Annotated in this window: 51 protein-coding genes and 3 tRNA genes (1 of these 54 running past the window's edge); 29 read left to right on the forward strand and 25 right to left on the reverse strand. The window is 37.4% G+C overall.

The genetic code is table 11. The annotated features are described in order from the left end of the window. Positions 1–56 precede the first annotated feature (56 nt). Positions 57–132: transfer RNA gene (locus LI241_RS08765), tRNA-Glu, on the reverse strand. 234 nt (positions 133–366) lie between these two features. On the opposite strand from LI241_RS08765, the gene LI241_RS08770 reads away from it, so the two are divergent. Continuing rightward, positions 367–1,362, forward strand: a complete 996-nt coding sequence (locus tag LI241_RS08770) for an asparaginase (protein ID WP_008687440.1) — start codon at positions 367–369, stop codon at positions 1,360–1,362. Positions 1,363–1,822: 460 nt separating this feature from the next. Here the strand turns inward: LI241_RS08770 and LI241_RS08775 are convergent, their stop codons facing one another. Genes LI241_RS08775 through LI241_RS08795 form a run of 5 tightly spaced genes read right to left on the reverse strand, consistent with a single transcriptional unit; the run spans position 1,823 to position 6,653 of the window. Next, positions 1,823–2,506: a response regulator gene (locus tag LI241_RS08775; RefSeq protein ID WP_008687442.1), complete on the reverse strand. Its 684-nt coding sequence runs from the start codon at positions 2,504–2,506 to the stop codon at positions 1,823–1,825. Between the two features lie 12 nt (positions 2,507–2,518). Beyond that, the gene (locus LI241_RS08780) at positions 2,519–4,012 is read right to left on the reverse strand and encodes a DUF4118 domain-containing protein (RefSeq protein WP_008687445.1); all 1,494 of its coding nucleotides are present in this window, start codon (positions 4,010–4,012) and stop codon (positions 2,519–2,521) included. Positions 4,013–4,038: 26 nt separating this feature from the next. Continuing rightward, on the reverse strand, positions 4,039–5,538 hold the full coding sequence (locus LI241_RS08785; RefSeq protein WP_008687446.1) for a TrkH family potassium uptake protein: 1,500 nt from the start codon (positions 5,536–5,538) through the stop codon (positions 4,039–4,041). Further along, entirely contained in the window at positions 5,535–6,206 is a 672-nt protein-coding gene (locus LI241_RS08790) for a TrkA family potassium uptake protein (protein WP_008687447.1), read from the reverse strand. The genes LI241_RS08785 and LI241_RS08790 overlap by 4 nt, the downstream gene beginning before the upstream one ends. Further along, positions 6,207–6,653: a TrkA family potassium uptake protein gene (locus LI241_RS08795; RefSeq protein WP_008687448.1), complete on the reverse strand. Its 447-nt coding sequence runs from the start codon at positions 6,651–6,653 to the stop codon at positions 6,207–6,209. 297 nt (positions 6,654–6,950) lie between these two features. Here LI241_RS08795 and LI241_RS08800 point away from each other — a divergent pair, with 297 nt between their 5' ends. Together LI241_RS08800 and LI241_RS08805 are read left to right on the forward strand one after the other, a co-directional pair. Next, positions 6,951–7,487 (forward strand): DUF1836 domain-containing protein, encoded by a 537-nt coding sequence (locus LI241_RS08800; protein ID WP_008687449.1) that lies wholly within the window; start codon positions 6,951–6,953, stop codon positions 7,485–7,487. Positions 7,488–7,601: 114 nt separating this feature from the next. After that, complete coding sequence (locus LI241_RS08805; RefSeq protein ID WP_008687450.1) at positions 7,602–7,835, forward strand: hypothetical protein; 234 nt, start codon at positions 7,602–7,604, stop codon at positions 7,833–7,835. On the opposite strand, the gene LI241_RS08810 is transcribed toward LI241_RS08805, so the two are convergent. Beyond that, a complete protein-coding gene (locus tag LI241_RS08810; RefSeq protein ID WP_008687451.1) occupies positions 7,801–8,646 on the reverse strand; it encodes a metallophosphoesterase in 846 nt (281 codons plus the stop codon). The genes LI241_RS08805 and LI241_RS08810 overlap by 35 nt on opposite strands. 207 nt (positions 8,647–8,853) lie before the next feature. Here LI241_RS08810 and LI241_RS08815 point away from each other — a divergent pair, with 207 nt between their 5' ends. Then, the gene (locus tag LI241_RS08815; protein ID WP_008687452.1) at positions 8,854–10,020 is read left to right on the forward strand and encodes an NADP-dependent malic enzyme; all 1,167 of its coding nucleotides are present in this window, start codon (positions 8,854–8,856) and stop codon (positions 10,018–10,020) included. Between the two features lie 376 nt (positions 10,021–10,396). After that, positions 10,397–11,158: an amidohydrolase family protein gene (locus LI241_RS08820; RefSeq protein ID WP_008687453.1), complete on the forward strand. Its 762-nt coding sequence runs from the start codon at positions 10,397–10,399 to the stop codon at positions 11,156–11,158. 33 nt (positions 11,159–11,191) lie between these two features. Here the strand turns inward: LI241_RS08820 and fumC are convergent, their stop codons facing one another. The 3 genes from fumC to LI241_RS08835 form a co-directional block, all read right to left on the reverse strand. Continuing rightward, positions 11,192–12,559 carry a class II fumarate hydratase gene (fumC, locus tag LI241_RS08825; RefSeq protein WP_008687455.1) on the reverse strand — a complete coding sequence of 456 codons (1,368 nt, stop codon included), beginning with the start codon at positions 12,557–12,559 and terminating at the stop codon, positions 11,192–11,194. Positions 12,560–12,633: 74 nt separating this feature from the next. Continuing rightward, the gene (locus tag LI241_RS08830) at positions 12,634–12,921 is read right to left on the reverse strand and encodes a hypothetical protein (RefSeq protein WP_008687456.1); all 288 of its coding nucleotides are present in this window, start codon (positions 12,919–12,921) and stop codon (positions 12,634–12,636) included. Positions 12,922–13,200: 279 nt separating this feature from the next. Continuing rightward, a complete protein-coding gene (locus LI241_RS08835; protein ID WP_008687457.1) occupies positions 13,201–13,764 on the reverse strand; it encodes a hypothetical protein in 564 nt (187 codons plus the stop codon). A gap of 171 nt (positions 13,765–13,935) precedes the next feature. On the opposite strand from LI241_RS08835, the gene LI241_RS08840 reads away from it, so the two are divergent. Together LI241_RS08840 and LI241_RS08845 are read left to right on the forward strand one after the other, a co-directional pair. After that, entirely contained in the window at positions 13,936–14,952 is a 1,017-nt protein-coding gene (locus tag LI241_RS08840; RefSeq protein WP_008687458.1) for a hypothetical protein, read from the forward strand. A gap of 78 nt (positions 14,953–15,030) precedes the next feature. Further along, positions 15,031–15,264 carry a hypothetical protein gene (locus LI241_RS08845; RefSeq protein WP_008687461.1) on the forward strand — a complete coding sequence of 78 codons (234 nt, stop codon included), beginning with the start codon at positions 15,031–15,033 and terminating at the stop codon, positions 15,262–15,264. A 52-nt stretch (positions 15,265–15,316) separates the two neighbouring features. Here the strand turns inward: LI241_RS08845 and LI241_RS08850 are convergent, their stop codons facing one another. After that, on the reverse strand, positions 15,317–15,823 hold the full coding sequence (locus tag LI241_RS08850; protein ID WP_227151159.1) for a flavin reductase family protein: 507 nt from the start codon (positions 15,821–15,823) through the stop codon (positions 15,317–15,319). Between the two features lie 133 nt (positions 15,824–15,956). Here LI241_RS08850 and LI241_RS08855 point away from each other — a divergent pair, with 133 nt between their 5' ends. The 5 genes from LI241_RS08855 (at position 15,957) to malQ (ending at position 22,091) form a co-directional block, all read left to right on the forward strand. Next, complete coding sequence (locus tag LI241_RS08855; RefSeq protein ID WP_008687464.1) at positions 15,957–16,640, forward strand: MBL fold metallo-hydrolase; 684 nt, start codon at positions 15,957–15,959, stop codon at positions 16,638–16,640. 78 nt (positions 16,641–16,718) lie between these two features. After that, positions 16,719–17,213, forward strand: coding sequence for a PocR ligand-binding domain-containing protein (locus LI241_RS08860; protein WP_026006735.1), 495 nt, complete (start codon positions 16,719–16,721; stop codon positions 17,211–17,213). 195 nt (positions 17,214–17,408) lie between these two features. Continuing rightward, complete coding sequence (locus LI241_RS08865) at positions 17,409–18,206, forward strand: ZIP family metal transporter (protein ID WP_008687468.1); 798 nt, start codon at positions 17,409–17,411, stop codon at positions 18,204–18,206. Positions 18,207–18,335: 129 nt separating this feature from the next. After that, positions 18,336–20,603, forward strand: a complete 2,268-nt coding sequence (gene glgP, locus LI241_RS08870) for a glycogen/starch/alpha-glucan family phosphorylase (protein ID WP_008687469.1) — start codon at positions 18,336–18,338, stop codon at positions 20,601–20,603. A gap of 12 nt (positions 20,604–20,615) precedes the next feature. Next, positions 20,616–22,091: a 4-alpha-glucanotransferase gene (gene malQ / locus LI241_RS08875; protein ID WP_008687470.1), complete on the forward strand. Its 1,476-nt coding sequence runs from the start codon at positions 20,616–20,618 to the stop codon at positions 22,089–22,091. A gap of 213 nt (positions 22,092–22,304) precedes the next feature. Here malQ and LI241_RS08880 read toward each other — a convergent pair whose 3' ends face one another. Then, positions 22,305–23,690, reverse strand: a complete 1,386-nt coding sequence (locus tag LI241_RS08880; RefSeq protein WP_008687471.1) for a S1C family serine protease — start codon at positions 23,688–23,690, stop codon at positions 22,305–22,307. Between the two features lie 305 nt (positions 23,691–23,995). Here LI241_RS08880 and LI241_RS08885 point away from each other — a divergent pair, with 305 nt between their 5' ends. Then, positions 23,996–25,357: a hypothetical protein gene (locus LI241_RS08885; protein WP_008687472.1), complete on the forward strand. Its 1,362-nt coding sequence runs from the start codon at positions 23,996–23,998 to the stop codon at positions 25,355–25,357. A 144-nt stretch (positions 25,358–25,501) separates the two neighbouring features. On the opposite strand, the gene LI241_RS08890 is transcribed toward LI241_RS08885, so the two are convergent. Beyond that, positions 25,502–25,577, reverse strand: a tRNA-Glu gene (locus LI241_RS08890). Between the two features lie 331 nt (positions 25,578–25,908). Between LI241_RS08890 and LI241_RS08895 the strand changes: the two genes are divergently transcribed. The 5 genes from LI241_RS08895 to LI241_RS08915 are packed head-to-tail and all read left to right on the forward strand — an operon-like array spanning position 25,909 to position 30,033. Next, complete coding sequence (locus LI241_RS08895; protein ID WP_008687473.1) at positions 25,909–26,229, forward strand: PadR family transcriptional regulator; 321 nt, start codon at positions 25,909–25,911, stop codon at positions 26,227–26,229. Further along, positions 26,222–26,836 (forward strand): DUF1700 domain-containing protein, encoded by a 615-nt coding sequence (locus LI241_RS08900; protein WP_008687474.1) that lies wholly within the window; start codon positions 26,222–26,224, stop codon positions 26,834–26,836. The genes LI241_RS08895 and LI241_RS08900 overlap by 8 nt, the downstream gene beginning before the upstream one ends. Continuing rightward, positions 26,823–27,710: a DUF4097 family beta strand repeat-containing protein gene (locus tag LI241_RS08905; protein WP_008687475.1), complete on the forward strand. Its 888-nt coding sequence runs from the start codon at positions 26,823–26,825 to the stop codon at positions 27,708–27,710. Before LI241_RS08900 ends, LI241_RS08905 begins: the two co-directional genes overlap by 14 nt. Next, positions 27,703–28,821, forward strand: coding sequence for a hypothetical protein (locus tag LI241_RS08910; RefSeq protein ID WP_008687477.1), 1,119 nt, complete (start codon positions 27,703–27,705; stop codon positions 28,819–28,821). The genes LI241_RS08905 and LI241_RS08910 overlap by 8 nt, the downstream gene beginning before the upstream one ends. 6 nt (positions 28,822–28,827) lie before the next feature. Then, a complete protein-coding gene (locus LI241_RS08915; RefSeq protein ID WP_008687478.1) occupies positions 28,828–30,033 on the forward strand; it encodes a S41 family peptidase in 1,206 nt (401 codons plus the stop codon). Between the two features lie 171 nt (positions 30,034–30,204). Here the strand turns inward: LI241_RS08915 and LI241_RS08920 are convergent, their stop codons facing one another. The 6 genes from LI241_RS08920 to LI241_RS08945 all read right to left on the reverse strand — a co-directional run bounded on the left by LI241_RS08920 (position 30,205) and on the right by LI241_RS08945 (position 37,480). Continuing rightward, positions 30,205–31,941: a DUF1653 domain-containing protein gene (locus LI241_RS08920; RefSeq protein ID WP_008687479.1), complete on the reverse strand. Its 1,737-nt coding sequence runs from the start codon at positions 31,939–31,941 to the stop codon at positions 30,205–30,207. 99 nt (positions 31,942–32,040) lie between these two features. Next, on the reverse strand, positions 32,041–32,436 hold the full coding sequence (locus LI241_RS08925) for an Hsp20/alpha crystallin family protein (protein ID WP_008687480.1): 396 nt from the start codon (positions 32,434–32,436) through the stop codon (positions 32,041–32,043). Between the two features lie 25 nt (positions 32,437–32,461). Further along, complete coding sequence (locus LI241_RS08930; protein ID WP_008687481.1) at positions 32,462–32,872, reverse strand: Hsp20/alpha crystallin family protein; 411 nt, start codon at positions 32,870–32,872, stop codon at positions 32,462–32,464. Between the two features lie 225 nt (positions 32,873–33,097). Beyond that, positions 33,098–34,444 (reverse strand): EAL domain-containing protein, encoded by a 1,347-nt coding sequence (locus tag LI241_RS08935; protein WP_226897115.1) that lies wholly within the window; start codon positions 34,442–34,444, stop codon positions 33,098–33,100. Positions 34,445–34,562: 118 nt separating this feature from the next. Beyond that, positions 34,563–36,044, reverse strand: coding sequence for a hypothetical protein (locus LI241_RS08940; protein WP_227151162.1), 1,482 nt, complete (start codon positions 36,042–36,044; stop codon positions 34,563–34,565). Beyond that, positions 36,041–37,480 (reverse strand): extracellular solute-binding protein, encoded by a 1,440-nt coding sequence (locus LI241_RS08945; RefSeq protein ID WP_008687483.1) that lies wholly within the window; start codon positions 37,478–37,480, stop codon positions 36,041–36,043. Before LI241_RS08945 ends, LI241_RS08940 begins: the two co-directional genes overlap by 4 nt. 299 nt (positions 37,481–37,779) lie before the next feature. Here LI241_RS08945 and deoC point away from each other — a divergent pair, with 299 nt between their 5' ends. The 3 genes from deoC (at position 37,780) to LI241_RS08960 (ending at position 41,917) form a co-directional block, all read left to right on the forward strand. Next, positions 37,780–38,493 (forward strand): deoxyribose-phosphate aldolase, encoded by a 714-nt coding sequence (deoC, locus tag LI241_RS08950; protein WP_008979425.1) that lies wholly within the window; start codon positions 37,780–37,782, stop codon positions 38,491–38,493. 77 nt (positions 38,494–38,570) lie between these two features. Further along, positions 38,571–41,000 (forward strand): formate C-acetyltransferase/glycerol dehydratase family glycyl radical enzyme, encoded by a 2,430-nt coding sequence (locus LI241_RS08955; protein ID WP_008687485.1) that lies wholly within the window; start codon positions 38,571–38,573, stop codon positions 40,998–41,000. Positions 41,001–41,146: 146 nt separating this feature from the next. After that, positions 41,147–41,917, forward strand: a complete 771-nt coding sequence (locus LI241_RS08960) for a DeoR/GlpR family DNA-binding transcription regulator (protein ID WP_008687487.1) — start codon at positions 41,147–41,149, stop codon at positions 41,915–41,917. 567 nt (positions 41,918–42,484) lie between these two features. On the opposite strand, the gene LI241_RS08965 is transcribed toward LI241_RS08960, so the two are convergent. After that, on the reverse strand, positions 42,485–43,816 hold the full coding sequence (locus LI241_RS08965) for an MATE family efflux transporter (protein ID WP_008687490.1): 1,332 nt from the start codon (positions 43,814–43,816) through the stop codon (positions 42,485–42,487). After that, on the reverse strand, positions 43,809–44,243 hold the full coding sequence (locus LI241_RS08970; RefSeq protein WP_008687492.1) for a MarR family winged helix-turn-helix transcriptional regulator: 435 nt from the start codon (positions 44,241–44,243) through the stop codon (positions 43,809–43,811). The genes LI241_RS08965 and LI241_RS08970 overlap by 8 nt, the downstream gene beginning before the upstream one ends. 1,391 nt (positions 44,244–45,634) lie before the next feature. On the opposite strand from LI241_RS08970, the gene LI241_RS08975 reads away from it, so the two are divergent. From LI241_RS08975 to LI241_RS08985, 3 genes are all read left to right on the forward strand, one after another. Beyond that, positions 45,635–46,036: an SRPBCC family protein gene (locus LI241_RS08975; RefSeq protein WP_008687494.1), complete on the forward strand. Its 402-nt coding sequence runs from the start codon at positions 45,635–45,637 to the stop codon at positions 46,034–46,036. 9 nt (positions 46,037–46,045) lie between these two features. Continuing rightward, on the forward strand, positions 46,046–46,630 hold the full coding sequence (locus LI241_RS08980) for a DUF6434 domain-containing protein (protein WP_008687497.1): 585 nt from the start codon (positions 46,046–46,048) through the stop codon (positions 46,628–46,630). A 115-nt stretch (positions 46,631–46,745) separates the two neighbouring features. After that, positions 46,746–46,829: transfer RNA gene (locus tag LI241_RS08985), tRNA-Leu, on the forward strand. Between the two features lie 106 nt (positions 46,830–46,935). On the opposite strand, the gene LI241_RS08990 is transcribed toward LI241_RS08985, so the two are convergent. From LI241_RS08990 to LI241_RS09000, 3 genes are read right to left on the reverse strand one after another with little or no spacing between them, the layout of a single operon-like run. Continuing rightward, positions 46,936–47,430 (reverse strand): hypothetical protein, encoded by a 495-nt coding sequence (locus tag LI241_RS08990; protein ID WP_008687499.1) that lies wholly within the window; start codon positions 47,428–47,430, stop codon positions 46,936–46,938. 5 nt (positions 47,431–47,435) lie between these two features. Beyond that, positions 47,436–47,945, reverse strand: coding sequence for a GyrI-like domain-containing protein (locus LI241_RS08995; RefSeq protein WP_008687503.1), 510 nt, complete (start codon positions 47,943–47,945; stop codon positions 47,436–47,438). Positions 47,946–47,957: 12 nt separating this feature from the next. Further along, entirely contained in the window at positions 47,958–48,815 is an 858-nt protein-coding gene (locus tag LI241_RS09000) for an AraC family transcriptional regulator (protein WP_008687504.1), read from the reverse strand. 345 nt (positions 48,816–49,160) lie between these two features. Here LI241_RS09000 and LI241_RS09005 point away from each other — a divergent pair, with 345 nt between their 5' ends. Together LI241_RS09005 and LI241_RS09010 are read left to right on the forward strand one after the other, a co-directional pair. Further along, positions 49,161–49,688: a metallophosphoesterase gene (locus LI241_RS09005; RefSeq protein WP_008687507.1), complete on the forward strand. Its 528-nt coding sequence runs from the start codon at positions 49,161–49,163 to the stop codon at positions 49,686–49,688. 22 nt (positions 49,689–49,710) lie between these two features. Next, positions 49,711–51,027 (forward strand): MFS transporter, encoded by a 1,317-nt coding sequence (locus LI241_RS09010; protein WP_008687509.1) that lies wholly within the window; start codon positions 49,711–49,713, stop codon positions 51,025–51,027. Positions 51,028–51,195: 168 nt separating this feature from the next. On the opposite strand, the gene LI241_RS09015 is transcribed toward LI241_RS09010, so the two are convergent. Next, positions 51,196–53,115, reverse strand: a complete 1,920-nt coding sequence (locus LI241_RS09015; RefSeq protein WP_008687511.1) for an aconitate hydratase — start codon at positions 53,113–53,115, stop codon at positions 51,196–51,198. Between the two features lie 121 nt (positions 53,116–53,236). Between LI241_RS09015 and LI241_RS09020 the strand changes: the two genes are divergently transcribed. The 3 genes from LI241_RS09020 to LI241_RS09030 form a co-directional block, all read left to right on the forward strand. Beyond that, positions 53,237–54,571, forward strand: a complete 1,335-nt coding sequence (locus LI241_RS09020; RefSeq protein ID WP_008687513.1) for a citrate synthase — start codon at positions 53,237–53,239, stop codon at positions 54,569–54,571. Between the two features lie 3 nt (positions 54,572–54,574). After that, on the forward strand, positions 54,575–55,570 hold the full coding sequence (locus LI241_RS09025; protein WP_008687515.1) for an isocitrate/isopropylmalate dehydrogenase family protein: 996 nt from the start codon (positions 54,575–54,577) through the stop codon (positions 55,568–55,570). Between the two features lie 474 nt (positions 55,571–56,044). After that, the coding region annotated (locus LI241_RS09030; RefSeq protein ID WP_227161059.1) for a GH32 C-terminal domain-containing protein crosses the window boundary (this coding region is incomplete at its 3' end): on the forward strand, positions 56,045–57,671 show 1,627 of its 4,261 nt. The annotated region continues 2,634 nt past the right edge of the window.

The raw sequence follows: 57,671 nt of genomic DNA on the forward strand, positions 1-57,671 counted from the left end.
CCTGTGACCTGCCGGTTAACAGCCGGATGCTCTACCAACTGAGCTATTAAGGCACATGGTGACGCGTACGGGATTCGAACCCGTGAGTGCATGCGTGAAAGGCATGTGAGTTAACCGTTTCTCCAACGCGCCACAATCTATTTATCGCACTTCGCAAGTGCCATATTATAATATCATATAGAATATGATAACGCAATACTTTTTTCAACTTTTTTGAAAAATTCTTTTTATAAAATCAAGCAGAAACGGCCATGTCTCAAAGTGCCGATAACCGACATTCATAAAATACGAATATCGAATGAAAAGGAATAGAAGTTTCCCCTTGTTTTAGGTATAATTAAAAAGATGAAAAGGTGATAAAACAATATGAAAAAAATATTATTTTTAACAACAGGAGGAACCATTGCCTCTAGTGAAAGTGAAGAAGGTTTAGTACCTGCTTTAACAAGTGAAGAGTTAATTGGATATTTAGGGCATCATCAGCAATACGCAAAAATTTACTGTGAAGATTTATTGCGCCTAGATTCTAGTAATATGCAACCGGAAGAATGGTTGTTAATAGCGAAACGTATTTACGAAGTTGTACCAGAATATGATGGTATTGTATTGACGCATGGTACAGATACCATGGCATATACGGCAAGCGCTTTATCCTTTATGTTGGAAAATCTCCCCATCCCGGTCATTGTGACAGGTTCACAATTGCCCTTACAACATCCCCTCAGTGATGGTGTTGACAATATTCGCTGTGCGTTTCATGCAGCTATGCAGGATGCTTTAACAGGTGTATATGTTTGTTTTAATCGTCAGCTGATTCTTGGCACCAGAGCGGTTAAAGTAAGAACAATGCATCTAAATGCATTTGAAAGTGTAAATGTTCCGCCAGTTGGTTTAGTTAGCGCTAGAGGCATGACGCTACAACAACCATTACTGATACATCCTCGTGGTAAATTTAGACTCAATGAAACATTATGTGAGCAAGTATTTTTGTTGAAACTAACTCCAGGAATCAATCCTGATATCTTCGATATGTTGTTACAGATGAATTATAAAGGCGTGGTTATTGAGGCTTTTGGTGCAGGTGGGATGCATTTTGAACGCCGCGATCTGATCCAAAAACTAGAAATGATGGTAGAAAAAGGCATTAGCGTAGTTGCATGCAGTCAATGCCTTTATGAAAATAGCGATTTCTCCATCTATCAAACGGGACAGAAAGTATTACAAAAAGGTGTGATACAAGGCTTAGATATGACAAGTGAAGCAGCGCTCACAAAATTAATGTGGGCATTGGGAAAGAGTCAAGATCCAAAAGTGGTGAAAGCTTTATTTGAAACCAATTTGGTAAACGAAATCACGCTATAATCAAAAAAGCGATATAATATGCTAATTTTTCTTATTTTATGATACATGTAAAAAGCATAGTTGAATGAAGGATAGTCATGCTTAAGGCTTTTTAATCATCTAAGATGGAAAAAAGCGTGTTATTTATCGCTTTTTTTATGCTGTACTTGTTTCATATAAGGAAGGGAATACCTTATAGGATACATGATACTTCAGATTTATCGTTTCTTAACCTCACCTTAATGCGCTTTCGCAAATCCTAACAGCACATTGATGACTTTTTCGTTAAGATAAAGGTGTAAAAAGGAAGGCGATCATGATGCTAGAAATTATCGGTAGTGTAATAGGTGTGTGCGTAGCCGCCTCTTTGATTTCTATCATATATAGTATAATGAAATCTGTCATCGATACCAAACCATCGCACATGAAATAAGAGAAATAGGATGAAAATAAAGAGCTTTTTTGTGTATTCACCTACTGCTTATGATTCTACAAAACGATATCCTACACCGACTTCCGTGATGATGTAGCGAGGATGGGCACTGTCCTTTTCGATTTTCCTACGAATATTTGCCATAAAGACTCGCAAGGATTGTGAATCCTCAGTTGTGCTATATCCCCAAATCTTACGAATAATAAAGCTATGTGTTAAAACTTTACCGGCATTTTCAACTAATAATACGAGTAATTTATATTCAATAGGCGTCATATGAATTTCTTTATCCTCAACAAATACTTTATATTTCTCAAAATCGATTTTCAATGTATCCATCGTAAATACTTTTGTCTTGATAACATCACTTGTTTTCTTGCGTAAAGCTACTCGCACACGTGCTAATAACTCATTTATATGAAATGGTTTCGTGATATAATCATCCGCTCCATGATCCAAAGCTTCCACTTTTTCCTGTTCCTGTCCACGTGCAGATACGACTAAAATCGCAACCTCACTCTGTGCGCGTATCTGAGAAAGTACCTCCATTCCATCAATATCAGGAAGTCCTAGGTCCAGTAAGATCAAATCAGGGTTATCTGTCATATATAAGGAAATGCCTTCAATACCTGTTTCAGCGCTGATAACTTTATAATCCTTTGTTTCTAATGAGATACGTAAAAATCGCTGAATACTTTTATCATCTTCTATCAATAATATTTTATCCTTCATGGAAATTCCTCCTTACAAGTAAAAACCCAATATTGCACCATGACCGTCTGCTCTATTATGAGCGTAAATGGTTCCTCCATGTGCTTCGATAATCGCTTTGGAAATGGATAAGCCTAGACCAACACCGCGTTTTGCGTCTGAACGTTCACTTTTCGTTGTCACAAAACTGTCAAAAAGTGTATCGATTATGTTATCAGGAATGCCATTGCCATCATCACTCACTTCAAAACAGGCTTTTCCTTTCTTTTGTGTATAATAAATATCAATATGGGAAGTTGGTTGTGTATGTTTGATTGCATTATCAATAAAATTAACCAGCACTTGTATAATGAGCTGTCCGTCCATATTTACTAATTGTATTGTTTCAGGAAGATGAGCAGAAAGGGTATGACTTCCTTTGCGTGATTCACAGCGTTGTAAAGCTTCGCAAATAATATCATCTACAACTTCATAATGCTTGCTCAATAACAAACGACCATCTTGAATACGCGTCATATTTAACAGGTTTTCTACTAATTGAGTTAGCCACTGAGCATCATTACTGATGCTTTTCATCAGCTTTTTTTTCATTCCAGAGTCAAAAACATCATCATTTTCTAACAATACGGCACTCGAACCAGCGATATTCGTTAGCGGTGTACGCAAATCGTGTGATAATGAACGTAGTAAATTATTGCGTAGTTTCTCTTTTTCAATAGCAATGCGGCTTTGTTCCTGCTGTGCATATAATTGTTCGCGTTCTAAAGCCATAACCATTTGTGCAATCAGCGTATGAATGAATAATTCATTTTCTTTAGTAAGCTCTGGGGTATGAGAAATAGCATATACGCCAAGTATTTCTTCACCATGGCATAGTGGATGATAGCTCCATTGTTCATTGCCATTTATGGCAGTAGCATGTCCGCAAACTTTTTGATGTTTATAGCACCATGCGGCAAGCTCGTCAACAACATGTAATGCCAGAGGCATAGCAGCATCCTGATAACGTTGCAGCTGTTTACTTTTTTCATCATAATAGTATAAGACACTTATGATATTTTGATTTTCATAAAGAGCATGTATAGTATGCATGAAAATAGTTTGGATTCCTGAAAGATTTAAAAAGGATTTGGATATTTCATAAAAGGCCAATGTCTGTTGCTCATTATAGCGAGCAATCGCCGCATGCTTTTGCAATTTTCCCATTAAAATATTCGTGATGATGGAAACAATGAGAAAGATGATGATGGTGATGATATAATTCGGATCATGGATATGCAGGGAATATAACGGCTGGGTAAAGCAATAATTAAAGGTGATGATACTGATGAAGCTAGAAGCGATGCCCCATACCAGCTGTTTCGTTTCGATGACGATAAAAAGGACACCCAGCAAATAAATCATGATGATATTTTCGGTACGGATATGCAGTTCGACAAAGAATAAAGAAACAAGTGTGCATATAAAAATGATTGCTGTGGTGATAAAGAAATGACGCAAAAGCGTTGTAACATTTTTATTTTTCATTTTCATGACCTCATTATAACAGATTTCTAAGCTTTTTTCAGTGTATGAAGATAGTGATACCCATCTTTACGCAGTCGTAAAATGGCCAGGATGACAACATAAATCTCTAATCTTCCCACAAACATTCCAAAGGTTCCAATCCATAAGATGGCATCAGCAGCATGATAATTCATGATGCCGGTGGATAAGCCGACCGTACTAAGGGCACTGGAAAATTCAAACATGGCATCTTGTAAAGAAAATCCAAAAAGGCTCAATAGCAGACTTCCTAAGAGAAAAATAACCAGATACATAAAGATATAAGTTGAACAGGAAAAGATTTCTGCGGATTCTATTTTTTCTTTGCGTTCTACCTTATAGATCTTATGGGTATAAAGCATTTTTTGGGAATGAAACAGCGAACGAAGATGCCACATGACATGTTTTATCATGACATAAACACGATATTGCTTGATACCTCCCGCCGTAGAACCGATACCTCCACCAATCAGCTGTAAGATGATCATAATAAGCATGAAGGAGGCAGGCAATCCCTGAAAGGAAGACATGGTTTGAAAGCCGGTTGTTGTCAAAGCAGAGATGACTTGAAAGGCTGCCAAACGGAAGCTATCTCCAAATCGATATTGTAAGTTATTAACCAAAAGGAAAGCAATAATTGGAATAGCAAAGGCAATGAGAATAAATTGAAAACGAATCTCACAGTAATAGAAAAAATTACGAAATTTTCCGCGTAATAGAAATAAATGGGCAAGAAAATTAATGTTTCCTAAAATCATCAAGACCATCGTAATAATCTCAATCGAAATGCTGTGGTAATGTGCAATGCTATCGGCTTGATTTGAGAAACCGCCAGTAGATAAAGCACCAATGGAATGGATGATGGCATCAAAGATTGGCATGCCACAGATAACGTATAACAGCACACCGGCACTAATATAACAAAAATAGATGATGAGAATGATGCGAGCACTTTTTATGACATTCGGCAATAGACGATCACTATGACCTTCTGCATTGTAAAGGCGCATACCATATGTATCACTTAATACTGAAAGCATGATTACTACCAACCCTACGCCGCCAAAGAAAAGGATGGTACTGCGATGCATGAGAAATAAATGTGAGGTATGCGTTACATCGACAACGCTTAACCCGGTAGTGCTCCAGCCGCTGGTCGTTTCAAAGACCGCTCTGGTAAAATCATAATGACCGCTTAACATGAAAGGAAATGCGGTAATTACAATGGCAAGCAGCCAACAAGAAACAACAATGACAGCATCTTGATTGCGGGCTAATCTACCTTTTTCCTTGCCACGAATCAGTTGATAGAAAAGAAAACCGACCAAGATACTGATCATACCCGGTAACAGAAAATAGATTGCTTCTTTTCCATCTTGTGGATAAAAGAATAACGTCAGCAACGGTAACAGGGTAATGCCCCCAATCAGCATGCATAGCATACCTAAATAGCCTAGAATCAAACGATAGCCTTGGATAGGCTGTGGTTGTATCGTGACAATCTTCATAAAGAAACTCCTTGAGAAAAGATGGATAATACGCTGTCTTGCGTTTGGGAATCGCTTAGGATAAGCAGCTTATCCTGTTCTAATAATTCGGTATCTCCATTGGGCACGATCATCCGCAGTTTACGTAAGATGCAGCAGATGATGGCATTGGCTGGCATATTGTGTAGATCTTTAATCTTATGATGAATAACCTTACAGTCTTTTGTTAGCAACAATTCACTCATGACAATATTTTCATGTGCTAGCGTAAGCGAATTCACAAGATTTTCAATCGTACTCGCTTGTTCGATGATTTTCGATATCGTATAGGTAGCGGATATCGTGGTATTGACACCAAGTGATCGAAATACCTTAACATTCTTTGGATTGGCAACGGTTGCCACAACTTTTTTCACATGGAAACTTTTTTTGGCATATTGACAGATGGTCAAATTGTCTGCATCACTGGGACGAAGCGCAATTAAAATATCAGCATCCTCAATATCTGCTTCCTCTAAGATGTAACGTTTACAAGGATTACCGGTGATGATGGGAATGTTATATTTCTCAGATAAATAAGCACAATAGCTTTCTTCATCATTGATGACGATAACTTCATGTTGCTTTTCTAAAAGTGAACCAATCAGGAAGTCTGCTTTATTGCGACCTCCGGCTACTACGATTTTCATTTATGCATACATCTCCTTTAATTGAATATGACTGATTCTGATAAATTCTTGCATACTTAATTTTGCCGGATAAATTGCCTGAATATTTGTATCCTTTAACAATTCTTCCTTATCCGGATCATTTAAGCGAATATATACCTGTTGGATATGGAAGATCATGTTGGCAATCTGAGCAATCATACAGTTGACATTATCACTATCAGTAGCAACAACGACGATATCTGCGTTAGCTATGCCACAGCTTTGCAGCATGTCAAGATCACTGGCATCGCCGATAACCTGAAAGCCGCTAAACGTTTCTCTTAAACGGCGAAATGCTTTTTCATCTTTATCAATCACGGTTACATCAAAGCCTTCTTGACTTAAGCTGGAAGCCATACAAGAGCCTAAACGGCCACAGCCGGCAATCAGAATGGATGTGTGTCCATGGTGTTTTATAAATTTCATATACAATACCTTCACTTTCTTTGCCATCATCTTAGCAGATGGGATATAAAGATGGCATGAAGTTCTTATAAAGGATGTTAAGAAAACATAAAGATGCTATAAAGCGAAAAGGGCAAAGGAAAAAGCTGCTTTTATAGGAAAGAAACAGCTGTCGAAACTTAGGATGTAAGTGTTTATTGTATATGGGATGATGCATCTTTTATAAAGGCTTCATTTAGTTTTGAAGTACAGATGTTTTAGCTATTTATATCAATTGACAATTTATTTTGACAATGTTAATATAGAGATGGTGATAAGATGAAAGATGAACAGGGATTTTTAGGTTTTCATTGTCCACGATGGCGAGAGCTGCCGGATATGGATTTATATATGGATCAAGTCGTAACCCTTTTAAACTCCTCCTTGCAGCTGTTTACCCAGCCACATCAAGGGAAACCCATTACAAGTACGATGATCAATAACTATGTCAAACATGGCATTGTCAATGCACCAATAAAAAAGCGTTATATGAAACGCCATGTAGCTTATTTATTTGTTGTATGTATCTTAAAGACAGTGTATTCCATGGAGGAAATCAGTAATCTGATCAGTGTACAGGTTGAAAAATATCCACAGGATCAAGCATACGATTATTTTTGCGCTGAATTAGAATGCTGTCTGACCTGTATTTTTTCGCATAAAAAGGTGCGGCATATTCCAAGTGATGATGAAGGAAGTGCTATCGTAGATTTGATTCGCAATACGATACAATCCATAGCGTATACGGCTTATGTCAGAGAAACGCTGCAGGAACGTTTACTAAAAGTGAATGAACATCCTGTCGATGATAAATAAAGTGTGATAACCAGAGCAATCTTTCTGTATAAGAGAGATGATGGGGAAACACTTTTTTTGTGTTTTCCATTGTGAATTCTTCATATACTGTACTAGCAAGAAGGGGGAATTACGATGAGCTATCTATTCCTGATATGTATAGGAGCAATTGTCATTCTATGCGCCTATGTACAGTATCTTTGGGCGAAGCAACGCAAACGTTATTTATTTTTATTGCCATTACTATTCATTCTTTTAACATTTATCTTTGGTTTTATTTCTTTATTATTTGCCTTCGTACTCATCTTTATTGCACAATTGGCAAGTAAGGAGCCTATTCGTCCATCACATAAACACGGTGGTTGTTGAGAGCAAGAATATAATGCTGTGATGCCATCCATACATGGTTTAAATAATCTCTGGTACGAATCGATAAGAAGTCATGGAAAAGCTGCACTTCATAACCGCAGCCTTTTTGTTTTGCGCCTGTTTCAACATGTTGAAACGCCGGAACATCAATGAAAAAACAATGAGCATACGTTTTTTCACATAATGCTGCATCGTTATGCAAATGCCCACTGAAATAACAAATGTTGGGATACTTGTGTAAGATCATTTTTAACTCTTCTTTTTGTTTTTGACTGTCGCTGTTTACGTAAAGGTCTGAAAGAGGATGATGACAAAAGAGTAAAATGGGTTTTGTTGGGTCATCCTGTTTTAGTTTTTGCCTTAACCATGTTAATTGATCTTGAAATAAGATACCATGCTGCTTTGTGGCAAGTTGGGGATTTAAAACATAGATATGAATCCCATTCCAATATTCATCATAATACACATGTTTATGATGGCGTAGAATCATAGAACGATATAAAGGATGAATATGAATACCGCGGTGTTGTATATTGTAAATATCATGATTACCCAAAGCAATCACATATTGAAAAGGAAATTCCTGTAGCTGTGAAAGGACATTTTTCCACTGAAAAGCATAACCGTTATTTGTAAAATCACCGACGATGGCAACATGTTTCACATCACGCTGCCAAATATCTTCCAATGCCGTTTCTAAATGCAGGTTGCGCCATGGTAAAGTGATATGTAAATCTGCCAAAACATCAAACGTCAGTAAACTAGATTCATTTTGTATACGGTTTTGATACAAAACTTGTGCTTGCTTCATAAGGCATCCTCCTTTTTTCCTAGTGTGGTTGTATTCAAGAGGATTATGAATACTTTATGAAGTTAGATGGTGAAATGAACGCTACAAGTAGGAATTAATTTGTGAACTTGTAAGTAAATTGGTAAGATCATAAAACAAAAAAATATTGTATATATATGAGAATACTTTATGCTAAAATAGAAAACGAAAGAGAAAGGTGATCACTTTATGGATTATGCAAAAGAATCTTTACGCCTGCATGCACAATGGCAGGGTAAGCTAGATATTCAGCCGAAAATGCAAATAACAAATCGTGATGATTTGTCACTAGCCTATACGCCCGGTGTTGCAGCACCTTGTTTGGAAATTCAAAAAGATCCACAGAAAAGCTATACCTTAACCGGTAGAGGAAATACAGTAGCAGTTATTACCGATGGAACTGCTGTGCTTGGCTTAGGTGATATTGGTCCGGAAGCCGGTATGCCGGTCATGGAAGGTAAGTGTGTCTTATTTAAAGAATTTGGCGGAGTAAATGCGATACCGTTATGTATCCGCAGTAAAGATACTGAGGAAATTGTAAATACAATTGCTTTATTAGCAGGTAGCTTTGGCGGTATTAACCTAGAAGATATCGCTGCACCGCGTTGTTTTGAAATAGAGAAACGTTTGAAGGAAGTGTGTGATATTCCCGTCTTTCATGATGATCAGCATGGTACAGCCATTGTTGTGGCCAGCGCACTGTTAAATGCGTTAAAGGTTGTAAACAAGCCTATGGGCAGTGTACGTATCGTTATCAATGGTGCCGGTAGTGCCGGTTGTGCCATTGCGAAACTATTGTTAGATATGCACTTTGGTGAAGTGTTATTGGTAGATAAAGCAGGTATTTTAAACATCCATAGCACATTAACCAGCGGCCAGCAGAGAATCTTGGATATCACAAAGTGTGAGCGACAGGGAACACTAGCAGATGCTATGAAAGATGCCGATGTTTTTATTGGGGTAAGTGCGCCACATATCGTTTCCCAGGAAATGGTGCGTTCTATGAAAGCAGGGGCTGTTGTTTTCCCTATGGCGAATCCAGTTCCTGAAATCATGCCTGATGAAGCTTTGGCAGCAGGGGCAGCTGTGGTAGGTACCGGTCGCAGTGATTTTCCAAATCAGATCAACAATGTATTGGCATTCCCAGGAATCTTTAAAGGAGCTTTAGCTGTACAGGCGAGTGATATTAATGAAGAGATGAAGATAGCTGCTGCTTATGGCATAGCCTCCCTGATTCAGGAAGAAGAATTAAATAAGGAGTATATCATTCCTAGTGCCTTGGATAAACGTGTGGCTGATGCTGTAGCCGAAGCAGTAATGCAGGCGGCACGTGAAAGCGGAGTAGCCCGTAAATAAATATAGGTGACACAAATAAGCATAAAATGCTATTTATAGGATATGGATGCTTAAGCACAAGAAAACCGATTTGCCAGACACAGTTTATGTAACTGTAATAAGCAAACCGGTTTTTTGATAATGCAGCGATTTACATGGTATTGCAGTTTCAAATGAGTGCTAAAGTGCTAATAGCTATTGTATATGAGGATAACGCAAATCAGTCATGCCTCGAACATTAGCATTTTTTCTAGAATAGCTATTGCATATGAGGATAACGCAAAGACAATTAGATAAACTGCTACAAATGATGATAAAGGATAAAAGGCCAATGATAAAAACTGTGTTATACTTATAAATAATATGTTTTTTAAGAAGGGAATCGGTGATATAGAAAATGAAACGAAACATCTTAGATGCGCATATGCATCTGCCTTATGATTGTAAGTCTTTTGCGGATAAAAGAAGTACTCTATTAAAAGAAATGCAAACCAATCAGATTACGAAAGGTATCGTTATCAGCGATTCTTCTTTAGAAAGCACGATCGGCTCCTTACAGGAATGTGTAGAATTGTTTGCCCATGATGAACATATTGCGATTGTTGGAGGCATTAGTCCTTTCTTTACCTATGAAAAACAACTAAGACTCTTAGAAAAATATTTACAGGAGAAACGTGTCGTTGGCATAAAATTATTTTGCGGACATGAGCAGTTTTATCTGTATGATGAACGATTATTACCGGTTTATGATTTAGCAAGAACTTATCAAGTACCTATCCTTTATCACAGTGAAGGACATACCTCACCTTACGCCAGCTTAGCCAGTACACAAATGGCAGTAAAACAGCATCCTGACATCACCTTTGTTTGCTGTCATTGCCATTATCCGGATGTAGCGGATTGTTTTGCGGCTTATGAAGATACAACAAATATGATCTTTGATATGTCTAGCTTAGCTGATCAATGGATCTACTTGCCAAGCATGAAGAAAGAAATAGAAAAATTTTTATACAAGCATCCTAATCGTATCATGTTTGGTTCTGATTATGCAGGATGCAATCAATTGGATCATTTACAATTTGCGTTATCTCTTGCCATGGATGAACAAACCAAAAACAAGCTGTTGTATGAAACAGCTTGTAAGGTATATAAAATATAAGAATGTAGGATTGCATGCTAGATGCAAAGTCAGCTACTTTACCATCTTTTTAGCGTCTACGTAACGATCAAACTGCTCTTCATCAAGATAGCCTAAATGCAGGCAGGCTGCTTTTAAGGTCAAATTGTTTTCATAAGCATAACGGGCGGTTTTGGCAGCTTTCTCATAGCCGATATAAGGATTTAAGGCAGTTACGAGCATCAAGGATTGTTGTAGGTACGCTTCCATCTTTTCCTGATTTGGCTGTAAACCTGCTACACAATGAATACGGAAGGAACGTAAAGCATCACACATCAGTGTACAAGATTGCAAGAAATTATAGATGATGACCGGCATAAAAACATTCAACTCGAAATTACCTTGACTTGCCGCAAAGCCAATCGTCGCATCATTGCCCATGACCTGAACAGCACACATGGTCATCGCTTCACATTGGGTAGGATTTACTTTTCCCGGCATAATGCTGGAGCCCGGCTCATTTTCAGGAATGCGGATTTCACCCAAGCCACAGCGCGGTCCACTTGCCAACCAACGGATATCGTTGGCTATTTTCATACAATTAGCAGCCAATGCTTTGATAGCACCATGAGCAAAAACTAAGTCATCTTTTGCCGTTAGGGCATGAAATTTATTGGGATCGGCAATAAACGACATAGCCAGCTGCTGTGAAAGCTGGGCACTGACATCTTCATCGAAATGTTCAGGAGCGTTTAGTCCTGTACCTACCGCTGTACCTCCGATGGCAAGCTTACCTAAGGAGTCAATTGCTTTTTGCAACATATCCACATTGTTTTCCAGCATTCCACGCCATCCACTGATTTCATCACTGAAACGTAAAGGGGTAGCATCCTGCAAATGGGTGCGTCCTATTTTTATAATATCATGATACTCTTTTTCTAGTTGTTTCATACAAAGGATCATTTCGTTGATTTCTGGAAGCACCTCTTTTTGTAATACGGTTACTGCCGCAATATGCATGGCACTGGGGAAGGTGTCATTAGAACTTTGTGATTGATTCACATCATCATTGGGATGCAGTAGTTTTTTACCAGCTAAATGATTCCCACGATTTGCAATTACTTCATTCACATTCATATTGCTCTGGGTGCCGCTGCCGGTTTGCCAAACGGATAAAGGAAAGTGTTCATCCAGTTTACCGGTTAGGATCTCATCACAGACACGTAAGATCATTTCGGCTTTCTCTTCATTTAAAGTGCCATTTTTTAAGTTAACTTTTGCGGCTGCCATTTTTAAATGGGCAAATGCATAAATTACGGCAAATGGCATTTTTTCATCGCTGATCTTGAAATTCTGATAACTGCGCTGGGTCTGCGCACCCCAATAGCGATCAGTAGGTACCTCTATTTCACCCATGGAGTCATGTTCTACTCGTGTATTCATAAGGATCTTCCTTTCTTTTTGCGTTCTCATTTTAACAGATGTCAGATAAAAAGAAAAGATACCACATACGGTATCTACACTAATGAGAAGGAAAAGAAATAAACTAACACGCTGCATAAGACAACAACAATGCCACCGATGCTGCAGCCCACAATACCGGTAACTAAACCGGCAACGGCTCTGCCGCTATGTAAGGAGCGATTGCTTAATACAATGGCGATAATACCACAAATGACGGCGATGACCCCTGTTAAGATCCCTGCTACCATCCAAAAAAATGGAAGGATCATTGCTATGACACTGATGGAGGTTGCTACAATACCCACACTCATTGATGCGATGGCTTTTCCTTTTGGTTGCATAGATAAAACCTCCTTTTATACGGTATATTTTAAGATTGACAGGAAGATAAGTCAAGATTTACTTTCAACTAACGATTTTGTAAGACTATTGTAAGCATATTCGATGGTCTTTTTATCGTTCCTTCTTTATACTGATAGCAAGAAAGGAACGTGATAATATGAAAAAACTAAGTGCTGTATTAGGGGTGGGGATTGTTACGTGGCTATTATTTCACAAACACCAAAAAAGACTTTAAGCCTATACAATTATGAAAAAAGCCGTAATCGGCTTTTTATCATTTACTCAGCAATTTGGTAATCATCATCTAATACTTTGATCTGGCTGTCACCAACAATAAAGTAATGTGGATAATGATACAATAAATTCTTATTTACAAAAGAGATACTGCCTAGCAATACATCTACTTCTTCAATAGAAGTGCGGCGCATTAAATCAGTGATATAGTTAAAGTCTGTCTTCATCGTTTTATAATGTTCATCCGCAAAGCTATAAATATCTTTCTCAGGAATGAAGTGGGTAGCACGGCTTAATGGTTTTACGATATTGCGTGCATACGCTGGAGCACTTATTTCATAACCATTCATGCTTAATGGTGTTCCATATTCTACAATAGCCTTAATGATACGCGCATTATCCACAACTTTACCAAAAGAATCATCTTTTACATTAATGACAAATTTACGTCCTTCCGCAAATTGACGGATATGATATTCGTTTTGGAAAAACAGATACATGTGATGATTTAAAACGGTTGCCATCTCTTCCTTTACAGGTTCATAACCTACCCATCCGCCAAAATCATTCACATCAGCGATCTCAATTCCATACATAACTTGTTTCATAAGAGTTCCTCCTGTTTTATTCTCTATACCATTATACCTCTTTTATGTTCTTTTTTTCACTAATTCATAAATTTTTTCAAACTATCAATATCAATTGTAAAAAATATCAGAAATTATAGTATAATAATAAAAAGGGATATACCGTAAGTGGTGTACTTAAGGGGTAATGATATGGAAAAGAAACAACGCTATTGTCCAAGCTGCGGAGCAAAGACAAATGATGCGGTTTGTGAGATCTGCGGCAGACACACAAAGCCAATCAGTGAACGTTATCATGAAAAGAATCTTTATATCGTAGAGGATGATATAGCATCAAATGAAGAACGTCAATATAGAAATGAGCAGAAGGAAAAAGAAAAAAAGACAATTGAAAATGCGGCTTCCTATGAGCGGCAAGCACAGCATCCAAACTATGAGTATAAAGAATTTAAACATCCAGAATTTGAAAAGCCGAAATTTGAACACCCCAGAATGAAGTTTGAAAGGGGAAAACGGCAGCGCCAAGCTCATATTTATAAAGAAGATAAGCGCCAAGGGCCATCAACTATATTGAAAAATGCTATGGGGATCATCATTTTCGTCCTATTGCTTATTGCTTTCATTGCTTATAACGTCTTTGCATCATCGTCGCATGAGTTTGAAGATTATAATAATGACAGTGCCTATACAGAATTAAGCAATGATGCATTGGTGAACGATCATCCGGTTACGAAAATTGATTGTAGCGTTGAAAAAGGTAAGGTCATCCTTACGAATCCAAGCGATTATGTCATCAACGGTTTTTTGAATGATAAGGCGATAACTCATGTGATTGTGTTTCCGCAACAACAATTGCGCATGGAACTGCAGGATGTAGCGGGGGCATGTCCTTTTGATGGAACAGAGGAAAGCAGTCTGCTAATTGATAAACCGGAAATATCCTATCGTTACGAAACACGAATTACGAAAGATAATGTTCGTACGAGTAAACTGTATGTGCATGATGCTTTAAGTGATGAGGAACTAGAAAGTATTTGCCATTATTTATTGAGTTATGGTATATATCAACAGTTATCTGATGAAGAAAGAATTTCGTTTTATGTTGAAAAAGAGCCTAAAAAGCTGTTAAAGAATGTCAAAATGAATTATTCCGATGAAACATTCACGTATGTGAGTGAGGATAACGGGACCATCACAGTTTCATCATAATCGTAAATATCGAGGGAAAGGACTTCCTAAATCATAAAGTTAGTGGTAATATAATATAGAAAAAAAGGAGTATATGTTATGAAAAATGCAATTCGTTTGAGTGAAGAAATCTCTAAAAATGTGACGACTCGAAAATTTGTGACGACGAAGATTGAATATTTCTGTGAATCAGAAGATGATACGAAAACATTGACGGATAATATTACGCGTGTTCTTACCAAAAATTTAGGAGATACCAATCTGGCTAAAATCACTTATGAATATTATCCAAGTGAGAAGAAAGTCGAAGTTGAAATTATTGAACATATGTAAAAAAATGGAGTGTATTTTTTAAGAAATACATTCCATCTTTTATTTTGTGTTTTTAGCGTGCTAGGGCTTCTTCAATTTCAACGACATACATCGTATGGTAGTCTTTTAATGGATAGTTTTTCTCAATTAAGGAGCTATCCAAGAAGCACGCTTCGCTTAATTCTTGTGCATACAGCTTACGGCATACCAGTACCGTATTCGCTTCTTCAAAGTAAGGAACATCATGGTGATGAGCAATATGGAAACCGGCTTTTGTGATCTTATCTTCATCTTTTCCCGAAACAGTACCGCAATAACTTAATTGCTTGCGATACTCTTCATCATAAAAGGATAATGTCAATCGCTCACTTCCATCGATAAATTCCTTCGTATAGCGGGGCGGACGGATAAAGATATAAGCGACTTTTTTGTTCCATAAAATTCCCATACCACCCCAGGAAGCGGTCATGGTGTTGACACGTCCATCCTTTTCTGCTGTTACCAGCATCCACTCTTTGCCAATCATGGTAAAGACATCTCCATGCAGTTTTTCTGGCTCTATGATTTGTAAAGCGTTCATAATAAACACTCCTTTCTGTTATGATGCTATTATAGTTTATGCAGAAAGCATTTGGCAAGTAGCATGAAAATATGAATTTATTGTGTATTTTTAAAACTTAAGATAAGATATAGAAAAGTGGAGGTAGTTACTCATGAAAATTACGTATTTACATCACAGTGCCTTTCTTATTGAATTAAAACATCATCTGCTATTGTTTGATTGGGTCAATACGCCACTTTGTGAACTACCGAAAGATAAGCCACTATATGTCTTTGTCTCTCATCATCATGAAGATCATTTCCATGAAGCGATTTTCACATTAGCCAAAATTCATCCAGATGTACATTATCTGATCAGTGATGATGTTCCTTGTAAGGATCGTAAGGACGTTTTGGTATGCGCTTGTGACCAGATATATGAAGTGGATGATTTGCAAGTAAAAACGATTGCATCCACAGATGAAGGGGTTGCTTTCCTTGTGATGTGTGAACAAAATATCATCTATCATGCAGGAGATTTAAATTGGTGGGATTGGGGCGAGGAAGACAGTGAAGAAGAGGCTCAACAAATGGAAACAGCATATCGTAAAGCAATGAAAAAACTTAGTCGTTACCAGATGGATGTGGCATTTTTACCAGTTGATCCACGTCTTATTAAAGGGTTTTATAAAGGTGTCAGCTGTTTTATGCAGTATAGTGATGCAAAGCATATCATCCCGATGCATATGTGGGATCAATATGATATAGTAGAGAAATTATGTAAAAGAGATGAAGTAAAAGCATATGCAAAGCGTATCCAAAAGATTAGAAAAGATATGGAAACGTTTACAATATAACGGAATCCGGTAGCCATTTTTATGAAAATATGATATATTTGAAAGTACGAAGAGGAAAGATAAAGGGTGATAAAGATGATGGATGAAAAGCAAATAGTAAAACATGCGCTAGATGATTATCAGAGAATTACCGGACTGCGCTCTTATATCGTTGAGGATAATACGGTGATTCAGAGTGCATCAGAGAAAAATTATTTTTGTAAATGTCTTAAGATTTCAAGCAAGGCATTGGAAAAGTGTGAAGAATGTACAAAGGAAACGTATGAAAATGCACGCCAGATTGATAAGGAATGTATTTATTCTTGTCATGCTGGTTTGATTAAATGGGCGGTTCCTGTTAATTATAAGGAGTATCATTGTGTGATTGTATCGGAAGGCATCTTAGCACAAAAACAAAAAGAAGAGGCGGATCGCTGGGCAAATTATCTCAGCAGTGAATATAAACTTGATGAAGGTATGTTGTTGCATAATTTTAAGGTTATTAAAACAATGGATGAGTCAGAAATGAATGCCTCTATTCAATTATTAAAGGATCTTTTGAACTATCATTTCACATTTGCAAAAGGAATGTAAGATAAATAAGTATATAACCGTAACAGTATAGAAAATGCCGTATCATTTCTATTGATGTTACGGTTTTTACTTGGAAACAGATATGAAAAATCATAACATACACATATTTGGTAAGAAAAAGGAAGGTTTTGGGCGTTTTAATGTTATCTTTAGCTTACTTACGCTATACTATATGTAATAAAGTGAGGTGTTATGATGGAAATTACAAATCCATATCTGTTAGCGGCACTGGGAACTGGTTTTACCTTTCTTATGACAACTTTGGGTGCGGCAATGGTTTTTTTCTTTCGTAAAGATATAAAAGCAAATGTACAATCAATTTTTCTTGGGTTTGCGGCAGGTGTCATGATAGCCGCAAGTGTTTGGAGCTTATTAATCCCTGCCATGGAACAAGCAGAAGAATTAGGGATGATTCCTTGGCTTCCAGCAGCTGGAGGTTTTATCCTAGGTGGTATTTTTCTGTTTGGCTTAGATCATGCTTTACCTCATCTACATCCAGGCAGTGAGAAACCGGAAGGTCCAACATCTTCACTAAAGCGAACAACCTTGCTGGTATTTGCCGTAACATTGCACAATATACCAGAGGGCATGGCAGTAGGACTAGCATTTGCCATGTCTTTACAAACTGGGGCATCGGTAACATTAGCGGCAGCCATTTCCTTAGCTCTTGGCATAGGTTTGCAAAACTTTCCGGAAGGTGCGGCTATTTCGCTTCCCTTAAAGAAAGAAGGATGTTCAAATGGCAAAGCATTCCTATATGGTTCCTTAAGCGGTATCGTAGAGCCCATAGCAGGAATTGCGACCGTCGCCATTGTGCAGGGTGCGACATTGGTCATGCCATGGCTGTTATCATTTGCGGCAGGTGCCATGTTGTATGTTGTGGTAGAGGAACTAATACCACAGGCGCATTTAGGAGAACATACCCATGCGGGAACAGCTGGCGTGATGTTTGGTTTCCTTCTGATGATGGTCATGGATGTAGCTTTAGGTTAGAAATAAATAGGGTGAAAAAAGTACAGAATGAAAAAATCTGTACTTTTTTCATTTCTCAGCCAAAAATAGATAAATTTGTGTTAAAATAAGAATAATGATAACACTTACATATGCGAAGGGAGAAGAGCTATGATAAAGAAACTGCAGGATCTGCAACAACATATCCAACAGGAAAAACGTAAATATAACCATTTAAGCGCAACCAGAATGTATGAGCTGATTCAAGCTTATGTAAAAGCGCAGATGCAATCGGCACCAATACACCAAAGTGAGCGTAAGCTCTACTATATTTCAGCAGAATTTCTGTTAGGAAAGATGCTTACAAGCAATTTAGTTAATTTAGGTTTATTAGATGAAATGCAAGAATTGGTGCAGAAAGAAGGATTTGCATGGTCGCAGATTCAAGATGAGGAAATGGAACCATCCTTAGGGAACGGAGGTTTAGGCCGATTGGCTGCTTGTTTCCTTGACTCAATTGCATCCTTACAGCGCAATGGAGACGGTATCGGCTTATATTATCATTTTGGATTATTTGAACAGAAATTTGAAAACAATAAACAAGTAGAATTACCAAATCGCTGGATCGGTAAAACTTCCTGGTTTACGAAAAAAGAAGTCAATTATCGCGTTCCCTATAAAAACGGCTGGCTGAAACCAATCTTATATGATATGGAAGTCATCGGTGAGCATGGCACTCGCAACACCTTGCATCTATTTGATGTAGAAAGTGTTGATGAATCAATTGTTCACGATGGTATCCAATTTGATAAAACAGCCATTGAAAAAAATCTAACGTTATTCTTATATCCGGATGACAGTGATGAAGCAGGCCGAAAGTTACGGATTTATCAACAATACTTTATGGTATCCTGTGCTGCCCAGATGATTTTAGAAGAAGCTTTACAACACCAATGGGATCTGCGCCATCTGCATGAACATGTCATCATTCAAATCAATGATACCCATCCGACAATGGTAATCTTAGAACTTATTCGTCTTTTGCAAAAGAGAGGTCTATTGCTTGCTGAAGCTATTGAAGTCGTCTCCGGTATGTGTGCATATACAAATCATACGATCTTAGCCGAAGCATTAGAAACCTGGCCTTATGCTTACTTGCAAGACGTTGTACCACAATTAATGAATATTATAGAAACACTGGATGTGATGATGAAAGAACGCAGTAAAAAAGCAAGTACTGCTATTATAGATGCAAACCGCAATGTGCATATGGCCAATATTGACATTCATATCGGTAAAAGTGTCAATGGTGTTGCGGCCATTCATACTGATATATTAAAACAAAGCGAATTGAAAGATTTCTATGCCTTATATCCTACGAAATTTAACAATAAGACGAATGGTATTACCTTTCGACGCTGGTTAAGTGGATGTAATACGCAACTACATCATTATTTATGTGATTTGTTGAAAAAAGATCCATCTTCCCATCCTGAAATATTAAAAGAATTGGTAAAGTATGCGCATGATGAAACCGTAATTGCAGATATTATGGCAATTAAACAGGAAAAGAAAATGGAATGGATTGCGCATATGAAAAAGAAACAGCAAATAACCTTAAACCCTTATGCTGTTTTTGATACACAGGTCAAACGTTTGCATGAATATAAGCGCCAGCAAATGAATGCGTTATATATTATTCATAAGCTTTTGCAAATTCGTGACAACGAACTGCCGCCACGTCCGATCAACATAATTTTCGGAGCGAAAGCAGCTTGCGCCTATACAATTGCCAAGGACATCATACATGCTTTATTATGTTTGCAAGAACTTATCGCAAAGGATGAAAAGGTATCTCCATATCTGCAATTGTGTTTTATTGAAAACTATAATGTCAGTGAAGCTGAATTTATCATCCCAGCCAGTGATATTTCTGAACAGATTTCACTTGCATCGAAAGAAGCCAGTGGTACCGGTAATATGAAATTCATGTTAAATGGCGCTGTGACATTGGGCACAAATGATGGTGCGAATGTGGAAATAGCGGACTTGGTAGGTCAAGAGAATATCTATACCTTTGGCAAAGATAGCGATACTGTAATCGCTCATTATGCAAACCAAGATTATGTGGCAAAGGATATTTATGAAGGAAGTGAACATGTAAAAACGTTGGTTGACTTCCTTATCAGTGATGAAATGCTACGTGTTGGAGATCCGGTCAGTCTAACACGGTTGCATCATGAATTAATTCATAAGGACTGGTTCATGACATTGTTAGATGTAGAAGAGTATATAGTATGTAAAGAAAAGATGTTGCAAGATTATGAAAAGCAAACGGACTGGGGCAGAAAAATGCTGATGAATATCGCTATGAGCGGTTTCTTCTCTAGTGATCGAACGATTCAAGAGTATGACAGGGATATCTGGAAATTGTCTTAGAGGAGGGGTCACATGGAACGGACTACAGGAATCTTACTACCGATTTTTTCACTGCCGTCAAATCAGGGTATCGGTGATTTTGGCAAGCATACGTATCGCTTGATTGATGCAATCGCAAAGCAGCATATTCATATTTGGCAGATATTGCCATTGAATCCTGTCGGATATGGGAATTCACCATATCAGCCGTATTCTTCCTTTGCCGGAGATGAGCTATACATCAGTATAGATACATTAGCTGATTATGGGCTTTTAAAACAAAGCTCTATTCGTAACTATAATAAATTTAGTGAACGTGTAGATTATGAAGGCGTGCGCAAATTCAAAGAGCCTTATTTAAGAAAGGCATTTAAAACGTTTCAAAAAAATTTTCATGAGTTTGAACAGGAGTATCAACTGTTTACGTCACAATCAGAATGGCTGTATCCATATGCGGTCTTTATTACCTTAAAGAAACAAAATGATGATAAGCCTTGGCAACAATGGCCTAAGGAGCAACGGGAGTGGATCATTGATCGCCACTACTCTTTACAAAGCCTTGAAAATGAAATCCGTTATGAGGAGTTTCTACAATTTATCTTTTATAAACAATGGGCAGGCATAAAAGAATATGCGAATGCCAAAGGTGTTAAGATTATGGGTGATATGCCATTCTATGTCGGTTTAGACAGTGCCGATGTGTGGCAACGTCAAGAAGAATTCTTATTGGATGCAGATGGTTATCCAACTTTTATCGCCGGAGTACCACCTGACTATTTCAGTGAGGATGGTCAACGTTGGGGAAATCCAATTTATCATTGGAAACAGATGAAAAAGCAGCATTATGATTTCTGGATGAAGCGTTTAGCATGGAGTGCTGCCAACTTTGATATCACCCGTATCGATCATTTTCGGGCATTTGATACGTATTGGAAGATTCCGGTGGAATGTCCTACGGCACAGGTTGGAGAATGGATAAGCGGACCGGCTTATGACTTCTTTGATGAAGTATATCGTCAGATGCCTGATATTCAAATCGTCGCTGAAGATTTGGGTGATTTGCGCAAGCAGGTGCATAAGCTGCGAGATCATTATCACTTATTAGGAATGAATGTTGCTGAATTTGAATTGGTTCCAAAGCAATTAAAGAAAAAACGCAGAGAGCATGTGATTTTATATACCGGCACTCATGATAATGATACGCTGGAAGGTTTTTATCAAGATTTACCGCAAAACCGTAAAATTGCACTGCGTAGATATTTTCACAACTGTGGCTATGAAAACCGTAATTTCCACGAACTGGTTATTCGCTATTGCCTAAACAGTGCGGCAGAAGTTGTCATCTTACCAGTACAGGATATTCTGGGATTGAAAAAAGAAGGCAGGATCAATACACCGGGGACAATAGGTTCACCTAATTGGGAATGGAAACTGAAGAACTTAAAAACCTTTTATGAATTGTTACCAAAGCTTGGTGATTGGATCAGGGAAACCGGCAGAGATCATTAAGTAATGATGCTAAATCATCATTTCATGAGGAACGGAAAAATTTCTTATTCAGAATCGTCATATATAAAAAGGCAAATTAGTTTGCCTTTTTATATTCCTTCCCATGCTATAATTCTAAGTTTTGTGACACAAAGCAAAAAGCTGATATAGTAATTTATTTATAGTGAAAATCAAAAACTGCACATATCGTCATGTGCAGTTTTTATATAGCGATTAATTAAAGTTGGAAAATGGATCCATCCCATTTTGTTGATCGGATTGTTGCGATTTTTCATTATTGGAAGTGGTTGTTGATGCGTCAGCTTCACCAAGTGTCACCTTGATGGTCTTCGTTTCATTATTTCTAAGTATATTCATTGTCATGGTTTCTCCGGCTTTATGACTATTTACGGCAGTTTTTACATCCGCAATATCGCTAACCTTCTTACCGTCTACCTTTAAAATCTGATCACCGACTTCTAAACCTGCTTTGTCTGCGGCTTTACCACTTTCCACTTTAGCGATGTAAACAGCAGACATGCTTTCACCATAAGGATTTGTTGCGGTTGAAAGGGTAACTCCTAAAGAAGCACGGCCTTTTACATACCCATTTTCAATCAGATTTTCAATGACATCTTTCGCTCGGTCAATCGGAATAGCAAAACCAAGACCCTCAATATTGTTGCCACTGGATTTGGCATTAACAATACCTATCAGTTCACCTCGATCATTAAACAAACCACCGCCGGAATTACCTGGATTGATAGCAGCATTCGTTTGTAATAAATGCATTTTCTGATTATCAACGGTAATTTCACGATCTAAAGCAGAGATGATACCAGAAGTTACGGTTCCACCTAATTCACCTAATGGATTTCCGATAGCAACCGCCGTATCACCAACTTCCAACTTGCTGGATTTTCCCATTACAGCAGGAGAAAGATTGCTGGCTTCGATTTTAATGACAGCTAAATCGGTGGATGCATCGGTCCCAATCAATTTAGCATTATAAGATTTTCCATCTTTTGTTGTCACAGTGACTTTATCAGCACCATCAATGACATGGTTGTTCGTGACAATATAGCCATCTTTGGTTAAGATAACACCACTACCGGCTCCAGATGATACTGCTTGAGGAAAGAAACTATTCGTGGACACCGATTCGGTTTTAATTTCAACGACGCTGTTTGCGGCAGCTTCGGTGATTTGTTTAATGCTCATCGTGTCACCATTGGCTGCTGTTGTTGTAGTTTTTGTGGTGTTGGCAGATTGATACATGATGACACCGCCATTACCATTGATATGATTGGCAGCTAAAGTACCGCCAAATCCACCGGCTAAAGCCAACAGGAAACAACCTGACATCATAACACCGCTTTTATGCTTTTTTATGAAAGGCACTTTTGGCTGCTTTCCATTGTCAGTCAGTGCTTCTTCAGTCGAAGTGGTTTCTTCTTGTTTTACATCTTCTTCTAACGTCGTTTCTTCTTTTACTGGCTCTTTTTGAGTACTTGTTTCTTCCTCAGTGTCAGTGACTGTTTCATTTACTACAGTCTCATCATACTTGTTTTCATCTTTGTTATTCATGTTTTCGACATTACTGTTTTCATTTTCGTTCATATACTGCTCCTCCTTTAAGTATGTTTTCTTTACGCCTTTTAGTATACAGATAGATTATCTCAAAAAAATTTTATAAATATGTGAAAATCAGATGAATTTTTTTCAAAGTTGGATGGAAATATGTGAAAAACGGGATAAAATCACGAAAAAAATGCCAAAAAGTAAAGGATTCCCCTTTTCTTACTTAAATACGACATTTAACTATGCTATAATAACAATGGAATGTGTATCATACATATTCGTTCGTAAACGTCGGTATACTTTCGTATTTATATATAAAAAGAAAATGTGGGAGGGAATTACACATGGCAAACACCAGTAAAAAGAAAATGACAGCAACAGCAAAGAAAAGTGCTGCAGCAAAAGCTGAAACTGTTAAAAAAGAAACAAAGAGCGAAGAAGTTAAAAGTATTGCCGTAAAACCAGAGGCTAAAAAACTTACGACTGCAAAAGAACCTAAAAAGATCACAGCTGCAAAAGAACCAGAAAAAATTACGGTAGCAAAGGAACCAGAAAAACTAACTGTGAAAGAAGAACCTAAGAAAACCGTAAAAAAGGAAACCAAAGCAGAAACAAAGAGTACAAAAGCTGAAACAAAGAGTGCAAAAACGGTGAAAAAGGAAGAAACCAAAACGGTCAAAGCGGCGAAGAAAGAAACGCCTGCTACTAAAAAGAGCGTTAAGGAAGAACCTAAAAAAGAAGAAACACCGGTTAAGAAGAGTACAAAGAAAGCGGAAACGAAAAAAGTAGAAGCGAAAGAAGAAAAAAAATCGGCTGTGAAAAAAACGGAGACAGTTAATGAAAAGAAGCCAGCTGCTAAGAAAGCTGCCAAAAAACCAACAAAGAAGGAAAAAACCGCTGTCTATGAAGTGTTGTCTTTAGAAGAATGCATCCAGCGTATGCAAGCCATGGGTGTACAGCATGTGTATGAAGATTATGCACGTTTCTTGATGGATGAGGCTGACATTAAGAAACTAGAGAAAGATATCATTGAGGGAAATAACTTAAAGAATGCAGACTTTGCTTACGAAAAAGATGGTTATGATACCGACTTAGTGGCTGTAACTTTAGGTAAGGTGGCTGATACTATGGACATTAAAGCAATGGATTATAAAGATATTAAGAAGGATATGAATACAGCGGTTAAGACTACAATCAGTGAAGATGCTGAAGTAAATGCTGCTGAATATCTGAAGGAATTTAAGATTTGTGAAAAATTGCTAATGATTGGTCAGCGCAAGAATATAGGGGATTCAGCGATTGTCAGCGAATTGATTGGTGCAGATGTTGATGCATTTGTTGCACACTTCTTTGATTTGGCATATGCTATATTGCCAGATTGGCAGTATGACGATGTGAAATTTTATGAAGATTTCGCATATGCCGTATTATCTCAATATTATGATTTATTTACAAAATATCAGTTGCGTATTTTGATGGATGTTGCTGATTTATATATCAAGCATGGTGATTTCCAGCACGGTGATGAATGTTATGGTTATATCTTACGAGATAATCAAATCAAAGATTATATCTATTATCGCTTTGCATCTGTTTATGAAGATATTGACTTTAATAAAGCAAAAGCGTTGGCTTATGAGTCTTTACAGTACGTAGATGGACGCTACACATATTATCAGAATATCATGGATATTATTAATAAATAGTTGAGCATAAAGGACTGTTGATCAAAAACAACAGTCTTTTTTATGTACTTATCAAAACTCACATGCCCAAACAGCCGTAACGTGTTTCTCATCCCGCTTATTGAAAAAAGGTAAGTTCACTTGAACTTACCTTATATATTTAACTGGTGACGCGTACGGGATTCGAACCCGTGAGTGCATGCGTGAAAGGCATGTGAGTTAACCGTTTCTCCAACGCGCCATTTAACTGTTGCCACGTAATTATAACAAAATAGGTTTTAAGCGTCAAGAACTTTTTGTAAAAAATTAATATCCGCCAGACTATTTATCAGATGGAGCTTAATACACTTTTTACTTACTTATGGTAATCTTTAAAAATGCGCATTTATTTTAAGAGTATACTAAGGTTTTTACATCAACAATGTTTCTTTCATAAGAGTAGATGGCTTATGATTAATAGCTCTGCATTTTTATATGTTATGCGTTTTTACATATTTAATTAATTAAAATATAATATATATTGAATTATAATACTATACGATGTATAATATTGTGGAAGAAAGGTGATGTATATGACATTTCAGCTTGGATCAGCATTGCTGGATGCTTGTGTTTTAGCGACCTTGCATAAAGAAGACACATATGGATATCGGCTTACCCAGGAAGTAAAAGTAGTGATGAGCGTGAGTGAATCTACACTATATCCGGTTTTGCGTCGATTGATGCGAGATGGGTATTTAGAGACATATGACCAGCAGCATATGGGCAGAAATAGACGATATTATCGTTTAACAGAAACAGGAAGAGTCAAATATGAGGAATATGTAGAGGAATGGAAACAATTTTCCAGTAAAATTACAGACATTTTAGAGGGAGGCGTTTGTGATGAGTAAACAACAATATCTAGAAGAACTTCGGGTTCGTTTAAAGGGATTATCACAAGATGAAATAGAAGATGCATTATCTTATTGTGAAGAATATTTTGATGATGCAGGTGAAGGGAATGAGCAACAGGTCATAGCCGATCTTGGTTCACCTTACAAATTTGCGGCACAGATAAGAGCTGATGCAGAAATACGACGTCATAACACGACATTTGCAAATGACCAAAATACAACCAAGAAATCTTCTCTAAAAAGCATTATTGCAATTATTCTTGGTATCTGTGCATTACCCATCGCATTGCCTTTGCTGTTGGCATTGGTTGCAGTGATATTTGCTCTATTTATAACAATAGGAGCCTTTGCTATCGCCGGTCTTGCATCCGTAGGAGCGATTGCATTTACAGGCTTTCCCTTACTTGTTAATGGATTTTATCATTTAGAAACACCAGGCAATGCATTGATTGCCATTGGCGGAGGTTTGTTATGTATCGGATTGGGAATCTTGCTGCTCTTATTATTTATCTGGTTGATTCGTACTTTGTTGCCGGCATTCATGCGACTTGTAACAAACCTTTATCACAAAGCAAAGGAGGGAAAGCATTATGAAAAAGCATAATGGGATAAAAGTAACTTTAATCATTTCCATAATTTGTGTCATCATCGGTGCTTTCTGCATTGGCATGGGAATTGTGCAAAATGGGGATATTGCCTATTTACGAGTTGATAACCAAACAGCTCCTTGGTGGCCCTTTCATGGTAGCTTTGGTATTCACCTTGAAGAGGTCGCTGAAGACATTTCAAAAACGAAAACATTCTCACAAACTTTTGATGATGTAGACAAGTTAGAATTAAACGTAGCAGCCGTGAACACAACGATACGTGTGGGTGATAACAACAGCTTGCGTTTTTCCAATATTTATGAAAATCAGGTTAGTGTTTCTAGGAGTACAAATACCATGAAAGTAGATGTGAAAAATAAACATTTTCTACATAAAGCACGTTTGGATATCACATTGAAAAAAGAGGACTTATTGAAAAAGTTAGAAATTGATGCTTCCACAGGTCATTTAACGGTTCAAGGTCTGCGTTTAAAAGATCTGATAGTAGATGGTGACGCTACAGAAGTAGAAATGCAAAAGGTACAAGTTTCACGTAAAATGGAACTGTCAGCGCAGGCGGGCAGCATAGATATGAAAGAAATGGTGAGTGAGCACAGCGAATTTGATGTACAGGCAGGAAGTATTGATGTTTCCGGTGATTTACGCGGTAAAACGAAAATTGATTGTCAGGCCGGTAGTGTAAATCTGTACTTACAAGATAAAGAGAATCAGTATGGGTATCAGATAAAAAATGAAGTGGGCTCTGTTGAACTTGGAGAGCAAGACTATAGTGGATTATCGAATGAAATCAGTGTACGTAATGATGCGAAAAATCAACTAGATATTGACTGCCAGGCTGGCAGTGTGGAAATCGCTTTTGATCATGCGTGATATTCAGACACTATGCGAAAGCACAAAGTTGTTTTGGAAGCAAACTTCTGGAAAGCCACTTTCTTTTCCACCATATGATGAAACGGAAAGAAAACATAATGAAGCAAAACTACAGGAACAGCTTAGTCATATGACAGAGGATGTGCAGGAAATTAAAGCATTGCTTCCTGCATTCCTTGATATCTCTTGGATGTCTAAACAAGATCAGCAGCAATTTGAAACTTGCACCCAAAAATTTATTGATGATGCGAAAGCTTTTGATGAAAATCTTCACGCTGAAGAGGTATTTCAGGCACTACGCAATATGTGGATCATTTGGATGTTAGAAGTTGCTTTTCAAAAACCCATACAATATCATCAAGCCATGTTTGGTTATAGTATGCTGTATCCATATTCTGATAATGTGTTAGACGATACCCTTATGGATAAGGAAGAAAAGAAGGCTTTTAATCACTGGTTCATGCGGCGACTGCATCATCATACAGAAGCTTTTGCACATCCGTATGCCAATAAGATGCATCAATTGGTGGAAAAAATAGAACATCAGTATGCACCATCAAGTTATCAAGATGTGTATCAAAGCCTATATTTGATCCAAGAGGGACAGCAACAATCTTTGCGTCAACAGCAAACGATACCTGAGAAGGACGTACTTGAAATTTCCATTTGGAAAGGTGGTACTAGCGTCTTAGCGGATGGTTATTTAATCGATGGGCATTTAAGTGATGTGCAACAGGAGTTTTGTATGCTGTTTGGCTTTACTTTACAGGTAGCAGATGATTTACAAGATGTTGTAGAAGATGATCAGCATCACCATCATACCTTAGCTACTATATGTAATAAGGCAGAACGCAAAGCCTTATTGGAAAAACTATGGGTTTTCCTTGAAAAGGTCGTTTTCACACACATTCAGGATGAGCAAGTTTGCCGCTTTATTATCAAAAATTGCCGCGAAATGATGTTGTTGTCAGTTTTACAAACGGCAGCCTATTTCCCAACTTCCTTTGTCGAAGAGATTAAGGCAGCTATGCCATTATCCTATGAATGTATCAGAGAGCTTAAAAATAAAGTACTTATGAAGATAAAAGAAAAACAGGTTGAAAGGGGATAGAAGTGTATGCGTAAAATCATGATGATATCACTACTTTTGGTACTATTCATAAGCAGTTGTTCCCGTACTAACGAACAAAAATATCTGAAGGATTTTGATTATTTCATCAAAACCATTGAAGAAAATTATCCATTTTTAGAAATGAGTGAACGTTTGTCTAATTTGCAATGGGAGAAGGCAAAAAAAGCAGCACGTGATAAGGTGGAAAGTTGTACATCTATGAATGATTTTGAGAATATTATTGATGGTGTATTGGAAAAATTACACAATGGTCATACACAGCGCATACAAGATACACAATCGCTGATGTATACCATGAAACTATATGAACAAAGTTTTGCGAAACAACCTAGGGATTATCGTTATCAGATGATAAAAAAGTTGAAAACAAAAGCTGTTTATGAACACTATGGCTTTGATGAGAAGCAGTTCTGTGATTATGTTTTACCAAATGCAGCAACGGATGAGAATGTTACGGTAAATGCAAAAGCACTTCTATTAGATGGACAGGTTATGTATATCCGCATTCCTAAAATGTTATCTCTGGAAACGAGTAAAAAAGATGAAGAAATGCTCGCCTCCTTTTTAAAAGCAAATCAATCCGCAAAGGCATTGATCTTGGATATCCGGGGCAATGGTGGAGGGAACTCGCTATATTGGTCTGAAATGTTATTGCCAAAGATCGTGGATAAAACAATCACGGTAACTTCTTATGTCTTCTTGAAAGATGGGGAATATGCCAACATGATTGAAGGAGAACGTATTACGGATATGAAACTTCCAAACATCCGCTTCCCAAAATCAGAATTTTCTCAATTCTCACATGGCATTGTAGGTGATATGAAGGTGGTACCAGCGAAAGATAGCATTCGTTTTAAGAAACCAATCTATCTGTTGATTGATGAAAATGTGTACTCTTCTAGTGAAATGCTGGCTAACTTTCTAAAACAAAGCAAAGCAGCAACGATTGTTGGAGGAGTGAGTGGCGGAGATGGTATTGGAAGTGATCCTGTATTATTTGCATTGCCTAACAGCGGCATAGTGATACGTATGGCTATATGCTTAGGTGTAGATGAAGATGGAAATATCAACGATGAGATCAAGACACAGCCGGATGTGCACGTTAAGTCAACGACCGTTAATGAAGTCAGCACGAAAGAGGATGTTTGTATTCAAACAACCTTGCAGCTTATTGCAGCACATGGTAAATAAGTCATTATGAAATAATCCAGAATTTAAAAAAGCTATCATCTAGAGTATTTGGTAGATGGACAAAGGTTTGTCATAAGAAGTTATTGTATGGCATCTATCTTGCATAATTTAATATGATAAAGTATGAAAAATGATAATGTATAAAAAAAAGTCCGCTTGGACTTTTTTTTACTAGGGTTTAAGATACGTAAAACGAGGTGTTTTCTCACCATCAACTTCAATCTCTTCAACAAACATACGCAATGGTCTTACCCATACCTTACCATCGCCATACAGCTGTCGATAAACCGCGTAAGCTTCTTCATTTTCTGAATGTTTTGCAATATATAATAAAGCATAACGTTTTCCTTTGTAGTGTTGATAAACGCCAAGAGGAATAGAAGGTGTTGTTATGGCAAGCTGTGAAGCATCTTCTTCTGGATAACCATCTGCTTTTGGAAGCGGAGCTTTTGGTACAGCTGTTGCGTCCTGCACTGATGCATTCTTTTTCGTCGTAGTTTCATTTTGTGTTTCTGTGTTGTGCAAGGTTACTGCTTTATCACTTGGTGTTGAAGAAACAGCTGCTACATCTTCCTTCTCCACCAGCAGCATGGAGCTTTTAGCAGGCATCGAAATGATAAAATGATGTTCCAAGCAATTGTAGGCTTTTTCATTTAACATGTCATATAAATGTGCAGATTGTACTGGAAAATCAATATCAGCACTTTCATCACTGACATTGAAAATTGCATATACGCATTGTTCAGTCGTTTTACGAGCGAAGACAAACTGTTGATTGCGTACGATAACTTGCTGATAATCGCCATGCTTTAAGGCCGGTAAAGCGTCATAAGCTTTTCCCAGTTTGCAGATATGAGAAAATAATGCCGTATTTTCTGTCGCAAGCTCTGTCAAAGTTAAACAAGGGCGGATATCGGCATCACTGCCATCATGTTTTGTGCCTTTGATGCCATATTCACTACCATAATAAATTGATGGAATCCCCGGCATTGCATATAACATGGTATAAATATTTGCCAGATCACGTTCTTCCTTTACCGTACTAGCTAAACGATTTACATCATGATTATCCACAAAATCATATAGAACTAGATCCTTATAAATACCTCCATTACCACCAAACTGACGGTTTAAGGAATAAGCAATTTCAAAATAATTCTTTTCGTTGTGTGAAGAATACAAACCTTTATAACATTCATAGTTGGTTACTGAATCTAACATATCCGGATTTGCCCAACGGTTATAATCACCATGGATAATCTCACCCATTAACCAAAAATCAGGATTATGTTCTTCACAAAATTGTTTTAAGCGTCGAAAGAAGGCAGGGTCAATACAATCTGCAGCATCTAAGCGCAAACCATCAATGTGGAAATCATCCATCCACATCGCAATACTTTCTAATAAATACTGAACAACTTCTTCATTTTGTAAATTCAATTTAACTAAATTGTAATGTCCTTCCCATGTATCATAGGTAAATCCATCATGCATGGGGTTATCCCATTGAAAGTTTAGATTATGGAACCAATTGCAGTAAGGGGATTGTTCACGCTTTTCCATAACATCACGAAATGCCCAAAAATAACGCCCTACATGATTGAAAACGCCATCTAATACGATGCGAATGCCGGCTTTATGCAAAGCATCACAAACTTCCCGAAAATCAGCATTGCTGCCTAACCGATTGTCTACTTTGCGATAATCACTTGTATCATAACCATGTTCATAACTTTCAAATACAGGCCCTAAATATAAGGCATTGATATGCATTTTTTGTAAATGGGGAATCCATTCTTTAATTTTTAAAATACGACTTGTTTGTTGCTCTTGATGGAACTGCTCACATCCACAAAAACCTAGTGGATAGATATGATAAAACACTGCATCCTTTGTCCATGATTTCATAAAAATTTTTCACCTCATGGTATTAGTATAGCATATATTTCTATCAATTTGTTCATTGATAAAAAGAAAACAGGGTTTTCAATACCCTGTTTAGCATAGTTAATCAATTGGAATGAAACGTTTTTCTTCGACCTTCTTAGGCGCTTCTTTCGGAATCAGCACATGCAACTCTCCGTTATCAAAGCTTGCTTTAATATCCTCCTGCGTAATGCCTTCGCCGACATAGAAACTTCTTGAACAAGAGCCTGAGAAACGTTCCTGGCGAATCAGATTGCCTTTGGCATCCTTTTCTTCATTTGTTGTATTGCGGGATGCATGGATGGTTAAATAGCCTTCCTTAAGTTCCATCTGAATGTTTTCTTTCTGATATCCAGGCAATTCCATATCCAATACATAATTGCCATCCTTCATGCGGATATCGGTTTTCATATTACTGCGATCATAAAACATGTCATCAAATGCATCACTAAATAAACCTGGTAATAATTTCATCATACGATACACCTTCCTTTTTTATACGTTACTCAATTGGGATGAAACGTGATTCTTCGACCTTTTCAGGAGCCTCCTTAGGGAATGTAATTGTTAATTCACCGTTTTGGAAGCTGGCATGGATATCACTTTCCATCAGGTTATCACCGACATAAAAGCTTCTCTTGCATGTCCCGCTATAGCGTTCCTGACGAATCAGATTACCCTTATCATCTTTATCTTCCTTTACCTGATGATGGGCAGCTTGAATGCTGAGATATCCATTTTGTAATTCCATATGAATATCTTCTTTTTGATATCCAGGAAGTTCTACTTCCAAGATATAGGTGTTATCTTTCTCACGAATATCGGTTTTCATATACTCCATATTGCGAGAAAAGAAAGGATCTTTAAACACTTCATCGAATGAGTCATTGAATAATCCTGGCAGCCGTTTCATATACATCGCCTCTTTTTTTGTTTTCATATTTATGAAACACTACCCGATAAGGTCTTACCTTATCTTCGCTTATATTATAGCACTTGTTTTAGCACTGTCAACACTAGAGTGCTAAAAAGATTTTGTGAAATTATGTCAAAGTTTGTTTGCATAGGATTTTCCTTTACGCCATCATAGGGCATCTTGAGGAAGACATAAGAAAAGAAGAATCGCTTTTCGATTCTTCTATATCTCTTTATAAATAGCGCGGATTTCTTGCTGTTTGCTTTCTTCAATATCTTTAATAGCATAAGCAGGTTTTGCAATATAATATCCTTGAAGATAATCGATATCGTGCTGTATCAGATATACCAGATCCTCATGTGTTTCAACGCCTTCTGCAATTACCTTGATATCATGGCTGTGAGCAAAGCTGACAACGCTTTTTACAAGCATTTGGCGTCCTTTATCGTGGGCGATATTTGTAATGAATTCCATATCGATCTTGACATAGTCTGCTTGTGCGTTGAATAAGCGGTGATCACTGCTATAGCCACTGCCAAAGTCATCTAAAGCTGTTTGGGCATGCCAGCGGCGACAGAAGTCTTGTTTGCTTAGCATATAGGAATGTTCGATTTCTTCGCTTTCCAATAATTCAATAACAATTTTGGAAAGATATTCATGATAGTGTTCTTCTAGGTATTGTTTAATTTCGTCAAGCATCGGTATACTAGGGATACTATTAATGAATAATTTCCATTGTTTATCAATCGCTACCTGTTGACTGAAATGGGATAAAGATTGTGTCCAGGTCATATACTCCACACGGTGCAATTGTTTTTGTGTTTTGGCGACTTGCATGACATCGGATGGTGTTTTTAGAATATCACTATTAGGACGCATAAGGGCTTCAAAACCTAGTACAGCACCAGTTTTGGCATCAACAATTGGCTGGAAAGCATAGCTGACACGTTGCTCTTCTAAGATATTCATCAGTTCCTGACGGCCATCAAATATTAAGTTGTTGTGAAGATAATGTTCTTCACTAAAGGTACGGATATTTCCTTTTTGTGTGTTTTTTACCTCATACATTGCAAAATCTGCATGTTTTATCAAGGTATCAAAATCCATAGCATCTTTTGGCATCCAAGAAATGCCGGCAGATACTTTTACACGGGTAATATCGTCATTGCCGAAATGCATTTCCGTTTCATTAACAACTTCATGAATATGACGGATATGTTTCAAAATGGCTTCTTCATTTTCAAAATGGTGATAGAATAAGAGGAATTCATCACCAGCCATACGAGCTGCGATACAGTTAGGTCCGCGTTCCTTTTGTAGTACATCTGCAAGTGCACAAATCAAATGGTCACCGGCATCATGACCGTAGGTATCATTAACAAGTTTTAAATTGTCAAGATCCCATAATACCATGGCGCAGGTTTTCAAATCAGCTTGTTTCAGTATTGCTTCACAATGGACACGGAAAGCTCTGCGATTCAATAGTTGGGTCAGCACATCATGATCACGTTCATACATCAGATGTTCTTTTTCTTGTATTTCCAAAGTCACATCGCTGACGACAATCACACGATTTCCTTCGACACGATTGATGAGGAAACGCAGCCAACATGTTTGTTCTGCGGAATTTGTAACATGTATCAGATAGATGTCACTGGTCCTATGTTCTGTATTTATCTGTTTTTCACTAGAGATGATTTTTTAAACATAAAAGCTGTATTTCTTCCATGAAAGCTTTAAACGTGTATTCCATTTTTGAAGGATCACGAAATCCCAACAATGTTCCTACTTTTTCTGTACAGAAAACTTTACGTTCATTATATATCTCAATAGCTCCAATTGGGATATCGATTGTGTGTAGGACATAGGATAAGCGAGTTTCTGCACCATGCAAATGATAACTTAGATCTTCAATGGAAGCACTTAATTCATCAATTTCCTTGATATGGGTTTTCGGCAGTTCAATCTTATTGGTTGTTACCGGTGTTTGCCGAAGTCTTGTGGCTAAAGCGCGAATCGGTTTCGTAAACAGCATACTGCCATATAAAGCTACCAGTGTCGCAATGATTAAAGCGGTGATACAGGCATATAGCAAAAGCTGATGAATTTGTTTTGTTGAATAAAAGATTTCATCTTCAGAACCAACACCGATTAAATACCAAAGGGTATCTTGAAATGGGCTAAAGGATGAATAAAGCTTTAGCTGATGAGCACAAGCAAGGGTATCATCACTGAGTGCCGGAGCACTGATGCGTTTCCCATAAGGGGCATCCGTTAATACGATGGATGTATCGTATTTCAAATAAGCACTGTAGGCTGGTCCATTCGATAGGATGATATGATAGGCATCATCGCTTTCTCGATTGGCCAAAAGGAAGGCTTTTTTACTATGATCATTTAATTCTTCATAGGGCAGATAGTTCTTTAGATACTCAACGGAAAGGTCGATACCCAGTACACCATAAACCTGATGATCCTGATTGAATAAAGGAATGTTGTAACTAAGGAAGGGAGTAGGGGAGTCAGCCATATGTGAACTAGTGCTCCAATAGCCACAGTTCAACATGTTCAGCTGAGGGTTTTCTTCCGCAGCTTTTTTTGGCTTAAAGTAAAAATCGAATGTATCCTCGTCTTCCTTCATCGTAAGGGAGGGTTTCCAATTCTGATCTAAGATAAAGTCATTTTGTTTTAATAAGGCAGCATCACCATACTTGGCCGTAATATCTGTTTTATCATTGAAAGATTCTTCGGGGGAAGCATCTTGCAGATAAAAGGCTGGATATTCTTTACTGTGAAAAACCTCTTTGTCTAAAATAAGGTAAATGCCGTTGATTTTTTTGGTTTTGGTTAAGCTATGCAGCCGATTTAAAATATCTTCATTTAAGTAAGGCGATGTTAATGTTTTTCTATGCTCATAAAGTGGATGTGTAGCAGAGATGATCATGGCTACATCATCTGTATCTAAACAGCGTTCATTTAAGTTTTTTTGAATGGCGTCACTGCGATACATGACACGCTGATCAAACAGGTTAAAACTGCTGGCCTTTAAATCTTGCAAGGCACTGCTGTTAAGAAGGGAGATAAAGAAAATCGAGGATATGAGCAAGACCAAAATGATCAGAGTTAATAACAGGCGTTGAAATAATGAATGCACATGCCGTTGCTTCATTGTGCCTTATCCCCTTGTAATAGAGCTTCCATATCTTTACGGCATTGCTGTACCCATTTGGCAAAGTTTTCATCTGATAGATAATAAGCCATGGCTTCTTCTTGGCTCTTACCTGCTTGTATTGCTTTCTGAATAGCTTTTTGATCTTCAATGGCTTTCATATTAGCAGCTTTTTCCAAATAGCTGCGTGCTTCATAAGAACCATCAAAGGAATTTGCTGCATACAGTTTTTGATCATTGACCTCATCCATCGTTGTCTTAACAATATCCTTTAATAAGTTGTTAGGGTTCATATTATGTTTCTTCAAGGTCGTTTCCCATGTTTGATAGGTGTTTGCCTCTTTTTTAACAGGCAGATAACTGGATGCTGCAGAAAATGTAATATTACGCTTTGTTTCCGTAAACCATTGTAAGAAGACGATGCAGGCATATTCGCTTGTTTCATCTGCTTTTGTTATGGCTATGCCACCACCTTGCGATATGACCGCATTTTGGGCATTTTCAAAATGTGGTGTTGGCAATACCAGATAACTCACTTTTTGTTTATCCCCATGTTCATCAATGACTTCGTTGGGATAAAAGGTTCCTCCAGCCGTTGAAGAAACGGTAGCAATCACATCTTTTGTTTTAATATCATCACTGGCAAAACGTCCGTTTTTTACATAGTATCCTTTTATAAAAGGAATGTAATAATTATCCCAGAGACGACGCAATGTTTTATCACTGATGGCAAAAGCTACTTTCCCATCCTTTTCTTGAAAGATATCATCTTGTAGCTGATGTGCCCCACAAATGAGATAATTTGCCAAAGCATCACGGGCAAAAAAGGCTTTGCCATTGCTATACTCATAATACAATTCCGCTGTTTTAGCTAAGCCTTCCCATGTGGAAAGATCCGCCTTACTCACATGAGTGGCGCTAGCAAAACGATCCCATTCTTCTTTATTGATAATCATGACCTCACTGGCCTTAGCGATTGGAAACAGCATGGTTTCATCGCTGCCAACATAGCGACCATCTTTTAAAAATCCATCTACATATGTGTGAATTTCTTTTTCGCTAAGGTAAGTTTCCATAGATACCAATTTATGTTCATTCATAGCCATCTGTGCGGTATCCTGATAGGCGGCAAACATGTTAGGCAGTTTTTCCGTCTCCTCCTTATTTTTTAATAACTTATTCACATCATTTGCGATATTGCTGATGCTTCCTTTTCCGATAGCATCCACAATAATGCCTTTTTCTTTTCCGACGGTTGTATTAAATTCTTCAACAAGATCATCGAAAGCTTCTTTTTGTGAACCGCTGTAATAGTGCCATAAACGTAAAGTGACAGGCTGATCAGCAGATAAACCGTGATTGCTGTTAGAGCTACAGCTACTCATTAGGAATAAGGTACTCAATAGGATTGCCCCTAATTTTTTTATGTTTTTCATAATGTCCTACCTCCTAGGTGAACAAGCGTTTATTATCCTTATTATACACCATATTGTTTTTTCTCGTGTATTTAATCATAAATTTATGACAATTTTGTGAATAACATGTATCTTATGTGGAATAGAAAAGAAAGAGGCTGATGAAGAGGGTAAGGGAAAATATCAAGAAATGCTAAAAACGAAAGCAATCGAACATAAAAACGTAAATAAAACAACAAAAAGTGCTTTACAAATGATTGGAAATGTTCTATTATACAAGTAAGGAGGAAGGAGAATGTACGATTCTCTAGAAATAACATATGAAACCAAACAAAAAAGCAAATGAAATGACAGTAAAAGAATTAGCAGCCTATATTGATTATTCGGTATTGAAACCAGAGTTTACGGAAGAAGAAATCATCGCTCTGACAAAAGATGGTGTGGAACTTGGCTGTGCAACCATCTGCATCAACCCGGGATATATGGATTTATGTGAACCTATCGTAAAGGGCAGCGATACGATGCTTTGTCCTGTATGTGATTTTCCTTTTGGCACAAGTTCTACTGAATCTAAATTAAAACAAATTGAAATTGTTGCTCGATATGACACCGTAAAGGAAATTGATGTTGTCGCTAATTTCGGGCATATTCGCAGTGGAAAATATGATGCTGTTACAGCGGATTTAAAAGCATGTGCCGAATTAGCACATTCCTATGGAAGAGCATTAAAAGTCATTTTTGAAACCGATGCTTTAAATGAAGAACAGGTTAGAAAGACTTGTAAATGCTGCATAGAAGCAGGTGTTGATTTTGTAAAAACGAGTACCGGTTTTTTAACTGGATATGAGGCACATGGGGCAACTTGTGAAATCATTAAAGTCATGATGGAAGAAGTTAATGGAAAATGTAAGGTGAAGGGAAGTGGCTGTATTCGTACAAGAGAACACTTCTTACAACTCATTGATATGGGCATTGATCGTATGGGCGTGGGCTATCGTTCTGTACCGGTAGTTTTAGGATTGGATAAAAAATAAGAAAATGATAGACAGAGAGTGTTGTGCTTTCTGTCTTTCGTATATGGATGTTATAATTATTAAAGAAGGTGAGAGCAATGAAGGAAGATTGGCTGATAGAGCCACTACAGGAACAACGTTTTGATCGAGCACGTATAAAGCGTTTGCGCAATAAGATGGAAAAACGTAAGGCTTCCATTTGCAGTGAGCGGGCAAAACTGTATACACAAGTATTTCAGAACAATGAAGGAGAACCTTATATTTTGCGCAAAGCGCAGGCATTTGCTTATACCCTTACACATATGAGTATTTATGCAGAAGAGGATTCTTTGATCTTTGGAAATATGGCATCGTGCAATTTTGCCGCTCCGATTTATCCTGAATATTCCATACAGTGGGTGTTAGATGAATTAGACAGCTTTGCTCAGCGCGATGGTGATGTATTTACCATCAGTGAACAGGTAAAGCAGGACATCAAAGACATCGCGCCTTTTTGGTTGTCCCATACCCATGAAGATGAAGTAAACCGTCATATAAGTGATGATATCCGTTTGGCAGAGAAACAGGGAGTATTGCATCGTGGTGGTATCTCCATGAGTGGGGATGGACATATCGTACCTGATCATGCCATGGTTTTACGTTATGGTTTTCGCTATTTCATTCAACAGGCACAAACAGCATTGCAAAAAGATGACATCAGTGCTTCTTCAAAAGCTTACTATGAGGCAGTCATTCTAGTTTTAGAGGCAGCTTTGCAATACTGTAAGCGATTTGCGATCTATTTTAAGGAAAAGGCCAAAACATGTAAAGATATTGCGAAACAGATGGAATATCGAGAATTAAGTGATATGGCCGCAACCATGTTAGAACAGGGAGCACGTAGTTTTCATGAAGGTTGTGAAATCGTCTATCTGATTCATATCTGGCAAATGATCGAGAGCAATGGACATTCTTTCTGTTATGGACGTTTTGATCAATATATGCTGGACTTATATGAGCAGGATATAAAGAAAGGAATCTTAACAAAGGAAAATGCATTAGAAATCATCACGCATATGTTTCTTATGAATTCCTCTTGTAATAAGGTACGTCCATATGGCCATACACGGTTTTCACAAGGATATCCACTCTATTCCAATCTGGTTGTGGGTGGTCTTATGCCGAATGGAAAAGATGGCACAAACACATTATCCTATTTATGTATCGAGGCGATGCATTTATGCTCTCTGGCAGAACCTAATTTTTCGGCACGTTACCATAAGGATTCTCCACGTTCTTTTGTTGAGGCATGCGCTAAGCTTATTCGCACCGGCTGTGGCATGCCGAGTATGTTTCATGATGAAACAGCAGTGGCCGGTCTGCTTTCTTTGGGCATTCCTAAAGAAGATGCCTTGGATTATTGTCCGATTGGTTGCGTGGAAACCGGTGTACCTGGTAAATATGGCCATCGAGCTACGGGCATGACCTATGTTAACTGGGGAAAAGTGTTAGAAATCATGTTGCACAATGGCTATGATCCAGCAAGTGGTATCCGTATGTTGCCATATACAGCAAGTGAGGAAGCCTTTGTCGATTTCCAAAATTATGAAGAGCTGTGGCAGGCTTGGAAGACCTATTTAAAGTTTTATTCCGACATCAGTGTACAATGTGATGCTATCTGTGATGCTTCATTAGCTGTTTATGATGCCGATCCTTTTGCTAGCTGTCTGATTCAAGATTCCTTAAAATTAGGGAAGACTTTAAAAGAAGGCGGATGCCGCTATGATGTGATATCACAATCTAATATTGGACCCAGTGTCGTTGGAAATTCACTTTATGCAATAAAAAAGTTGGTCTTTGAAGATAAACGATTTACCATGAAAGAATTACTTGCCGCCATGCATGATAATTGGCAAACAGAAGCAAGTCGTAAGATTCATAAGCTTGTTAAAAAGGCTGCTAAATTTGGCAATGATCAGGATGAGGTTGATAAGATCGTAGCGGATGTTTTCTATTCTTATCTTGCTTTATTGTCTGATTATGAAACGCTGCGTAAAGGAAAAGGGCCAAAGGTAAGCTGTTATACGATGTCTACTAGTAATATCACCTCTTATGTACCAAATGGGTTTGTGGTAGGGGCAACTCCGGATGGGCGTTATGCCGGGACTCCTTTAAATGAAGGGTGTTCACCAACACAGGGAAGTGATACCCAAGGACCTACTGCGGTTATTAATTCGGTAGCAAAATTGCCAAATCATATGGTGGCTGCCGGGCAATTGTTAAATATGCGTTTTGCACCTGCGGCATTGCAGGGAGATGAAAATTTAAAGAAGTTTGTTGACTTTCTGTATGTATCTGCACGCAAAGGCATTTATCATAATCAGTTTAATGTCATTGACAGCCAAACCTTGCGTGATGCGCAGAAACATCCGCAAAAGCATAGCGATTTAATCGTACGTGTAGCCGGATATTGTGCACAATTCATCTCTTTGATGCCACAAGCACAAGAAGCCATTATTGCTCGCACGGAAAATCAAATAACTTGTTAGCAATCTAGGAAAGTCTTGCTAAAATCAGATGGATGAACGCGTAAGACTTTCCTTTTATTTTTATCCATTGTGTGTTATTTCTTCGCGTTGGATACGCAAAAGAACAAATTTATAGTATAATGAAACAAGATATTGAGGTGAAGTACATGCTGGCACATGAAAGAAATGATTACATCCTGACTAAGCTCAATGCCAAAGGGTGTGTGAATGTTCGGCATCTGTCACAGGAATTAGCTGTGAGTGAGGTGACGATACGTCGAGATTTAGAAGAAATGGAAAAGCAAGGCTTATTGATACGAATACATGGCGGAGCCAAAAAAAATCCGAAAACGGATATCCTGTCAAAGAATGATGAAAGCCGTATGCTCGATCGCTTACAGCTGCATTTTGAACAAAAAAACCGCGTTTGTAAGCAAGCAGCAGAATTCATCAAGGATGGGGATTGTGTTTTTTTGGATGGAGGTACCAGTATTTTTCCAATGCTTTCATATTTGCAAACGAAAAAGATTAAAATCGTTACTCATAGTACCTTGATTCAAGAGCATTTTGACAGTGATGTGGCTGAATTATTCGCAATAGGCGGTAGACTAATACCGGAATATAAGATGGCAGTGGGCCCCATAGCGTTAGAAACTTTGCAACGCTTTAACTTTGATTTTGCGTTTATTGGCTGTGCCGGTATTGACTTATTGCGTCATAAGGTTTATACAGCAGAAATGGATACACTGGCAGTAAAAAAGCAAGCCATGCAGCTTGCTCAACAATCTTATTTGCTTATTGATTCCAGTAAAACTAAAATCAAAGGTTTTTGCAGTTTTACTGACTTTAGTCGTTTTGACGTTATCCTATGCGATGAAGGTGTGTTACAGGAAGATGAAGAGCTACCGGAAAACTTTATGATTGCAAAAACTGAATAAAATAAGTCAATGTATTACCATTTATATCTAATATTGGAACAAGTATAAGGAAGTTTATATCATTGAGTACATGGATTATTCATGATTTTAATACTTTCTTTTCAAATAGAAAAATTAAATTCATATCACTGTCTCTGTTCATTTATATTTAATATTTATTTACCATGCTGAAAATTCATTTGTATGATTTTAGGGGGATTGAGAAATCTAAAGGGGTATTTTGTCATCAAAGGTATGAGCAGAAAATAAGAAGTTTTCACTTCTGCTTTCAATAAACTGAGAAACGATATACTCATGTGTAAAAATGATGACGTTAATACTTAATTTTATAAATTGACGGGTGAGCACAGCTCATAAGATAATCATCATATTCTATCAGCTATCTAGTAGTCTACTAGTTTAACGCTCTCATTGTCCGAAATTTTAAAGCTACATGAAGTCATAAAATCTTCATCATTGTGAACAGTATCACCGCCATAATCATGGCTGCCCCATTTATCTTATTACTGAGGGGAATTGATAAGAACTATAACAACGATTAAAACAATTTTTTCAATTTAAGATCTTTTAAATATAAGAAAACTTTTTTCTATTCATAACTAGATAAAAAAGAGCTATGATGAATCCTAATATCTCTGCTATTGGAACAGCTATCCAAACACCAATCTCGCCAAATATCTTTGGGAGAATAAGAATAGCACCTATGATGAAAATAAATGTTCTGGAAAATGATATAATCGCCGATGTTTTACCATCAGAAAAAGCTGTAAACATAGAAGATGAGAAAATACCTAATCCCATAATAGTAAATGCTAGAGAGTAAATATTGAACCCATGCAATGTTATGTTATAAACATCACTATTTGCAACAGTGAAAATAGTTAATGCTCTTGTCAAGAATATATGCATTAATATGTTTGCTACTATTGAACTAATGATTAGAAACAAGATACTGTTTTTAAAGATACATTTCAATTGCATTTTATCATCATTTCCAAACTTATAACTCAGAATTGGTGCGATACCATTAGCGTAGCCAAAATAGAGCGCTGTAAAAATATATTGAAAATATAAAATAATCGTTATAGAGGCAACACCATTTTCTCCGTAAAACTGTAATAGAGTATAGTTAAATAAAAATGTAGTAGCTGCATTTGCTAAGTTTGTTATCATTTCTGATGAGCCGTTTGTACAAGACTGCAATAGTACTCTGCTATCAAATTTAGGTCGGACAAAATACAGCGCATTATGCTTAGCAGTCAAGAAAAAATGTATACCGACAATAGTAGGAATGCAGTAGCCGATTCCTGTTGCAGCTGCCGCACCTGCAATTCCCATATTTAATGGTGCCATAAAAACGTAATCCAGTACTATGTTTGTTATCCCTGCTAATATTGTAACAACCAATCCTAATGATGGTTTTCCAGCAGTTACAAAGAAGGTCTGAAAAGCAGTTTGTAGAAAAAATGCTGGTGCAAATGTAAATATAATTTCTGCATAAGTAATTGATAATGGAGCTTGTGTTGAACTGGCACCTAAAAATGAAACGATATTTGAAGTAAATAAATTTCCCAATATAGCAATAGAAATCCCTATTAATAACTCGACGACGATAAGAAAACTCAAATTATTTTGTGCTTCTTTCTGTTTTCCCTCGCCCATCTTTCTTGCAACAATAGCACTACCTCCAGTTGCAATCATAATGGCAATGGCCATTTCGCAACAGATAGCAGGATAAAGCATATTAACTGCTGATAATGCAGTAGTTCCAATCAAACGAGAAACAAACATGCCATCTATGATAATGTACATGGATAGACTTATCATCATAATTACGTTTGGTATGGCAAATGATAGTAATGAAGCAAAGTTAAAATTTTTAGCCAATGTTTTATCCATTTTCTATTTCCTCCTTTAGTAATTCATAGTATTTTGTATTGCTCTCAATAAGTTGTTTTCTTTTTTCTTCTCCTAACTTATGCATGGCGTTTTCTTCCATTTGGTATAATCTATTCAAAATAGAAGAAGCGAATATCTCACCGTTTTCAGTAAATGCAATGAGTCTTTCTCTTTTATTTTTAGTACTGGCTGTAATAGTGATATATCCTTTTTTTTCAAAGTCCAATAAAATACCATGTACAGTCTGTTTTGGTAAAGCCCACCATTCACAGATTTGTTTTTGTGTGCATTTTTTATAATCATTTAGAGTATATAAGATGACTAGAGCATTATAATTTAATTGATGTTTTTTAGCCCATATCCTATATAAATCTAATGTTCCACTTAGAGCAATATTGACTAATTTGATTTGTTCTCGAATTTGCATAATAGCCTCCTTTTTATAGTACGGATTCGTACCTTTATATATTAGTACGAATCCGTACTAATGTCAACGGTCATTTAAAATTTGCTTCACGATCTCTTGATTTACTATTAACTTTTTCAAGTTAGACACAAAAAAGCATTGTTACAATAAAATAACTCATAACAATGTTACAATATTTTAAATATATGATTTAAAAATTTATATACTGCTATGCACCATCAAATGCTGATACGTTCATTTTTGAATATCAAGCTATTCAGAAACAGTCATATCTAAACCTATCGCAAGTTTATTATTTATGATTTTTCTTCACATAATTCTTTATAATAGTTTCTGAATATATAAGATGAAATATCCTTTACCTCGTGTATGGTTAATTTTAGTATATATCATTTATAAATGCGATAGTATCCGTACCCAATTGGCAAAGAACGCAAAAAGTTGTAACTAATGGGGTATCTTTAAAAGCATGAAATTAGCGATAAAAGCTTTTTATTTCTCCACCGGATATAAAGCTTTATTTACATAAGAAGCAGAATAGCTTCAATAAATATTCGAAAAGCTATATCCATTATGGCACGGTCATCAGAATAATTTGAAACTGCTTTTCAAATGCGTCAACAGGCATTGTACTGTAAGAGGCAATATCCTGTTAAATTGATTCTGCTTTAATGCCCAAAAAGGCTTCACTGTTAGCAAAATAAGTGTATATTAATTGCTGCGAATCACTTCAAAAATACATATGCATACTATTTAATGCCATATCTAATCTAATTCTGCTATGCCAGTTGTCATAGCCGCATCCTCGTTTTCTCATTCATGGTATAGATGTTGCGAAGTCATCATCATGTAAATATTATATCTTTTCTATGAACAAAACAAAAAGTAAAAAATTCATAGGATGATGAACCTTTGATAAAATCATGGTTAATATGACAGGATGTTGTCCTATATGACATTGTATAATATATAGGTAAGATGTCTATCGATGGAATGTGAAAACTTATAAAGCATAAGTTAAGACATGAAATAATAACCAATTTTTTATGTGTACGGATAGCTTACAGTGATATCATAATTAAAAAAATAGGGTATCCTATCAAAAAGGTAGTGTGATAAAAGATAAAAACCAACAAGCATATTGTACTTTATATTGTGTTGCTTTGTGATTATGATACAATAAAATAACCTATTCGCTTTTCATATGTGGATGGTTAAACAAACAGGGAACGATGATTGACGTTAGCAAAGGACAATTTCTGGTAATAAAGAAGCTGAAATGGCGATTTTTACTGTTAAAATATGTATATCACATTGTGCAACGTCTGCATATGCAGATATTTATGGTAAGGCGAATCGTCGTTTAAGAAAATAAAGGAGGAATGTTTATTATGACTGTTTCAACAATAAAAAAAGTATTTCCATATCCCATACAACAAGTATGGAATTTGATGACGTCATTGGACACGTATGCTTGGCGCAGTGATATAAGTGAAATAAAAGTTTTGGATGATCAAAAGTTTCAAGAAAGATCTTTGGATGGTATCACAACCACCTTTACCATTACTAAGAAAGAACCTTATCGGGTATATGCGTTTTCTATTGAGAATAAGAATATGAGTGGCTCTTGGGAAGGTTGTCTTTATGATACAGATGCTGGGACACAAGTGATATTTACAGAAGAAGTAAGGGTGAAAAAATTTTATATGAAACCATTTATAAAAGGCTTTCTACAAAAACAACAGGAAACTTATATGCAGGATCTAGCAAATGCCCTAGATAAACAAGGATAAGATAGGCGTATGGAAAAACCTGAGCTCAGCAAATTTATGAATGCCGAAACCTTTTCTTCCTACTATTATTTAAAAGAGGAGTTAGTGGCTTTTTGTAAGGAACTTGGACTTCCTACATCAGGCAATAAACAAGAATTGACGAAACGGATTGCTTATTTCTTAGAGACTGGTTGTTGTTTACAGCCAAGCAAACGGGTAATAAAAAAAGCCATCCACGAAGATCTTTATTTGACGACGCTTATTGAACCTAATATTATTTGCAGTGAGAAACATCGGACTTTTTTTAAACAACATATAGGATCGTCATTTACCTTTTGTGTTACCTTTCAGAAATGGTTGAAACATCATGCGGGAAAGACTTATGCCGATGCTATCGCAGCATATCACCAGCTTTTACAAGATAAGTCAACGCAGGATTCAAAGATTGGCGAGCAATTTGCGTATAATGCGTATATACGTGCTTATTTTGCTGATCATAAAAATGGCCGTTTACAGGATGCCATAGCTTGCTGGAACTATAAAAAGCAATTAAAAGGGAAGCCTGTCTATGAAAGAGAGGATGAAATTGCAGTGGGCATTCATAACAGCCATTAAATAATCAGATAACGTGATAGAAGGATAAAATGAACATGATACGATCCAAGAAAAAACTAGTTTCTAAAAAAGTATTTGCCAAGCAAATAAAAATATGCTATCATATTTAAGCAATGCGGGCGTGGTGAAATTGGCAGACACGCTAGACTTAGGATCTAGTGCTTCGCGCGTGCAGGTTCAAGTCCTGTCGCCCGCACCAATGGAACAGACTACTTCAGACGTAAGGTTTGAAGTTTTTTTATGTCTGTATGTGTCATGATTCATCTTGTCACTATTCTAATAAAGAATTGTGCATTACATACTTATCACTGGGACAACATAAGTTCCTTTCTATATGCCTCTGCTTCATGTAATACAAGCGATTGAATATATGGATGATAATCTGGGTGAAGCAAAAACATAAAAGCACCGTTGCGACATTTCTGATGATACGCATGCTTCATAAAAAAAGAGTATCCCATAGAACATTTCGGATTACATGCATGTGGATCAAGCAAACGTTTACAAACAGGTGCATGTGAAATGGCTTCCTGCATTTCCAAGGGCAAGGTGTCTAAAACTGCTTCATATTCATTTACATGAGCGCCATAAATCCTTATCAACATCCCTTTTTTTCTGAAGATATAATTTGCAATTGTCTTATTATGCAATACATAAGCAGCGACATAGCCACTTCTGGCTTCTTTAATATGTATCCTATACCCCTGATGAAGAAGCTCTTGATGCAAATTTACTATAAATGCATGGTTTTCTTGCGATACAGCTGTCATAAATTCTGAGAAATCAATGTTTTTTTTCATAAGATTTACACTCCTTTCTTTTCTTGTACGGCGATCCATACCTCAACGTTGCCATCGGCATGATAATATTCTATATCTGGAGCTCCTGCTTTCATTCTTCCTGTGATATAGCCTTTATTTAAAGGTTTATATTTTGACTTTGGCAGCCATTTTGTAATTGCCTGTGCTTCTGTTTTTCCTATTGTCTTTTTCGTACAGGGAAAGATTGCCCATGTCCTTGCAGGAATGGTATATGCAAAAAGATCCCCCTGTACAGCATGATCACTTGCAACAGCAATCATATAGGTAAATTTACGAGAATCATAAGGGTCACTTTGATAAATATGAATACCGAAAAGACCTTGTGTACTATCCTTTGCCATCGCAAGTAAATTCTTATCCAGATGATCTTTTTGAATGGCAGACCAGAATGCAGGAATGGCTTTTCTTGCTTCGCCCTTTTGATTTGTTGTTTCCAGGAAATAGCCTACGACACGTATGCTTTGTTTTTCTTCTATGTGAAATGCGGTTTTCATGTTTTTCTCCTTCTAGTGTTTATGAATAATGGGAATCCAGATCTGACTACTATAATTACTGTCATAGGCATTAGCGTTGCTGTACCATTCTAGTTCTGGACAGGCTGCGTGTTGAAATGGATATTTCATGATCCATTCTTCGTGTAAATATTTCCAACCATTTTGCATGGCTTGTGGTACAGGACCTTGACAATCAAAAATAGCCCAGGTGGTTGCGGGTATGGATATTTCGTAATAGCCTTTGGGCAGAGCGTCATCTGAAATAACCATGAGAGAATAGTTTTGCCTATCGGAGTTAAAATTCTCATAAGGATATAAACCAAATACGCCTTGTGGTGTACCTTGATCCATCGTTATCAATTGAGAAAACGTTCCATCTCGTTGACATTCGCTCCAAAAAGCAGGAATTTTTGTATATTGTTCCCCTTTTCTATAGTGCATCTTCTTACCGAGCAGACGAAACCCCGGTTTTTGTTTTATTGACCAAGTATAGCGTTGCTTCAAAGCTATCTGCATCTTAGGGATAACACGTAATTGGGCATCAATGTTTCTTGCTTGTGTCGGTGTAATTCCATGAAATTGCTGAAAAGCTTTTGTAAAAGAAGTAGGAGAATCGTATCCATAGCGATAACTTATATCGATGACTCTTAAGTTTGTACTTTTCAAATCATAGCCAGCTAAGGTTAATTTTCTTGACCGAACATATTCGGCAAAACTAATACCGTACATATAGGAAAATACTTTTTGAAAAAAACCTATGGAACATCCAGCTAATTGGGCAATTTCCTCTTGCTTGATAGGTTCTTGGTCGCGTTGTAAATGGTTTTCAACATAATCTATAATATCTTGTAATTTTGTATTCCAATCCATGGGTAGACTCCTTTCCTATTCATTATAACGGAAATAAGATTACATCTCCTCTTATTATATGTCCTATCTGGATAGCTTTTTTTGCTTGTCTTATTTTATCATAGGAAGTAGATAATCATAAACTTTCCTATCAATATAAGGTGAGGAAATAATTGGAATATCTAGGTGAAAATCGCAGATATGGACCGTGCAATCAATATACAGGATGCGTCTTTATCGGATACGGATTTTCTTACCTATCACCGTTTTGTTTTTTGTAAATTCTTTGTAAATCGAACAATTTAGGATAGGAACTTTCTCTAAAACAGTTTATAATAAAAGAAGAGTTCGGTAGGAGGAAACGTTATGAAATACCTGCTGATAAGTGATACGCATGGACAATTAGAAAAGACTCGTAATCTGATATTGCAATATCCTCTTATGGATGGCTATTTTCATATGGGAGATGTGGGCTTTGCCTTGTCGTATCTAGAGCAGTTTCATATTGTCAGAGGCAATCATGACCGTCATACCAGTCTGCCCATGGAATTGCGTTTTACATTAGGAGAACGGAAAGTGCTATGTATGCATGGAAATCGTTTTGATGAAGAAACCGTACAAGAGCTTTTACATATGCAACATCTCAGCGGTGAAGAAATGATGGAAGAATGCATGCGGCGCCTATATGAAAAATTGTCTGATTATACAAAACGGCAGGGCTGTGATACGCTGTTTTTCGGTCATACGCATGAGCAGTGTTGTGTGGAATATGAAGGTGTTACCCTGATCAATCCAGGCTCGCTTAGTTTTGGGATGAATGGTGCCGGTTATGCTATCGTTGAAATTGAGGGGAAACATATCCATGCGGAAATGAAAACATTACCCAACCTATAAAAGATAAGAGAGGAAAGAAAGTATGTTCACAAAAATTTTAACAAAATTAGGCTTTACGAAAGAGGAAACCAGCTGGATATTATACGATGTCGGTAATTCAGCACAAGTATTAACGACCTGTACGGTGATTTTCCCTTTATTGATAGCGAAGATTACACCGGGTGACAGCAGTGTCTATGTTGGATGGGCAAATGCTATTTATGCGATTATTCTGGCATTGATATCGCCGGTCTTAGGTACGATGGCAGATTATAAAGATAAAAAGATGCGAATGTTTAAATTCTTCTTATATATGGGAATCTTTGGCGGTTTTGCCTTAGCCTTGCCGTTCATTGATTACAAGATGGCTTTGCTTGTTTTTGTTATCGCCATGCTGGGGTATAATGGTTCCATTATCTTCTATGATGCTTTCATCGTGGATGTTTGTGATGATGAACGTGTGGATAAAGTCAGTGCAGCCGGCTATGCCTGGGGGTATATCGGCTCGGTGTTACCGTTTTTGATTTTTGTCATTCCTTTTGCGGCAGTTACATTGTTTGGTGATAAAGTAACGGGTGACTTGGTGATTGGTTCCTTTACTTTAACCTATCGCATGGCATGTGGAATAACGATGGGATTGGCAGTTTTATGGTGGTGGATCTATTCACGTCCAATGTTAAAAAATGTCAAACAAAAGAACTATCATGAACCGGTTCCTCATGTAATAAAAGAATCGTTCGCTCATTTGTGGCATACCTTTCGGGATGTTAAGAAAAATAAAAATATCTTCCTTTTCTGTATCTCTTATTTCTTTTATATCGACTGTGTGAATACAGTCATTAAAATGGCAGTATCCTTAGCAACCGAAATGGGAATTACGGATACGATGAGTTTAGTAGTTGTTATCTTTATCAATATCATCGCTTGTCCTTTCTCCATCTTATTTGGTAAATTGGTAGGAAATTTTGGCTCCAAGAAAATGATCTATGCCGGCATCATTGGATATATCGGGGTGGTTGGCTGTGGTGCCATGATACAAAGCAATCCATCCTTTATCTGGTTAGTGGCTTTATTGGTGGGTATGTTTCAGGGAGGTATTCAATCCGTATCACGTTCCTATTTTGCGAAACTGATTCCTGATAAGGCAGATAGCAATGAGTTCTTTGGTTTCTTCTCTGTGTTCTCGAAATTCTCGGCTATTTTAGGACCTATCGCGGTATCCATCATCATCATGATAACAGGAGAAACCCGTTATGGAATTCTGGGATTGATTCCTATGATGGTGTTAGGAATGATTTTCTTGATGTTTGTGAAGGATCCTGAAAGTGAACAAAAGTTTAGGAAAAAGAAAAAAGTTTAAAATAGAGAAATTTCATCTTTAGCTAAATAAGGTTACATAAATAATAAGTCTTTTGCTGATAGACACAAAAAAAGCAATTCCTTTAACAAAACAGGAATTGCTTTTTTCAATGTACTTGTTGCTTCATTTTTAATAAGAAGCTGTATTCTTTTGATTGTAGCGTTATCCTTACTGATGTTGACGAATCAGATTTAAGGTACCACCGGCCTTGATGGTTTCAATATCTAATGCCGTAAGATGATGTGCTACCTCAAAACAGTATCCTTTGGTAATGTTTTGTACCTGTAAAGGCACATCTACTTGAAGATCTGATAGATGTTCAATCTTTAATTCATCCATTTCATCAATGGTATCATAATCTTTTTCATTCACAAAGGTCAAAGGAAGAATGCCAAAGTTAATCAGATTGGCACGATGGATACGGGCAAAACTTTTGGCAATGACGGCTTTGATACCTAGATACATAGGTGCTAATGCGGCATGTTCACGAGAAGAACCTTGTCCATAATTCGCGCCTGCTACAATATAGCCACCACCATGTTGTAAACAATCATCATGGAAGCTTGCTTTAACATTCATAAAGATAAATTCACTGATCTTTTCAATATTGGAACGATATGGCAATACCTTTGCGCCGGCTGGGGCAATATGATCTGTTGTGATATTATCTTCTACCTTGATCATGACCTTCTTATCAATAACATCATCTAACGGTGTGTTGATAGGCAATGGTTTGATATTTGGACCGCGGATAACTTCTGTTTCTGCTGCAGTCTGTGCATCTGGTACAATGACCATGGAATCATCAATGGCAAAGGTTTCAGGATCGTTTGGTATCGTGTAATCAATCGTTCTTGGATCTACGATATAACCGGCTAAAGCACTTGCAGCTGCGGTTTCAGGGGAAACTAAGCATACTTTAGCACTAAGTGTTCCACTTCTTCCATAGAAGTTACGGTTAAAGGTACGTAGTGATAAAGCATTGGTAATAGGAGATTGTCCCATGCCGATACAAGGGCCACAAGTACTTTCTAAAATTCTAGCACCGGCAGAGATCATGGCTGATAAACCACCATTTTGGGCAATCATGTTTAATACCTGTCGAGAACCCGGTGAAATGACCAGACTGACATTTTCATCAATGGTCTTACCTTGTAGAATGTTAGCAACGCTCATCATATCGCGATAAGAGGAATTGGTACAGCTGCCGATGGCAACTTGATCGACCTTTAAGCCTAGTACTTCAGAAATAGGCAGGACATTGTCCGGAGAATGGGGCATGGCAATCATTGGTTCTAAGGTTGTTAGATCAATTTCAATGACTTTATCATATACCGCATCTTCATCTGCAACGATTTCTACCCAATCTTCTTCACGTTGCTGCTTTTTTAAAAAGTCTTTTGTTACTTCATCACTTGGGAAAACGGAGGTTGTTGCGCCTAATTCTGCTCCCATATTCGTAATTGTAGCACGTTGGGGAATGCTTAAAGAGGCAACGCCATCTCCACTGTATTCAATGACACTGCCTACCCCGCCTTTTACACTTAACAGCTGTAAGACCTTTAAGATGATATCTTTACTGGAAACACCTTTTGTCAAGGCACCATGTAATTTCACATTGATAATATGTGGCATGTTTAAATGGAAAGCTCTACCCGCCATGGCACAGGCTACATCCAAACCACCGGCACCGATAGCTAAAGCTCCCATACCTCCGGCAGTTGGAGTATGAGAATCACTTCCTAATAATGTTTTGCCGGGAATGGCAAAGCGTTCCAAATGAACTTGATGACAGATCCCATTTCCTGGACGTGAAAAGCGGATACCGTGTTTCATAGTGACCGTTTGTAAATACTTATGGTCATCGGCATTTTCAAAACCGCTTTGTAAGGTATTATGGTCGACATAGCTGATGGACAATTCGGTTTTTACCTGCTCGACGCCCATCGCTTCTAATTGCAGATACGCCATAGTGCCAGTAGCGTCCTGTGTTAATGTCTGATCAATATGAATGGCGATTGGCTCGCCGCGTTTCATCTCACCCTCGATGAGATGTGCGCTGATGATTTTCTCAGTTATCGTTGGCATAAATTCTCTTCCTTTCTCATATACAGGTAACATTATATCATAAATCATGAAAATATTTCATTGATTTTATGAAAAATATGATGTAATATTGAAAGTAACTTGAAAGTGAGAGGTGAGCCTTATGATTGATGCATTGCACACATTTTATCAAAAATCGAAACAGTATTCGGATATTCCTAATGAATTGTTTCATAAATATAATGTCAAAAAAGGATTGCGTAATGATGATGGTACGGGGGTTCGCGTCGGTCTGACACGCATTGCAGATGTCGTCGGTTATAAATATGTAGATGAAGTAAAAACAGATGATGAAGGGAAGTTATATTATCGTGGTATCGAGCTTCGCGATATTATAGCGAATATTAGCAAAAATCAGGTATGTGGGTATGAAGAAACCTGTTTTTTATTACTGTTTGGCTATTTGCCTAATCGTGAGGAATTACAAGATTTTTGTAAGATTTTAAAGGATCACTATGAATTGCCGGATGATTTTTTGGAAACCAAATTTCTGCATATGCCGGGTAAAAATATTATGAATCGTTTACAACAAGCGGTGTTGGCACTTTATGATTATGATGATGCTGCCGATGATATCAGCGTGGAGAATACGCTAGAGCAAGGCTTGAATATCTTGGCCAAATTACCAAGCATCATCTGCTATGCCTATCAGAGCAAGATGCATCGCTATAATAAGAAATCATTGGTCATCCATCCGGTTCAGCAAAAGCTGTCCATCGCGGAAAATATTTTATATATGTTAAGGAAAGATCATCGCTTTAGTGAATTAGAGGCGAGAATTTTGGATATGATGCTAATCGTACATGCAGATCATGGCGGTGGGAATAACTCTACTTTTACAAATGTAGTCATTTCTTCTACCGGAACTGATATTTATTCTTCGATCGTTGGTGCTATTGGCAGCATGAAAGGACCTCGTCATGGAGGCGCCAATTTAAAGGTCAGTTCCATGATGAAAGAAGTTATTCGTGAAATTGGCTATACGGATAATGATGTGGAAATCAAGGCATTGTTGTATCGCATATTAAATAAGGAGTTTTATGATTGCAGCGGTCTGATCTATGGAATGGGTCATGCCATTTACACATTGAGTGATCCGCGCAGTGAGGTGTTGCAGGGTTATATTGAAAAGCTGGCTGAAAGCAAGCATAAGTCGAATGAATATGAATTCTATCAGCGTTTTGAGCGGTGTGCCAAAGAGGTAATATGGGATGTCAAAGGCATTCATGTCTCTAGTAATGTCGATTTCTATAGTGGTTTTGTATATGAGATGATGGGCATACCTGAAGATTTGTATACACCATTGTTTGTGACAGCAAGAACTGTCGGCTGGCTGGCACATAACATTGAAAATAAAGCATATGATGGCAGGATTATGCGTCCGGCTACGAAATATGTAGGAGCCGTAAAAGAGTATGTAAAAATGGAGGAGCGTTAGTATATGAAAACAATTACCGTATTTAAGGGAGATGGCATTGGGCCTGAAATTGTAGATGCCGTTTTAAAAATTTTAGAGGCTGCCAAAGCCCCCTTATCTTATGAGTGTTTTGAAGTAGGGGCAGCAGAATATGAGCGTCATGGGAAACTGATTCCGGATGCTGCCTTTGCGTCCTTTGAAAAAAATAAAGTACTTTTAAAAGCACCAATTACGACACCGATCGGTAAGGGATTTCGTTCCTTAAATGTCACGCTGCGTAATAAGTATGACCTTTACGCAAACATTCGCCCTGCGAAATCAAACAGCGCCGTAAAGACCAGATTTGAGAATGTGGATATCGTGACATTTCGTGAAAATACAGAGGATCTGTATGTCGGAGTGGAAGAACAGATTGATGAAAATACTGTACATGCGACAAAAATCATTACGCGCAAGGCAAGTGAACGTATTATTCATGATGCTTTTGCTTATGCGAAAGAGCATGGAAGAAAAAAGGTCACTTGTGTGCATAAGGCGAATATTTTGAAGATGAGTGATGGTTTGTTTTTAAATATTTTTCAAACGATTGCCAAAGAATATCCTGATATTGAGGCAGATGATAAGATTGTTGATAATGTATGCATGCAGCTAGTCATGCATCCAGAAACCTTTGACGTCATGGTCATGCCTAATCTGTATGGTGATATCGTATCAGATCTTACCAGTGGTCTAATTGGTGGTTTGGGACTTTTGCCAAGCTGCAATTTGGGTAGTGAATATGCAATGTTTGAGGCAGTGCATGGCTCTGCACCGGATATTGCCGGAAAGCATATTGCCAATCCAACCGCTTTGTTGTGGAGCGCCTGTATGATGCTAGAGAATCTAGGTATGGAAGATATTGCCACTAAGATTCGCAATGCTGTTGATGCGGTGTTAGAGGAAGCTAAGGTGCTCACTCCTGATCTTCATGGCAATGCAACTACGCAAGCTTATCGAGATGCTATCATTGCACATTTATAGACAAGAGCGTTTTCATGATATAAATAATGCCAAATATGGCAGATAGAAATAAAAATGATGCTAGGATGACGTAGTGTAAAATATACGTTATAGGGGCATCATTTTTTTTGCTGGCTCGCATGCGCGTAGCGTAACTAGAATTACGCATATAATGAGCTATGATATAGGTGAGAGTAAGTGAATATTTTGCATTCTCACATCGGGCTATGAGAATAAACATAGTATGAAAATAATCAGAAAAGTAAGAATTTCGGCAACGGTTTTATATGGTATTAATTTGTTAGAAATAAACGATCTTCCTTGTTCTTTTTAGAACATTATTGTTGAGTTTATAATCATACAGAAAATAATTAAACGCTTACATTTGTCAATGAAAGAGGTTACATAACTCACTTGTGAATACAAGATCTTTTTTCTATAATGAGGATAGCACCTGTACTCACAGGGTAAAAAAGAAAAGGGAAAGGAGAAACAATGACAAAAAAAGTATTAAAAGCTGCAACAGTGCTCATGACCTGTTCGATGGTGGTAAGCAGCATCGCTCCAACTTCTATCGTAGCGGCCACAAATCCAAAGATGGTTTCCCAAATGCAAAAAAGCATAGAGGAAATGACACTATCTGATTTTATTGGGGGAGATAAGGATGTGCAAGAAAATCGCATTCTCTTAAAAAATACGGGTGGCGATAACTTTGCGGTAAGTAATGAAATCAATGAGCTGGTCAATGATTTTCATTACAGCGCTGATGTTGAACTCACGGCTGGTGGTGAAAATTCAGCGGCTCTGGTATTTGGCATAGGGGATAAAGATAAACCTTCGACTACATGGAAAGGAGCCAATGTTGTTAGGGAACAAGATGGCAACATCATGCGTGTCTTCAAGGTCCCGGCGGGAGAAGATTATGCCGAGCAAATCCAATTAACAGATTATGATATCACGAAGAAAATTCACTTAGATCTGGATGTAAAAGCAGATGGTACCTTTATTTATAAGGTGCAAAGTGAAGGTGGCAGTTTATATCAGATGGAAGGTAAAATCGATGCATGGGTAGGAGGCTATATCGGTATTTTGACCTTTAAAACAGAAGCTGCCTATTCTAACATAAAATTTACGGACAGAACGATTCGTACCGTAGATAATTTCAAAACAAATATTGAAAATTTGAGAGGACTTCAAGGTATTTGGACAAAAGGCGAGGATGGTCTTACATCCTCTGGAACCGGTGATAACTTCGCCATATCCGATACTAAAAGTCAAGATTTTACTTATCAGGTGCATACGGTCAATAAACATGGTAAAGGCGCAGGAGCTTTATTGTTCCGTGTCGAAAACCCTAACGATCCTAAAGCTGGTTGTTATGCATTTAACGCCGATTACACAAATAACATCTTCAAATTATTTGAATTTCCAACAGGTGGCAGTTTAGCTGAAATTCCGCTAAGTGAAGTGGCACCGAATGAAGATGGTTCCTATGATTTGAAAGTTACTGTAGTTGGCTCTGATATTTATGCTTATGTCAATGGAAAAGGGGTTGCACATGTTCAGGATGATCGTCATCGTGATGGATATTTAGGCCTGCTTACTTGGGATGGCAGTGTCGTATATCAAAATTTATATTATCAAAATGAAACAGAACGTCCAAACATTTCAGAACCGGAATTAACAACACTTGCATTAAGTGATGGTGTAAGTATTACACCAGCTATTGATCCACGTACTACCATTTATGGTATGGATATAGCTGCCGGTATTGATGAAGTGACATTGAAGCCTAGTGGCAATGGAAAGGTCTATATTACGATAAAAGATCGCAATTTACGCGTGACACGTCCACGTGAAGAAGTGAAAGATGCTTATACATTGCGTGCTGATGATTTTGAAACTAACTTTGCCAATGTCATGATCAGTGTTGAACGTGATGGTTTTACAAAAACCTATCAATTTGCTGTGAATAAATGGTTTAGCAATGAGGAATTGGCAGCTCAAGAAAATCGTGCGCAGTTCCATGTAACACCACAAATCAATTTCATGAATGATCCAAATGGTATGGTATATGATTCTACCGATGGCTATTGGCATTTGTTTTATCAGTATTCACCAA

The sequence above is a fragment of the Longicatena sp. 210702-DFI.1.196 genome (genome assembly GCF_020563125.1).
In the GTDB taxonomy this organism is placed as follows: Bacteria; Bacillota_I; Bacilli_A; order Erysipelotrichales; family Erysipelotrichaceae; genus Longicatena; species Longicatena caecimuris.

Coding starts and splice junctions, on each gene's coding strand:
- LI241_RS08770 (WP_008687440.1), top strand. CDS start 367: ATGAAAAAAATATTATTTTTAACAACAGGAGGAACCATTGCCTCTAGT.
- LI241_RS08775 (WP_008687442.1), bottom strand. CDS start 2,506: ATGAAGGATAAAATATTATTGATAGAAGATGATAAAAGTATTCAGCGA.
- LI241_RS08780 (WP_008687445.1), bottom strand. CDS start 4,012: ATGAAAAATAAAAATGTTACAACGCTTTTGCGTCATTTCTTTATCACC.
- LI241_RS08785 (WP_008687446.1), bottom strand. CDS start 5,538: ATGAAGATTGTCACGATACAACCACAGCCTATCCAAGGCTATCGTTTG.
- LI241_RS08790 (WP_008687447.1), bottom strand. CDS start 6,206: ATGAAAATCGTAGTAGCCGGAGGTCGCAATAAAGCAGACTTCCTGATT.
- LI241_RS08795 (WP_008687448.1), bottom strand. CDS start 6,653: ATGAAATTTATAAAACACCATGGACACACATCCATTCTGATTGCCGGC.
- LI241_RS08800 (WP_008687449.1), top strand. CDS start 6,951: ATGAAAGATGAACAGGGATTTTTAGGTTTTCATTGTCCACGATGGCGA.
- LI241_RS08805 (WP_008687450.1), top strand. CDS start 7,602: ATGAGCTATCTATTCCTGATATGTATAGGAGCAATTGTCATTCTATGC.
- LI241_RS08810 (WP_008687451.1), bottom strand. CDS start 8,646: ATGAAGCAAGCACAAGTTTTGTATCAAAACCGTATACAAAATGAATCT.
- LI241_RS08815 (WP_008687452.1), top strand. CDS start 8,854: ATGGATTATGCAAAAGAATCTTTACGCCTGCATGCACAATGGCAGGGT.
- LI241_RS08820 (WP_008687453.1), top strand. CDS start 10,397: ATGAAACGAAACATCTTAGATGCGCATATGCATCTGCCTTATGATTGT.
- fumC (WP_008687455.1), bottom strand. CDS start 12,559: ATGAATACACGAGTAGAACATGACTCCATGGGTGAAATAGAGGTACCT.
- LI241_RS08830 (WP_008687456.1), bottom strand. CDS start 12,921: ATGCAACCAAAAGGAAAAGCCATCGCATCAATGAGTGTGGGTATTGTA.
- LI241_RS08835 (WP_008687457.1), bottom strand. CDS start 13,764: ATGAAACAAGTTATGTATGGAATTGAGATCGCTGATGTGAATGATTTT.
- LI241_RS08840 (WP_008687458.1), top strand. CDS start 13,936: ATGGAAAAGAAACAACGCTATTGTCCAAGCTGCGGAGCAAAGACAAAT.
- LI241_RS08845 (WP_008687461.1), top strand. CDS start 15,031: ATGAAAAATGCAATTCGTTTGAGTGAAGAAATCTCTAAAAATGTGACG.
- LI241_RS08850 (WP_227151159.1), bottom strand. CDS start 15,823: ATGAACGCTTTACAAATCATAGAGCCAGAAAAACTGCATGGAGATGTC.
- LI241_RS08855 (WP_008687464.1), top strand. CDS start 15,957: ATGAAAATTACGTATTTACATCACAGTGCCTTTCTTATTGAATTAAAA.
- LI241_RS08860 (WP_026006735.1), top strand. CDS start 16,719: ATGGATGAAAAGCAAATAGTAAAACATGCGCTAGATGATTATCAGAGA.
- LI241_RS08865 (WP_008687468.1), top strand. CDS start 17,409: ATGGAAATTACAAATCCATATCTGTTAGCGGCACTGGGAACTGGTTTT.
- glgP (WP_008687469.1), top strand. CDS start 18,336: ATGATAAAGAAACTGCAGGATCTGCAACAACATATCCAACAGGAAAAA.
- malQ (WP_008687470.1), top strand. CDS start 20,616: ATGGAACGGACTACAGGAATCTTACTACCGATTTTTTCACTGCCGTCA.
- LI241_RS08880 (WP_008687471.1), bottom strand. CDS start 23,690: ATGAACGAAAATGAAAACAGTAATGTCGAAAACATGAATAACAAAGAT.
- LI241_RS08885 (WP_008687472.1), top strand. CDS start 23,996: ATGGCAAACACCAGTAAAAAGAAAATGACAGCAACAGCAAAGAAAAGT.
- LI241_RS08895 (WP_008687473.1), top strand. CDS start 25,909: ATGACATTTCAGCTTGGATCAGCATTGCTGGATGCTTGTGTTTTAGCG.
- LI241_RS08900 (WP_008687474.1), top strand. CDS start 26,222: ATGAGTAAACAACAATATCTAGAAGAACTTCGGGTTCGTTTAAAGGGA.
- LI241_RS08905 (WP_008687475.1), top strand. CDS start 26,823: ATGAAAAAGCATAATGGGATAAAAGTAACTTTAATCATTTCCATAATT.
- LI241_RS08910 (WP_008687477.1), top strand. CDS start 27,703: ATGCGTGATATTCAGACACTATGCGAAAGCACAAAGTTGTTTTGGAAG.
- LI241_RS08915 (WP_008687478.1), top strand. CDS start 28,828: ATGCGTAAAATCATGATGATATCACTACTTTTGGTACTATTCATAAGC.
- LI241_RS08920 (WP_008687479.1), bottom strand. CDS start 31,941: ATGAAATCATGGACAAAGGATGCAGTGTTTTATCATATCTATCCACTA.
- LI241_RS08925 (WP_008687480.1), bottom strand. CDS start 32,436: ATGATGAAATTATTACCAGGTTTATTTAGTGATGCATTTGATGACATG.
- LI241_RS08930 (WP_008687481.1), bottom strand. CDS start 32,872: ATGAAACGGCTGCCAGGATTATTCAATGACTCATTCGATGAAGTGTTT.
- LI241_RS08940 (WP_227151162.1), bottom strand. CDS start 36,044: ATGAAGCAACGGCATGTGCATTCATTATTTCAACGCCTGTTATTAACT.
- LI241_RS08945 (WP_008687483.1), bottom strand. CDS start 37,480: ATGAAAAACATAAAAAAATTAGGGGCAATCCTATTGAGTACCTTATTC.
- deoC (WP_008979425.1), top strand. CDS start 37,780: ATGAAACCAAACAAAAAAGCAAATGAAATGACAGTAAAAGAATTAGCA.
- LI241_RS08955 (WP_008687485.1), top strand. CDS start 38,571: ATGAAGGAAGATTGGCTGATAGAGCCACTACAGGAACAACGTTTTGAT.
- LI241_RS08960 (WP_008687487.1), top strand. CDS start 41,147: ATGCTGGCACATGAAAGAAATGATTACATCCTGACTAAGCTCAATGCC.
- LI241_RS08965 (WP_008687490.1), bottom strand. CDS start 43,816: ATGGATAAAACATTGGCTAAAAATTTTAACTTTGCTTCATTACTATCA.
- LI241_RS08970 (WP_008687492.1), bottom strand. CDS start 44,243: ATGCAAATTCGAGAACAAATCAAATTAGTCAATATTGCTCTAAGTGGA.
- LI241_RS08975 (WP_008687494.1), top strand. CDS start 45,635: ATGACTGTTTCAACAATAAAAAAAGTATTTCCATATCCCATACAACAA.
- LI241_RS08980 (WP_008687497.1), top strand. CDS start 46,046: ATGGAAAAACCTGAGCTCAGCAAATTTATGAATGCCGAAACCTTTTCT.
- LI241_RS08990 (WP_008687499.1), bottom strand. CDS start 47,430: ATGAAAAAAAACATTGATTTCTCAGAATTTATGACAGCTGTATCGCAA.
- LI241_RS08995 (WP_008687503.1), bottom strand. CDS start 47,945: ATGAAAACCGCATTTCACATAGAAGAAAAACAAAGCATACGTGTCGTA.
- LI241_RS09000 (WP_008687504.1), bottom strand. CDS start 48,815: ATGGATTGGAATACAAAATTACAAGATATTATAGATTATGTTGAAAAC.
- LI241_RS09005 (WP_008687507.1), top strand. CDS start 49,161: ATGAAATACCTGCTGATAAGTGATACGCATGGACAATTAGAAAAGACT.
- LI241_RS09010 (WP_008687509.1), top strand. CDS start 49,711: ATGTTCACAAAAATTTTAACAAAATTAGGCTTTACGAAAGAGGAAACC.
- LI241_RS09015 (WP_008687511.1), bottom strand. CDS start 53,115: ATGCCAACGATAACTGAGAAAATCATCAGCGCACATCTCATCGAGGGT.
- LI241_RS09020 (WP_008687513.1), top strand. CDS start 53,237: ATGATTGATGCATTGCACACATTTTATCAAAAATCGAAACAGTATTCG.
- LI241_RS09025 (WP_008687515.1), top strand. CDS start 54,575: ATGAAAACAATTACCGTATTTAAGGGAGATGGCATTGGGCCTGAAATT.